30 protein-coding genes, 1 tRNA gene and 5 pseudogenes (1 of these 36 cut by a window edge) are annotated in these 40,551 nt (G+C 61.8%); 16 read left to right on the forward strand and 20 right to left on the reverse strand.

The features are described 5' to 3' along the window. The 8 genes from fabF to WM40_RS27785 all read right to left on the reverse strand — a co-directional run. A protein-coding gene (gene fabF / locus WM40_RS08500) for a beta-ketoacyl-ACP synthase II (protein ID WP_024901497.1) crosses the window boundary here: on the reverse strand, positions 1 to 466 show its 5' end (the start). It extends 800 nt beyond the left edge of the window; only the first 466 of its 1,266 coding nucleotides appear in the window; it begins with the start codon at positions 464 to 466; the stop codon falls past the left edge of the window. Between the two features lie 265 nt (positions 467 to 731). Further along, positions 732 to 971, reverse strand: coding sequence for an acyl carrier protein (gene acpP / locus WM40_RS08505; RefSeq protein WP_024901498.1), 240 nt, complete (start codon positions 969 to 971; stop codon positions 732 to 734). A gap of 153 nt (positions 972 to 1,124) precedes the next feature. Continuing rightward, positions 1,125 to 1,874, reverse strand: coding sequence for a 3-oxoacyl-ACP reductase FabG (fabG, locus tag WM40_RS08510; protein ID WP_046152638.1), 750 nt, complete (start codon positions 1,872 to 1,874; stop codon positions 1,125 to 1,127). 64 nt (positions 1,875 to 1,938) lie between these two features. Beyond that, positions 1,939 to 2,889 carry an ACP S-malonyltransferase gene (gene fabD / locus WM40_RS08515; protein WP_024901500.1) on the reverse strand — a complete coding sequence of 317 codons (951 nt, stop codon included), beginning with the start codon at positions 2,887 to 2,889 and terminating at the stop codon, positions 1,939 to 1,941. Between the two features lie 157 nt (positions 2,890 to 3,046). Continuing rightward, positions 3,047 to 4,057 carry a beta-ketoacyl-ACP synthase III gene (locus WM40_RS08520; protein WP_046152639.1) on the reverse strand — a complete coding sequence of 337 codons (1,011 nt, stop codon included), beginning with the start codon at positions 4,055 to 4,057 and terminating at the stop codon, positions 3,047 to 3,049. After that, complete coding sequence (gene plsX, locus WM40_RS08525; RefSeq protein WP_024901502.1) at positions 4,057 to 5,175, reverse strand: phosphate acyltransferase PlsX; 1,119 nt, start codon at positions 5,173 to 5,175, stop codon at positions 4,057 to 4,059. Before plsX ends, WM40_RS08520 begins: the two co-directional genes overlap by 1 nt. A 472-nt stretch (positions 5,176 to 5,647) precedes the next feature. Next, positions 5,648 to 5,827 (reverse strand): 50S ribosomal protein L32, encoded by a 180-nt coding sequence (rpmF, locus tag WM40_RS08530; protein WP_024901503.1) that lies wholly within the window; start codon positions 5,825 to 5,827, stop codon positions 5,648 to 5,650. A 248-nt stretch (positions 5,828 to 6,075) separates the two neighbouring features. Beyond that, positions 6,076 to 7,086, reverse strand: coding sequence for a DUF177 domain-containing protein (locus tag WM40_RS27785; protein ID WP_052738239.1), 1,011 nt, complete (start codon positions 7,084 to 7,086; stop codon positions 6,076 to 6,078). A 79-nt stretch (positions 7,087 to 7,165) separates the two neighbouring features. Here WM40_RS27785 and WM40_RS08540 point away from each other — a divergent pair, with 79 nt between their 5' ends. Further along, positions 7,166 to 7,834, forward strand: coding sequence for a Maf family nucleotide pyrophosphatase (locus tag WM40_RS08540; RefSeq protein WP_024901505.1), 669 nt, complete (start codon positions 7,166 to 7,168; stop codon positions 7,832 to 7,834). A gap of 38 nt (positions 7,835 to 7,872) precedes the next feature. Further along, positions 7,873 to 8,619 (forward strand): SAM-dependent methyltransferase, encoded by a 747-nt coding sequence (locus tag WM40_RS08545; RefSeq protein ID WP_024901506.1) that lies wholly within the window; start codon positions 7,873 to 7,875, stop codon positions 8,617 to 8,619. Positions 8,620 to 8,706: 87 nt separating this feature from the next. Here WM40_RS08545 and WM40_RS08550 read toward each other — a convergent pair whose 3' ends face one another. From WM40_RS08550 to WM40_RS08560, 3 genes are all read right to left on the reverse strand, one after another. Continuing rightward, a complete protein-coding gene (locus WM40_RS08550) occupies positions 8,707 to 9,855 on the reverse strand; it encodes a S49 family peptidase (RefSeq protein WP_024901507.1) in 1,149 nt (382 codons plus the stop codon). Between the two features lie 84 nt (positions 9,856 to 9,939). After that, positions 9,940 to 10,599 (reverse strand): HAD-IA family hydrolase, encoded by a 660-nt coding sequence (locus WM40_RS08555; protein ID WP_046152640.1) that lies wholly within the window; start codon positions 10,597 to 10,599, stop codon positions 9,940 to 9,942. Between the two features lie 17 nt (positions 10,600 to 10,616). Next, positions 10,617 to 11,690 carry a pseudouridine synthase gene (locus WM40_RS08560; protein ID WP_046152641.1) on the reverse strand — a complete coding sequence of 358 codons (1,074 nt, stop codon included), beginning with the start codon at positions 11,688 to 11,690 and terminating at the stop codon, positions 10,617 to 10,619. Between the two features lie 1,195 nt (positions 11,691 to 12,885). On the opposite strand from WM40_RS08560, the gene WM40_RS08575 reads away from it, so the two are divergent. From WM40_RS08575 to WM40_RS08595, 6 genes are all read left to right on the forward strand, one after another. Next, positions 12,886 to 16,185, forward strand: a complete 3,300-nt coding sequence (locus WM40_RS08575; RefSeq protein ID WP_236693429.1) for an Rne/Rng family ribonuclease — start codon at positions 12,886 to 12,888, stop codon at positions 16,183 to 16,185. After that, on the forward strand, positions 16,164 to 16,343 hold the full coding sequence (locus tag WM40_RS32455; RefSeq protein ID WP_236693430.1) for a ribonuclease E: 180 nt from the start codon (positions 16,164 to 16,166) through the stop codon (positions 16,341 to 16,343). The genes WM40_RS08575 and WM40_RS32455 overlap by 22 nt, the downstream gene beginning before the upstream one ends. Before the next feature lie 336 nt (positions 16,344 to 16,679). Then, entirely contained in the window at positions 16,680 to 17,765 is a 1,086-nt protein-coding gene (moaA, locus tag WM40_RS08580; protein ID WP_082102527.1) for a GTP 3',8-cyclase MoaA, read from the forward strand. Between the two features lie 3 nt (positions 17,766 to 17,768). Next, complete coding sequence (gene mobA, locus WM40_RS08585) at positions 17,769 to 18,488, forward strand: molybdenum cofactor guanylyltransferase (protein ID WP_052738240.1); 720 nt, start codon at positions 17,769 to 17,771, stop codon at positions 18,486 to 18,488. A 62-nt stretch (positions 18,489 to 18,550) separates the two neighbouring features. Continuing rightward, on the forward strand, positions 18,551 to 20,056 hold the full coding sequence (locus WM40_RS08590; RefSeq protein ID WP_236693431.1) for a molybdopterin molybdotransferase MoeA: 1,506 nt from the start codon (positions 18,551 to 18,553) through the stop codon (positions 20,054 to 20,056). A 203-nt stretch (positions 20,057 to 20,259) separates the two neighbouring features. Continuing rightward, positions 20,260 to 20,583: a hypothetical protein gene (locus WM40_RS08595; protein WP_036006867.1), complete on the forward strand. Its 324-nt coding sequence runs from the start codon at positions 20,260 to 20,262 to the stop codon at positions 20,581 to 20,583. A 145-nt stretch (positions 20,584 to 20,728) separates the two neighbouring features. Here the strand turns inward: WM40_RS08595 and WM40_RS08600 are convergent. The 3 genes and pseudogenes from WM40_RS08600 to pncB form a co-directional block, all read right to left on the reverse strand. Continuing rightward, a pseudogene (locus WM40_RS08600) lies at positions 20,729 to 22,273 on the reverse strand (DNA recombination protein RmuC); the annotation flags it as partial. Positions 22,274 to 22,426: 153 nt separating this feature from the next. Then, positions 22,427 to 23,920, reverse strand: coding sequence for a sodium:proton antiporter (locus WM40_RS31285; RefSeq protein WP_236693440.1), 1,494 nt, complete (start codon positions 23,918 to 23,920; stop codon positions 22,427 to 22,429). Positions 23,921 to 24,169: 249 nt separating this feature from the next. Next, positions 24,170 to 25,354: a nicotinate phosphoribosyltransferase gene (gene pncB, locus WM40_RS08610; protein ID WP_024901518.1), complete on the reverse strand. Its 1,185-nt coding sequence runs from the start codon at positions 25,352 to 25,354 to the stop codon at positions 24,170 to 24,172. 401 nt (positions 25,355 to 25,755) lie between these two features. Between pncB and fdxA the strand changes: the two genes are divergently transcribed. Together fdxA and WM40_RS08625 are read left to right on the forward strand one after the other, a co-directional pair. After that, positions 25,756 to 26,079, forward strand: coding sequence for a ferredoxin FdxA (gene fdxA / locus WM40_RS08620; protein ID WP_024901520.1), 324 nt, complete (start codon positions 25,756 to 25,758; stop codon positions 26,077 to 26,079). Positions 26,080 to 26,366: 287 nt separating this feature from the next. Further along, positions 26,367 to 26,442: transfer RNA gene (locus tag WM40_RS08625), tRNA-Asn, on the forward strand. A 67-nt stretch (positions 26,443 to 26,509) separates the two neighbouring features. Here the strand turns inward: WM40_RS08625 and WM40_RS08630 are convergent. Next, positions 26,510 to 27,553, reverse strand: a complete 1,044-nt coding sequence (locus tag WM40_RS08630) for a CorA family divalent cation transporter (protein ID WP_051504123.1) — start codon at positions 27,551 to 27,553, stop codon at positions 26,510 to 26,512. A gap of 753 nt (positions 27,554 to 28,306) precedes the next feature. On the opposite strand from WM40_RS08630, the gene WM40_RS08635 reads away from it, so the two are divergent. Continuing rightward, positions 28,307 to 30,262, forward strand: coding sequence for a glycoside hydrolase family 15 protein (locus WM40_RS08635; RefSeq protein WP_024901522.1), 1,956 nt, complete (start codon positions 28,307 to 28,309; stop codon positions 30,260 to 30,262). 121 nt (positions 30,263 to 30,383) lie between these two features. Continuing rightward, a complete protein-coding gene (locus WM40_RS08640) occupies positions 30,384 to 31,832 on the forward strand; it encodes a polyhydroxyalkanoate depolymerase (protein ID WP_024901523.1) in 1,449 nt (482 codons plus the stop codon). Positions 31,833 to 32,349: 517 nt separating this feature from the next. Here WM40_RS08640 and WM40_RS31290 read toward each other — a convergent pair. Next, positions 32,350 to 32,982, reverse strand: a pseudogene (locus WM40_RS31290) (TetR family transcriptional regulator); the annotation flags it as partial. A 434-nt stretch (positions 32,983 to 33,416) separates the two neighbouring features. Between WM40_RS31290 and rsxB the strand changes: the two are divergent. From rsxB to tal, 4 genes and pseudogenes are all read left to right on the forward strand, one after another. Continuing rightward, positions 33,417 to 34,133 (forward strand): annotated as a pseudogene (gene rsxB / locus WM40_RS08650) (electron transport complex subunit RsxB); the annotation flags it as partial. A 134-nt stretch (positions 34,134 to 34,267) separates the two neighbouring features. After that, positions 34,268 to 34,903: pseudogene (gene nth, locus WM40_RS08655) on the forward strand (endonuclease III); the annotation flags it as partial. A gap of 329 nt (positions 34,904 to 35,232) precedes the next feature. Continuing rightward, positions 35,233 to 35,664, forward strand: a complete 432-nt coding sequence (locus WM40_RS08660; protein WP_024901527.1) for a DUF1841 family protein — start codon at positions 35,233 to 35,235, stop codon at positions 35,662 to 35,664. Positions 35,665 to 35,940: 276 nt separating this feature from the next. Then, positions 35,941 to 36,897 carry a transaldolase gene (gene tal, locus WM40_RS08665; protein ID WP_024901528.1) on the forward strand — a complete coding sequence of 319 codons (957 nt, stop codon included), beginning with the start codon at positions 35,941 to 35,943 and terminating at the stop codon, positions 36,895 to 36,897. 85 nt (positions 36,898 to 36,982) lie between these two features. On the opposite strand, the gene mctP is transcribed toward tal, so the two are convergent. The 4 genes and pseudogenes from mctP to WM40_RS08685 all read right to left on the reverse strand — a co-directional run. Further along, positions 36,983 to 38,533 (reverse strand): monocarboxylate uptake permease MctP, encoded by a 1,551-nt coding sequence (gene mctP / locus WM40_RS08670; RefSeq protein ID WP_024901529.1) that lies wholly within the window; start codon positions 38,531 to 38,533, stop codon positions 36,983 to 36,985. Further along, on the reverse strand, positions 38,530 to 38,772 hold the full coding sequence (locus tag WM40_RS08675) for a DUF3311 domain-containing protein (protein ID WP_024901530.1): 243 nt from the start codon (positions 38,770 to 38,772) through the stop codon (positions 38,530 to 38,532). The genes mctP and WM40_RS08675 overlap by 4 nt, the downstream gene beginning before the upstream one ends. Before the next feature lie 397 nt (positions 38,773 to 39,169). Then, positions 39,170 to 40,066, reverse strand: a complete 897-nt coding sequence (locus WM40_RS08680; protein WP_024901531.1) for a class I SAM-dependent methyltransferase — start codon at positions 40,064 to 40,066, stop codon at positions 39,170 to 39,172. Between the two features lie 164 nt (positions 40,067 to 40,230). Next, positions 40,231 to 40,551 (reverse strand): annotated as a pseudogene (locus tag WM40_RS08685) (MFS transporter); the annotation flags it as partial.

A 40,551-nucleotide genomic window follows, 5' to 3' on the forward strand; every position in this document is an offset into this window, starting at 1 on the left:
TCGACAGGTGACCCGACGCCATATTGATGATCGAGCCCGGCACGAAGAAAGGCGAAATCCGGCCGGGCCCCTTCTCGGCCAGCACCATCTGGGTTTCCTCGATCCGCGGCAAACCGCCGATACCGGAACCCACGATGACACCAATGCGCTCAGCGTTGGCTTCCGTAACCACCAGACCGCTGTCTTGCATCGCCTGCATCCCGGCGGCAATGCCGTAATGGATGAAGGTGTCCATCATCTTCAATTCCTTCGACGGGATGTAATCCTCGGCGTTGAAATTTTTCACTTCACCTGCAAAGCGGGTTTTGTACTTCTTGTTCCCATTTGCATCGACGGCTTCCGCGTCGAATTTGGTGATATTGGCGATGCCGGTCTTGCCGGCGACCAGATTGGCCCATCCGTCGGCAACCGTATTGCCTACTGGGGAAATGTGCCCAAGGCCCGTAACAACGACACGGCGACTCACATTGACCTCTTGCGTTTCATGACACGTGATAAAAACAAAAGCCACGACGGTAACAGGACACGCCCTGTCACTATCGTGGCCCTGTTCGATCCGGCCCGGGACGTGTTTTCCGCTGACACTGCGGTCCTCAAATCAAGACTCGTGTCGAAACGGCGTTCCGTTGCCGTAACATCCCTCTGGCGGCTCGCTCAGGGGTGCCACACGCCGATCATCGATCGAAACGTGTGGGATTCCCGATAGATCCGGAATGCCAACTTGCCGGAAATCAGGCCTTCACGTGCGCGCGAGCGTAATCGATCGCTTGTTGCACGGTCGTGATCTTCTCGGCATCTTCGTCCGGAATTTCCATTCCGAATTCGTCTTCCAGTGCCATCACCAGTTCCACCGTGTCCAGCGAGTCCGCGCCCAGGTCGTTGACGAACGAAGCCTCGTTCTTGACTTCTGGCTCCGCAACGCCGAGTTGCTCGACGCAGATCTTTTTGACGCGCTGTTCGATGTTGTCCATTCAGGCCTCCAAGAGGAAATATAAGTTCAAATTGCGAGTGCGCGCATTTTAGCAGGTTTGTCCCCACTGAAAGCATCGCGTGCGCGTGACGGGCGATCGAACTACGTCTTCAAGGCGAGCCCCCGGCCAGAAGACGTATGCCAATCGGACTCCCTACCCCATAAACATACCGCCGTTGACGTGTAACGTGGTACCAGTGATATATGCCGCCTGCGGCGATGCCAGGAACGCCACCGCATGCGCGATGTCGTCGGTACTGCCCAGTCGCCCCAACGGAATCTGCGCCTTCAGCGCGGTCTGCTGCGCCTCGCCGAGTTCCGCGGTCATATCTGTTTCAATAAAGCCCGGCGCCACGCAATTGACCGTGATGCCACGGCTACCCACCTCGCGCGCCAACGAGCGGGTCAGGCCGGCAACGCCCGCCTTGGCGGCCGAATAATTGACCTGACCGGCATTGCCCGCGGCACCCACGACGGATGTGATGTTGATGATACGACCGGTCCGGGCCTTCATCATCGGTCGGATCACCGCACGCGACAAACGAAACACCGCCTTCATGTTGGTATCGATGACGTCGTCCCAGTCCTCGTCCTTCATCCGCATGATCAATTGATCGCGGGTAATGCCGGCGTTATTCACCAACACGTCGAGACGCCCATCCTGCTTGACGATCGTATCGATCAACGCGTCGGCAGCCGGCGCATCATTGACATTCAGAACGACGCCACGGCCTTTGAGGCCCGCTTCGGCAAGCGCCGCCGAGATACCGTCCGCGCCTGCCTGCGAGGTCGCGGTGCCAATCACGGTGGCACCGGCCTTGGCCAACCCCAGCGCGACGGCCCGACCGATGCCGCGTGATGCGCCGGTGACCAATGCGATCTGATTATCGAGCATCTTTTCCATGAAAATTCGCCTGAACCCTTCCGTGACTCGTTTTTAGCCCCAACAGCGTGCCGTCGGACCGCAATCAGGCTTGCGCGCCGAACGCCGCCAACACCTCGCTCAACGAGGCCGGATCGCTGATCCCCGCACCTGCACGCTCCGCGTCGATGCGTTTGGTCAGCCCGCTCAATACCTTGCCCGGACCACACTCGATGATCGTACTTACATCCATCCGCGCAATCGCCTGCACGCATCGAACCCATTGCACGGGCCCGGATGCCTGGCGGACCAGCGCATCACGGATGGCATCCGGGTCGCTGGCCACCGCGACGTCGATATTATTGACGACAGGAATGGCTGGCGTGCGGATCGTAACGTCAGAAAGCCGCTCGCGCAAGCGATCCGACGCAGGTTTCAGCAATGACGAGTGGAATGGCGCTGAAACGGGCAGTGGCAACGCACGCTTGGCGCCCCGTGCCTTGGCGATTTCACAGGCCTTTTCCACGCCCGCTTTCGACCCGGCGATCACCACTTGCGCAGGCGCATTGAAATTGACCGCCTCGACCACCTCACCGGCACCGGCCGCCTGCGCGGCTTCGTCACATACGGTACGAACGGTCTCATCGTCGAGACCCAGGATCGCCGCCATGCCGCCTACGCCCACTGGTACCGCCGATTGCATTGCATCGGCCCGGAAGCGCACAAGCTGAACCGCATCGGCGAAGTTCAAGGCACCGGCAACGACCAGCGCCGTATATTCGCCGAGGCTGTGTCCGGCCACGACGCTCGGCGCCGGACCGCCCGCCGTTTGCCATACGCGATAGATCGCATAGGCCGCGCTCAACATGACGGGCTGTGTGTTCGTCGTCAAGTTCAATGCATCGGCGGGGCCGGTGGCGATCATCGTCGCCATGTCGAAACCCAACGCGTCGGAAGCTTCCTGCAGCGTCTCACGTACCACGGCGTGATCGGCGAACGCGTCGAGCATGCCAACGGATTGCGATCCCTGGCCAGGAAAAACAAAGGCGAAAGTCATATGCGTCTGTAAGTGGGTGGATCCGCGCAAACGTCGGCACGCCGCTCGCTTCTTTCAGGCTACTGGCACCATACAACAACCGCGAGAGGTGCGACATGGTCGAACAAAAACGGCGACATCAAGCGCGACCGAACGTCGTCGACGCCATTGTAGACAGTTACATGCGTAACAGGGAGGCACCCCAGGTAAATCCGCCGCCCACGCCCTCGACCATCACCAGTTGACCCGGCTTTACCCGGCCGTCGCGCACCGCCACATCGAGTGCAAGCGGAATTGATGCGGCGGAGGTATTGCCATGCTCATCGACCGTGACGACCATCTTGTCGAGCGGTAGGCGCAGCTTGCGGCATGTGCCTTCCATGATGCGTATATTGGCTTGGTGTGGAATCAACCAGTCAATATCGGCGGCGGTCGCGTTGGCCTTCTCGAGCACCTCCACCGCGACCTTGCCCAGCACGTTGACCGCCAATTTGAATACGGCCTGACCATCCATGTGCAGGAAGGCATTACCGGCAACAGCGCCCCCGCTGACGTGCCCCGGTACGCACAAAATGTCTGACTGGCTCCCATCCGCATGCAGTGCATTGGCGAGAATGCCCGGCTCGACCGACGCGGATAGCACCACGGCACCGGCGCCGTCGCCAAAAAGCACGCACGTGGTGCGGTCGTTGAAGTCCAGAAGGCGCGAGAACGTTTCCGCGCCAATCACGAGCACGTTCTTATGCATACCGCTGCGAATATAACTATCCGCCGTGGACAAGGCATAGACAAAGCCGGAACAGACTGCCTGCACATCGAAAGCGGCACATCCGTTCGTGAGGCCGAGTTTGTGTTGCACCAGACAGGCGGTGCTCGGAAACACGAAATCGGGCGTGGACGTTGCCACGATGATTAAATCAATCTGGTTGGCATCCATACCCGACGCGGCAATGGCGCGCCTCGCGGCCTCGACGGCCAGATCGCTGGTGCGCTGCTCCGACGCCGCGAAGTAACGCGCGCGAATGCCGGTGCGAGCGACAATCCACTCGTCGCTGGTCTCAATGTCGCGCGCCGCCAGTTGTTCCGTCAACGCCTGATTCGAGACGCGGTTCGCAGGTAGATAACTGCCCGTACCGACCACGCGGGCATAACGAGGGGACGAATGAAGAAAATCGCTGGTTGAGGCCATCATGCCTTTGCGGAAAGCGTTTCGCCGGGTATGGCAAGCGGGTCAGTCACGGCGGCGGGTATGGCGTTGGCGGGCGCCTGGGAAGCCGACGCCTGGCCTTGCAGACCGAGCGGATCGACATTTTCCTCTAGCGCTTTCTCAAGCCGTGCCTGCACGCCGTTCTTTACCGCATCATACCCGCGTTTTAGCGCCCAGCCGAAAGCGTAAGCGTCGGCCGAGCCGTGGCTCTTGATCACGATGCCCCGCAGTCCGAGCAACGCGGCGCCGCTGTAGCGGCGGTGATCCACGCGCTTGCGCACCTGGGACAATACCGGCCATGCCAGCATCGCCAGTAGTTTCGTAAAAATTGTACGACTGAACTCTTCCTTTATTATACGGGAGAGCATTTGCGCCAGGCCTTCCGATGTCTTCAACGCGACATTGCCGACAAAGCCATCGCAGACCACGATGTCGGTCGTGCCCTTGAAGATATCGTTGCCTTCGACATTGCCGTAGAAGTTCAAGGTGCTGGCGCGCAACAGCTCGCCGGCACGCTTGATCACATCATTGCCCTTGATCACTTCCTCGCCGATATTCAACAAGCCGACCGTGGGTCGATCCTTGTTCTCGGTAGCCGACACGAGCGCATGGCCCATTTCGGCAAACTGCAACAAATGCTGCGGTTCGCAGTCGACGTTGGCACCCAAATCCAGCACCGTCGTAAAACCCCTCTCGTTCGGCATCAAGGTAGCAAGCGCCGGCCGCTCGATACCGGCCAGCGTCTTTAACACGTACCGCGAGACGGCCATCAGCGCACCGGTATTGCCCGCCGAAATACAGGCCTGCGCCTGCCCTTCCTTGACGAGATTCAACGCCACGCGCATAGACGAATCTTTCTTGCGCCGTAGCGCAACCTCGACCGGATCGTCGGAGCCCACTACCTCGGTCGCATTCACCACGCGCAAACGCGGTGCGTCAACCGCCTTGCATTTCGCCAGCTGTGTCTGAACCGCCGACTCCAGGCCAACCAGGATCAGCTCGACATCTTCGTGGCTACGGGCAAATTCAACCGCAGCCGGAACGGTAACGGACGGACCAAAGTCGCCGCCCATGCAATCGATGGTGATTTTTACGGTCATGCGTGCACCGCGCCGGAGGAAAAGCGCGAGGAATTACCGGACCACGTCAAGCGCGATACCGCACACAACGGTACGGACATCGTGCCCGAAAGCAGGGTGCAGCCGGTCAGGGACCTGACGGGCCGCCCGCACAACCAACGGGAGACGTTACGAAAAGTCGGGGAAGCCTGCCAATTACGATACGCGACTCGACGACAGCACGCAGCATCGCCTACACGCTCCTTCGATCGAAATGAAGGCATCAAGAGCATCATCGCACTGGACAATGCCGACGGAATAGAAAAATTATTCCAACGTCGCGTAATGCATGCCGTGTCCGCAGGCACCCGCCACGCCGCGGGCATGAAACAACAGGCATCAGCCATTGACAGGCCGCACGCAAAGCCCTGCGGCACATCCGCCCGGACCTGTGTGGTACTGCACCACGGCGCGGGCCGACGCGGACGAACGCGGGTTCGCGCCTTCAAGACAATCAGTCGTTCTTGGTCTTGACGACTTTCTTGCCACGGTAGAAACCGTTCGGGCTGATGTGGTGACGGCGATGCGTTTCACCCGACGTTGCCTCGACAGCCAGCGGTGCGGCGTCGATGAAATCGTGCGAACGATGCATGCCGCGCTTCGACGGCGACTTCTTGTTTTGCTGGACTGCCATGAAATGCTCCTAAATAGGGTGCGGATTTTAACACAACTCGGCGCGCCGCTGGCGACCTGCCAGTCGACCACGCCGCATCGGGATAACCAATGCTGCATCGATGCAACATGGCGACAACGCGGTCGCACGTGCGGCCGCCTCGTATTCCGTGTGGATCACCGGCGATCTCCAGGCCGACTCGGCGTGATCAACCCTGCCGATTGCCCGAAATCGCGCGACCATCCACCCTCTTACATCACTTTCTTGTCTTACTCAGCAGCGTCGGACTTGTCTGATTCGCGTGCTTTGCCGGTACGATCAGCCTTGTCGACGTCGTGGGCCGCCGATGCATCGGCGTTTGCGGATGCATTATGCTTGCTGGCCGGCTGCCAGCCGGCCAGCGCCGCCGCAAACGGCTTGCGCGTGGGCGACGCCGCCCCGGCGACAGGCACCCCCGTCATGGCAGGCGCCTCATCCGCATCCGCCTCGACATCGGCCGCGCGCTCACCCGGCAACGGAGCGGGATCGCTGCCCGCCTCATCCGCCAGACGCGCCTCGATATCCTCGACACGATCGACGCCCAATGCCCCATCGGCCCCGCTGACAACGCTCACATGCACGGCAGGACATACACGATGCTTAGGCACCATCGGCAGCGACAGGACGATTTCCTCGTCGATCAGATCCAGCAGATCGAAGGCGGGTGACCCCACGATCACATCCTCGTCCGCATCGTCCCCTGCCAACGCATCCGCCTGGTATTCATCGCGCGCAACGCGGTAACCCGCCTCCACGGATACAGGCCAGGAAAACGGCTGCATGCAACGCTGGCACTCCAGCCACACCGCGCCGTCGATCGACAGCGTCAAATGCGGTTGCATCGATTGAAACGCGCCGCGCGAATGGTTGGCCTCCTCATGCCCCGCTGGCCGCGCCGCGGCGCTCGACGCCGGCAGCAGCGCATCGCGCCGGCGCATGACTTTGCGCATCTCTCCTCGTGCCTGCCAGCGCAACGGCGAATCGGCGGCCGTTGCCGGCGCATCGGCGGGAACCAGATCGCGCATGCGCGGCAACTCACCCAAGTGGATCACGCCGCGCGTTTCCCGGGCAGTACGGATGAAACCGTCGAGGTCGAAGGCGTGCAAGGCGTCCGCGCGAGACCGGCCAACCGCTGTTTCATCGACGTGGCTGACCGCTTGGCCGGAGCCCTGCTCAGCGCCGGCTTCCCCCGATCCGCCACCGACACCTGCTGCCCCGTTTCCCGTGCCGTTCGCATTCATCACAGCCTCCCGCGCCTGCCCTGCCCGGCGAAAAACAGAAAATAGTAAGATGCGAGTTGTTTCCCGTCAAGTACTTATCATGTCCAATCCGTTGTACGCCGCCCCGCCGACGCTCGTCCTGGCGAGCAGTTCCCGCTACCGGGCCGAGCTGTTATCCCGCTTGCGCCTGCCGTTTATCTGCGACGTTCCCGATGTAGACGAAACGCCGCGCGCGGGCGAAGCACCGGCTGAGACGGCGATGCGTCTTGCCATCGCCAAGGCCCACGCGGTAGCGGTGCGGCATCCTGACGCACTGGTCATTGGCTCCGATCAGGTCGCGGTCTGCAACGGCGTGCAACTGGGCAAACCAGGCAATCACGCCCGGGCGCTCGCGCAATTGCAGAGAATGCGGGGTCAACGCATCGTCTTTCATACTGCCGTCTGCTTGCTGGATGGCCGGGTCACGGCGCGGCCATCCACCGATGCACGAACGGATGGCTCCCAGACTTCAACGGCTTGCCTTACCTCCGACGTCCTGACCTCGGTCACGATGCGCGATGTCGACGATGCGACGCTCGACGCCTATTTGCGCGCGGAGCAACCGTATGACGTGGCTGGCAGCGCCAAAGTCGAAGGCCTGGGCATCGCCCTGCTGGAAAATGTTCGCAGCGACGACCCGACCGCCTTGATCGGCCTGCCGCTGATCACCGTCAGTCATTGGCTACGCCAGGCCGGCGCGCCATTGTTCGCATCGGCCGCTTGCGGCTAATATTCGGGCCGCATCCGTATTTACGCACGAGAACTGTCATGACCCAACCGGGCACCTTGTACCTCATCCCGAATACCCTTGGCGAGGGCGGCGACGATGCATTGCGCCAGGTCCTGCCTGATCCGGTACGGGCCGTCGCACGACGCCTGCGGTATGTCGTCGGCGAGAATGCAAAGGCGACGCGCGCCTTCCTGAAACGGGTGGGGACCGATGTTCCCATCCAGGAGATTCAGATCAGCGAACTGAATATCCGAACGCAAGCGACCCCCTCGGATGCCGTTCTCGACGCAATGCTCGCGCCCCTGCTCGATGGCCACGACGGCGGCCTCGTGTCGGACGCGGGCTGTCCAGCGGTCGCCGATCCGGGCGCCGTGCTGGTCAGGCGCGCGCACGCCCGTGGTATCCGGGTAGTGCCACTGGTGGGGCCGAGCGCGATCCTGCTCGCGCTGATGGCATCCGGTCTGGATGGCCAGCGTTTCGCGTTTCACGGTTACCTGCCAACCGACGCCGGCGAACGGACGCAACGCCTGCGAGAACTGGAGAAACAGTCGCGGGCGCAGAAACAGACGCAGCTTTTTATCGAAACGCCGTACCGCAACGCTGCGATGATGGATGCCTTGCTGGCGGCCTGCGCGCCACAGACGCATCTGTGTTTTGCCGCCGACCTGACCCTGCCGGGCGAGCAGATCGTCACGCTGACGCTCGCACAGTGGCGCGCGTTGCCGGCCGCGCAACGACCAGACATGGGCAAGCGCCCCGCCATCTTTTTGATGTTGGCCCGCTAGCGGGCACCGCCGCGACACGTGCCGCGGATCAAACGCCGAGAGGGCAACGTCTGCACGTGCGCCCCGCGGTTCCATGCGCCTTGGCGTTCAACGCACGCTATTGGGACTGTCGATCAATTCACCGACGGCGGCGGCACCCATCGATGCCCCCAAGGATGTTCCGAGTCGACGCGCCACGCGATCGGCAAGGCTGTCCTTGACAGTGAAGTCACGGATGCGCGGCGCCTTGAATACGTTACGCGCCACATCGCCGGTGTCGCCGGTCGCATCGGCCAAACCCATCTGCACTGCTTGCTCGCCATTCCAGAACGCGCCGGAGAACATATCCGGCGTTTCATGCAAGCGATTCCCGCGTCCGTTCTTGACGGCCGCGATAAATTGCTGGTGGATCGAATCGAGGAGCACCTGCAGACGTTGCTTCTGATCGTCCGTTTGCGGCGAGAACGGGTCGCCGATCGCCTTGTTGACGCCGGCGGTCTGGACCCGTCGCTCCACGCCCAGCTTTTCGAGCAGGCCCGGGAAACCGAACCCCTCCATGATCACGCCGATGGAACCGACGATGCTGGCCGGATCCACGTAAATCTTATCCGCCGCCGCCGCCACATAGTACGCACCCGATGCACCCACATCACCGATCACGGCATAGACGGGAATGGTCGGATGGTCCTTGCGCATGCGCTGAAGATTGCGATAGATGATCCCCGCCTCCACCGGACTGCCACCCGGGCTATTGATCTTCAGCACGATCCCCGCCGTGCTCGGATTCTTGAACGCGGCGTTGAGCGACGCGTTGATATTGTCAGAGCTGGCTTGCGTATTCGCGGCGATGACGCCGCTCAACGTGACCACCGCCGTGAATTTCGCATCGGCATCGACAACCGGCTTGCCTGGCCCACGTAACCTTACAACACCGACGATCACGCCAAGCACGATTGCCAACCACAGAAAACGGAAAAAAATGCGCCAGCGCCGCGCGGCGCGCTGCTCACGAATTGCCGCCATCGCCGCCTTGGCCAACGCCTCGCAGGCCCAGCCTTCGCCGCGGGGCCCGGACGGCCCCTGTGGTCCCGTCGGACCGCTGTCTCGCGGCCCCGACCCCCCGCTACCGCCATGCCCGGCACCACCGTTTCCGCCCGCTGTCGACCCGCCTGCCGATGTTGAGGTCACTACCTCGCCGCCTGCACGCCAGACGGGTTCCTGCTCGGCCGTGGTCCGGCCGTTGTCATCCACATTCATCTTCTTTGGCGCCCCTAGTCTGATCCAATCCGGATCGATTCCTGCTCGATTACATCGTGTATGCGTGACAAGCGTGGCAAGCCCTCATCCGTTCGACGCCAGCCATTCGTGCAGTTGCGTGACCGAATCGGCGCAGAAAACCGGCGCAAGCGCCCGCAACGGCTCCGGCCGATGCGCCCCATAGGTCACACCGATACCGGCCACGCCGGCATTGATCGCCATTTGCAGGTCATGCGTGGTATCGCCGATCATGACGGTACGATCCACATCCTGTCCCAACTCGCGCATCAATTCCTGCAGCATCGCCGGATGCGGCTTAGAAAACGTCTCGTCGGCACAGCGCGTGGCGTCAAATAACGTCGCCAGCCGCGTCTGCGCCAAAGCGCGCGTCAAGCCGACACGACTTTTTCCTGTTGCCACAGCAATGAAATAGCCTGCTTCGCGTAAACCTTCGAGCATGTCACGCGCACCGGGGAACAAGGCCAGATGCGGCTCACCAGTGACGAAGTGATATTTGTATCGTTCGACAAGACGAGGATAGTCGGACGGGTCGAGCGTCGGTGCGACCGTTTCCAGCGCATCGCGCAGCCCGAGGCCGATCACATAACGCGCGGCATCGCCGCCCGGCACCGGCAGACGCAGGTCACGGCAGGCGGATTGCAGACAATGCGCGATATGGGCGGTCGAATCGCTGAGCGTTCCATCCCAGTCGAACACAAGTAGATCGTATCGGTCTCTGGCCATCGGCGTATAAATAAAAATCAGTCTGCAGCCCGTAATTGGACCAGAAATCGTTGGCATTCGGCGGGCAACGCCGCCTCCAACTGGAGCATTTCGCCGCTGGCCGGATGAGTAATGCGCAATTTTGCCGCATGCAAAAACATACGCTTGAGGCCCGGGGTGGCATTCGCCCGTGCCAATGCCTTGTTCAACGCAAAATCCCCGTATTTGTCGTCGCCGGCGATGGGCGCGTCCAGATGCGCCAGATGCACGCGAATCTGGTGCGTCCGTCCGGTTTTCAACTGCGCCTCCACCAGCACGAAACCGTCTGGGGCGCCCGCTATCGCCGGCAGGCGTACATCAGCGTCGCCCGTCCGGGTGTCAGGACCCCGGAAGCGCTCCATCAGCGTGAAAACGGTATGCGCGGCCTGCCCCTCTGGATCCACGCTGACACGGCGTTCGCCCTCGGCATTCACGTATTTGTGCAGGGGGGCCTTCACCACGCGCTTCATATCGCGCCAGCCGCCTTCGGGAGCGCGGACGCATGCCAGATAACGCTTGTCGGTCTGATTCTCGCGCAATTGCGCGTGCAGATGCGTCAACGCGGCCCGCTTCTTGGCCAGCATCAGAATGCCCGACGTTTCCCGGTCCAGCCGGTGTACCAGCTCGAGGAAGCGGGCATCGGGCCGCGCCGCGCGCAGTTGCTCGATCACACCGTGACTGACGCCACTGCCGCCGTGCACTGCCACGCCGGCCGGTTTATCAATGACGAGCAGGTGCGGGTCCTCGAACAGGATAGGAAACTGCGCAGGGGGGACGTACGCATTACGCAGTGTCGCGTCGACTCCGTCCTGCCCGCCGTTCGTGGCCGTGCGCACGGGAGGCACGCGCACGATATCGCCACAGACCAGACGATATGTTGCGTCAATGCGTCCCTTGTTTACCCTGACCTCGCCGGAACGCAGAATGCGATAAACGTGGCTCTTCGGCACGCCTTTACAGACGCGCAGCAAGAAATTATCGATGCGCTGGCCCGCATCCTCGTCGTCGATTTCAATCATCGCGACACGATCCGCGAAAGCCTGTTGCCGGGACATTTTGCCTAACTCTTTCATTCTGCCTATAATTTGCCCAGCAAGTCGCGTCTGCGGAGACCTGACGGTGCAGACGCTGCGTGGAATAGAGGTACTATCTCACGGCCCGAGGTCTTTCCCGACCCAGACGGCGTCTGTCCGGCATACATCCCTGACCGGACTTGCCCTGGTGCGACCAATCGGCATTTTACCGCACCACGGGGGGTTACCCACCCGTCAATACCGGGTAACACGTAGCACGCACGTCGCAAGAGACCGGCAAGGACTTTGCCCACAGGCAGGTTCGGTCATCGTCTCGCGCCGATGGGCGTTGGGTTGTGGCATGAAAGAATTTTCCCGGCCAGCGTGACGTCTCGCCCCGACTTCGGCGATCAATGACGGCACGCTGGCCGGTTGTGAAGTGATTGGGACCGGTGGCCGACGCGCCTCTTCGAGCGCATCGCCGCCGGCGAACAAGTTGCAATGGAAGGTGTTGCCGTTGTACACGAAGTACGCAACGGTACACGAATGCGCTAGCGGAGAGCGGCCCACCAGGTCGATCGAGCGAAAGCACCGGCCCCGAATCTTCGGGTCGGACGCCATGCGGTAAAGGGGGAAGCGCTCCCGGACAGGTCGCCATGCGGCCGCGAACGTCACGACGGCGCCCCTGCTTCCGCTCGCTCCTCTTCGCCCTTGCGGCGCCGGAACGCCCGCCCTGTACGCGGTGGCCGCCGGCGACGCCTGCCCGGATCAGGGCAGCCGCATCTGTGTACCGCATGACGCGAGGTGGTCAGCCACCCAGTGTCCGCGTGACAATGTGCGGCAGTCCGTTCCGCCGCGAAATGACGTGGTGGCACGCGACGGCTTCCCCTTCCGCGCCGCCGCGCCGGTTTCATCGCGCGCGGCCCGTGCATCTTGACCGTGTACAGCCGCACCCGGCATCGCGTCGCCCATCGGCGGCCGTTGTCGGCGCATGCCGCGCGTTCGCAAGACACCGCGGCGCAGCGGCCCACGACACCGGTACGGTTCCCACTTCACGTGCGCTTCGGCCGTGGCAGGCCCCGCGTGCACCGCCTCCTCCGGCGGACTGCACCGGGCCTGTCCGGGGCACCGTCCCCGGCGCCGGCGCCATTCTCCGCCATCGCTTCGACTCCCGCGTGTATTGCAGTTTAAAAAGCGCGGCACGCGGCTGTCCGTTATTCGGACACCAGCCCGCAGTGCCGCACTGGAGTCGTTTATGAAACGCATGTTGTTTAATGCGACGCAGCAGGAAGAACTGCGCGTCGCGATCGTCGATGGCCAGAAACTGATCGACATCGACATCGAGACCGCTGGTCGCGAACAACGCAAGGGGAATATCTACAAGGGTGTCATTACCCGCGTCGAGCCGTCTCTAGAAGCCTGCTTCGTGAACTACGGCGAGGACCGCCATGGTTTCCTGCCCTTCAAGGAAGTGGCCCGTCAGTACTTCCGGGAAGGCGTGGATATGCGCACCGCGCGTATCCAGGACGCATTGCGTGAGGGACAGGAGCTGATCGTCCAGGTCGAGAAAGAAGAACGCGGCAACAAGGGCGCGGCGCTGACGACATTCATCTCGCTGGCCGGGCGCTACCTGGTGCTCATGCCGAACAACCCGCGCGGCGGCGGCGTGTCGCGTCGCATCGAGGGCGACGACCGGCAGGAATTGCGGGAGACGATGGCGCAACTGGTCTGCCCGGAAGGCATGAGCATGATCGCGCGCACGGCAGGCATCGGTCGCAGCGCCGAGGAATTGCAGTGGGACCTGAACTACCTGCTGCAACTGTGGCGCGCCGTGGAAGGTGCCGCCGAAAGCATGAAGGCACCGTTGCTGATCTATCTCGAGTCCAGCCTGGTGATTCGTGCGATACGCGACTACTTCCAGCCGGATATCGGCGAAATCCTGATCGATACGCAGGAAATCGAGGAACAGGCCCGTGCCTTCATGAGCGTGGTCATGCCCGGCAGCATGGGCAAGGTCAAGCGCTATCACGACGATGTGCCGTTGTTTTCCCGGTTCCAGATCGAACATCAGATCGAAACCGCGTACTCGCGCACGGTAACGCTGCCGTCCGGCGGCGCGATCGTCATCGACCATACCGAGGCCCTTGTCTCGATCGATGTCAACTCGGCCCGCGCCACCAAGGGAGCGGACATCGAGGAAACCGCGACCCGCACGAACCTGGAAGCCGCCGACGAAGTTGCCCGGCAACTGCGCCTGCGCGACCTTGGCGGGCTGATCGTGATCGACTTCATCGACATGGAGTCGTCGAAGAGCCAGCGTGAAGTCGAGCAACGCCTGAAGGATGCACTGCGCCACGATCGCGCGCGGGTGCAGATGGGCAAGATTTCGCGTTTCGGCCTGATGGAACTGTCGCGTCAGCGGCTGCGTCCAGCCTTGTCCGAAGGCAGCCATGTGACCTGCCCGCGTTGCAACGGCACCGGCCACATCCGTGATACGGAGTCATCGGCACTGCAAGTCCTGCGCATCATCCAGGAAGAGGCGATGAAGGAAAACACCGCCGCGATCCACACCGAAGTACCAGTGGACGTGGCGGCTTTTCTGCTGAACGAGAAGCGCTCGGAAATCCACAAGATCGAGTCGCGGTTCAAGGTTGCCGTGCTGATGATCCCGAACAAGCATCTGGATACGCCGCACTATAAGCTGGAGCGCCTGCGTCATGACGACGCGCGACTCGACGAACCCCGCAGCAGCTACAAGATGGCGATGGAAGCCGCACAGGCGCTGGAAGCAGAAAGCACGGTCAGCCGCCGCACGGCGGAAACCAAGCCACGCCAGGAAGCCGCCGTCAAGGGCATCACGCCGGACCAGCCGGCACCGATTTCGACGCGTCGCGAAAGCCTCGAACAATCGACTCAGGCAAGTGCGCCGACATCGGCCACGTCCAAGCAAGCCCCGGCCGAAGCCGGTTTCTTCGGCTGGATCAAGCGCGTGCTCGGCTTGGGCACCTCGGCCGGTGCCGACGGCACCGCACCCGGTTCGACCGCGGCGACCGATGCCTCGCGCTCGTCCACATCGGCGAGCAAGCCGGTATCGGCGGCGGGTGCCAATGCAAGGGGCGACCGTAGCGCGCGCGGCGAGCGCGGTGCGCGCGGCAACAATCGCGCCGACGGCGCCGAGCGCGTCACGGCCCGTAACGGCGAGCGCACCGAGCGCGGCGACCGTGCGTCGGCAAACGGGGCCAATGGCGTCGCTCGCGACGGCCAGAAGCCGCGGAACGGCCGCCGCGATGAGCGCACGGCGGGCGCCGCGCCGAACGGCAACGTGGTCGCGGCCGACACCAAGGAAAACCGGGAACCGCGTGAAGGGCGTGAAGCCCGCGAAGGTCGTGACAATCGGGACGGCCGGGAAAGTCGCGAACAACGCATGGCTACCCAAGGTGCGCCAGCGGAACGGCCGCGCCGTGAACGCCAGGAGCGTGGCGAACAAGGCGAGCGCGCCGAGAAGACCGAACGTCCGGAACGCGGCGAACGTTCGGCATCGGGGCGTGGCGAACGCGGGGAACGTCGCGAACGCCGGTCGTCCGATGCGGTGGCGGCGGAACGCGCCGAATCAGGCGCCGAAGCAACCGTCGAGGCACTCACGCAACCAGGCGTGGCGGCGCATACCGCGCACGACCCGGCTATTGCGTCCCGTACGCCAAATGTCGTGGCCGAACCGGTGGAAGCATTGGGTGCGGTAGCCATCGCGGCTGACGGCTTGCTTGATCCGACATCCGTCTCGGGCGATCCCCAAGCAGTGCAAGGCGAACGTACCGACGGCGCACGCGATGGTGAAGAGCGTCGCCGTCGTCGCCGTGGCAGACGTGGCGGGCGCCGTGAGCGGGAAGAAGATCAGGCCGAGCGGGATGGCCAGAGCGGTCAAGCCGGCTCCGAAGACGGTGTACCCGTGAACGTCAATCACGCGGCCGATGTCGCGGAGGGCGACGGCCATCTGGTGCCGACGTCACCGGTTCAGACGCATGCAGCATCGACCCGTGCGACGCCGGTGGAGACAGCGGCACCGGTCACGGCGTCAGCGCACGCTGCCGAAACCGAGAACCCGGCCTCCGCGGCGGTTGGTGAGGCGCTTGCGACACCCCAGACGCCCGTGGCACCGGTTATCCCTGACACGTTGGCGTACACCGTGGCAACGCCTGCCACGCAACACGCCGACGCGCCGACGCCGACGCCACCGGTCGTCGATATCGTTGCGCCGTCGCACGCTGTCCCGATCGTCTCGGCACCGTCGCGGGACGTGCAATCGTCCGATGCCGCATCGGAGCCCGCAGCGGCACCATTGCCGGTAACACCGGCCGAGGCCATCATCCGCGCCGAGACCGCAGCGGTGGTGACAGACCCCGCCCGACGTCCCCGGTGCCAGTCGAGGCCCTTGCGCCGCAACCGGCTGGCGCGGCCACCGCGCTGCCGGACACGGTTGCGCACGGCGCGCGCACGGCAACGCCGGTCAGCATCGATCCGCAGCACTTCGCGCCGATGTTGGCCGAGGCCGGTCTGACCTGGGTCAATACCGATGCGGACAAGTGGCGTGCAGCCGCGGACGCGGCGGCGAGTGTGGCGCCAGTCGTACACCCTCCACGTCTGCGCAAGCCGCAGGCGCCGGTTTCCACCGAACCGCTGGTGCAAGTTGAAACCCGCGGGACCGTGAGCGAGTGAAATCCATTCAGTTGATAAATGACAACCCCTGACGGCGCGTACGCGCGCCACCACGTCGGCGGATCCGCCTAGGATCGCGACGTAGGCAGCGGTCTAAAAAGCCCGATACAGCGCCCTGCTGTATCGGGCTTTTCGTCATATACAGTTTCCCGTGCAAACCGTCGAAACCCGCTGCGGAAATGCTTACCGTAGAATGAATGATTGCAGTACGTATGCTAGCCGGGCGTCAGACAGCCGAGACAGACAGTGCAGAAGGTTATTCCGATCCAACCGATTTCCTCTGGCGAATCGCCTTCGCGACACGCCGGCGATACAACGAAGGCATCGTCTACGGCGCTGCTGGACCGCGCCGTGCCGTTGTCGGTCGCCATCGCACAACAGGGTGCACGGGACCGCCGGGATCGGCCCATGCGCGATTTACGAATCTCGGTCACCGATCGCTGCAACTTCCGCTGTGTCTACTGCATGCCGAAAGCCACGTTTGACAAGAATTTTGCTTTCCTGCCGCAGCATTCGTTATTGCGTTTCGAGGAAATCGAGCGAATCGCACGCGCCGGGGCAGCGTTGGGCGTGCGCAAGATCCGGCTGACTGGCGGTGAACCGCTGCTGCGCAAGCACATCGAGCGTCTGATCGAAAATCTTGCAGCCATTCGCACGCCCGATGGTCGCGCCCTTGAATTGGCGATGACGACCAATGGCGCGTTACTGCGCCGCAAGGCGCGCAGTCTGGCCGATGCGGGCTTGAACCGGATCACCGTGAGCCTGGACGCGCTGGACGATGCAACGTTCCGCGGGATGAACGACGTCGATTTCCCAGTGGCGGACGTGCTGGACGGTATCGAGGCCGCACGCAAGGCGGGTCTCGCGCCGTTAAAAGTGAACATGGTGGTCAAGCGCGGCGTCAATGAGGCACAGATTATCCCGATGGCACGCTATTTCCACGGCAGTGGCACCATACTGCGTTTCATCGAATACATGGACGTGGGCGAAACCAATGGCTGGCAGCGTGCGCATACGGTTGCCTCACGCGACATCATCGACATGGTCGGCGCCGTCCTGCCCCTGATGCCGATTGGGCGGCATCATGCGTCCGAGCCGGCAGAGCGCTGGCGCTACGTGGATGGTGGTGGTGAGATTGGCGTGATCTCCAGCGTCACGCATGCCTTCTGCGGCGACTGCACCCGCGCGAGACTCTCCACCGAGGGCAAGCTCTACCACTGCCTGTTTGCCACCCACGGACACGACCTGCGGGCACTGTTGCGCGACACCATGGTGGATGATGCGCAGTTGACCGCCGTGATGGCGGGCCTCTGGCAAGATCGTGACGATCGCTACTCGGAATTGCGTGGCGGTCAACATGCGCCGTCCGCTGGCGGACCCACCGATGCTCGCCGCGTCGAAATGTCCTACATCGGCGGATAAGCGATGGCGGGTCCGACGCTGTCCATTCCACGCGACGACATCACCGGCGTGATTCTCTGTGGCGGACGCGCCAGCCGGATGGGCGGCATCGACAAGGGCTGGGTGATGCTCAATGGACAGCCGCTGGTCGAGCACGCCCGCGCCCGACTCGCCCCGCAAGTCGGATCACTGATCATCAGCGCAAACCGACATATCACGCGCTATGCGGCGCTGGCCCCGGTCGTGACCGATGCACTACCTGACTATCCCGGCCCTCTGGCGGGCGTGGTCGCGGCGCTGCGGGCAACAAAGACGCGTTACCTTGCCTGCGTTCCATGCGATGTTCCCGCACTGCCGAAGGACTTGGTCGAGCGCCTATCCCACGGGCTGATGCGCCCGGATGTCGACACCGCGGGTACGGCTTTTGACGCGGACGCGACCTCGATACCGATGCGAGAACGCATGGACGACCGGTCCACGGCGAGACACGCGCCTGGCGCACACGCGGTCTTGTCCGTCGCGGCCACGGTCGAAGAGGGCATGCGGCGGGTACATCCGGTATGCGCATTAATGGACCGGTGCATCCTCGACAGCAGCGAGGCATGGCTGCATCAAGGCGAACGTCGTATGATGTCGTGGCTCGCACGCCACAATGCGCGAACCGTCGACTTTGCCGATTTCGCGGCGTTTTACAATATCAATACGCGCGATGCCTTGGACGCCGCCGGCCGCGGTACCGGATAAACATGCGGCACGATGCATGCTGCGTAACTGCTACCTCCCTCGCCTCCTTCTTGCGATCCGACGTGCCTTCTGCTCTCCCCGTCCCTGACCCCATCGCCGCGCTGAAGGCCAGCGCGTCCGGTACGTTGGCGACGTATGTCGCCAGTTGCCTGAGCGCGGAAGACGCCGATGCATTGCACGTCGATGCCGCGCGCGTGCTGCTGCGCGACCTGATGCGGCCGGTGGCACGGATCGACACGGTACCGCTGTTGCAGGCCCTCGGCCGCACGCTTTTCGCGCCCATCCTCGCGCCCATGGACGTACCGCGGTTCGATAACGCCGCGATGGACGGCTATGCGTTCGACGGGACGCTGCTCGAAGCAACGCCGACACCCGGGACGCTGACATTGACGGTCATCGGAAACGTCCATGCGGGCCATCCGCTCTCACGGACGGTGTCGCCTGGCGAATGTGCCCGTGTCATGACCGGTGCACCGATGCCGCCGGGCACCGACACGCTGATCCCGCACGAATACGCCACCCCGGCGACGTCGGAGTCAATGTCGTCGTTGGCGGTCTCCGGCCACGCAATCAAGTCCCCGGCCGCGGCATCGGGCTTGCCCCAGGTCATGTTGTCGACGGCGGACTTCCGCAAAGGCGCGAACCGTCGATTGATCGGCGAGGATGTGCGATGTGGCCAGGTCGTATTCGAAGCAGGCCGTATATTGCGCGCCCCCGATCTCGGCATCCTCGCATCGCTGGGCATTGCCACGGTGCAGGTCCGTGCCAAGCTGCGCGTCGCTTTTTTTTCCACGGGTGACGAACTCCATCCGGTTGGAGACGCGTTACCGCCGGGCGGCTTGTATGACAGTAATCGATACACGTTATATGGCATGTTGACACGGCTCGGCGTCGAGCCTATCGACCTGGGTGTCGTGCGCGACGATCCCGCCGCGCTCGCGCAAGCCTTGGCGCGCGCCGCCGAATGTGCGGACGCCGTCATCAGTTCCGGCGGCGTCTCCGCCGGTGATGCGGATTTTGTACGCGATGTATTCAAGTCGGTCGGCGATATCGTATTCTGGAAGCTTGCAATGCGACCGGGGCGTCCCTTCGCGTTCGGCCTGCTGACCGGCCCGTCGAACGCCGACACCGATACCGCGATCCCGTTTTTTGGTCTTCCGGGTAATCCGGTAGCGGTCGTGGCCAGCTTCCATCACATCGTCCGCGATGCGTTGCTTGCCGCGATGGGTGCCGCGCCTAGCCGTCCACCACACGTGCGCGCCCGCGTCACGATGCCAATACGAAAGCGGCCCGGCCGAACGGAGTTCGCCCGCGGGATCGCGCACCGCCACGAAACGTCCATGGTCCGGGGCAACACGCTCGCGCCCTTCGTCGATGCGTCGAGCGACGACACCCCGGCAGCCATACCGGGGGATGGCGAATGGCAGGTTACCCTGACCGGGGCGCAAGGATCGGGCGTACTGAGCTCGATGAGCAAGGGCAATTGTTTTATCATCCTGCCGCACGAGCGCGCTGACCTGCAGACGGGCGACTGGGTGGATATTGTTTTCTTTGAGGGAGAGATATGACAACGACTCCGCACTCCGACGATGCGTCGAAGGAGTCCGCGCGGGCATCGGCGCCACTCGTCGAAGAGACGGGGACGCCATCGGGGAACACCGGGGCCACGGGGACAACAACGGACGGCGGCACCGCCGTGCCGGGGGCGACGCCCGGACCCATGGGGCCGGTGGCAGGCGCCCAGGGCCATCATCGACACGATTTATCGCATATGCTGTTCGCCCATTCGGTACCGGGCACCGAGGTCAAGAAGCAGATCTCCTATATCGCGCCGGGCCAGACCGTGAAGGCGTTGATGTTCGCCTATCTGACGTTCAGTGTTCCGCTGGTGTTGTTGGCGTTGATACTCGGCCTGGTTCGCAACGGCGGCGAAATGGATGTCCGTGGCGCATTCGGCGCGTTGTTCGGTGCCTTGATCCTGAATGGCATCGTTGGCTTCGTGTTGCTGTGGATCGCCTGCCGCGCCTATAACTGGGTGGCCTCGCGCTTCGGCGGTATCGAGATCACGTTGTCCGATCCGCCAAAGGACGTGTAGTCGTTTATTTCTCGGCGCCTCCCGCCTCGTCTACAGCACGATCACCGCTGACGGACGGTGCGGCTGCATCGGCGGTATCGGCATTCGCGTGGTTTGGCGTGCCGGACTCTGCTGGAGCGTACTGCATGTCCAGACTTGGCAACGGGCCCAGCGCCGCCGCCGCCGCGTCACCGGGTAGTGCCTCCACCTGACGCAATTTCTGATGCATGACCCGTGTACGCTGTTCCGCGAGATCGATCGAACGCGTCACGGTCTCCAACTGCGCCCGCGTCTTCGCCAGTACGCCACCGAACTTCGTAAACTCAGTCTTCACGGCGCCAAGCACTTGCCAGACCTCGCTGGAGCGCTGCTCGATAGCCAGCGTTCGAAACCCCATCTGCAAGCTGTTCAACAACGCGGTCAGTGTGGTGGGCCCGGTGATCGTGATACGGAAATCACGTTGTAGTGCATCGCTGAGCCCTGGTCGCCGCAATACTTCCGCATACAGCCCCTCGGTAGGCAGGAACAGCAACGCGAAGTCGGTCGTATGCGGTGGTGCGACGTATTTCTCGGCAATGCGCCGTGCTTCGGTCCGAACGCGCGCGTCCAGGGCTTTCCCCGCCTCCTCGACGGCAACGGGATCGGCACGGTCCTGTGCCTCAACCAGCCGTTCGTAATCCTCACGCGGAAATTTTGCGTCGATCGGCAGCCAGACGACTGAGCCGTCGCTCTCCGATCGATCGGTAGGGCTGCGTTCGGACGCGACCAGGGTATGGCGTTCAGCCGAGGCCAGCGCGGCGCGACCCGGCAAGCGTATCGCGAACTCAACCCGGTCGTTGCTGCCGGGGACCGTAGCCACATTGCGGGCAAACTGCTCCACGGTCAACATCTGCTCCAGCAGGCCGCCCAGTTGCACTTCGCCCCAGGTCCCGCGGGTCTTGACGTTCGTCAGCACCCGCTTCAAATCGCCGACACCCGCCGCCAGCGACTGCATCTCACCCAAGCCACGATGCACCTGCTCCAACCGATCCGACACCAGCTTGAATGATTCGCCCAACCGATGTTCCAGCGTGGCATGCAGCTTCTCGTCGACGGTCTGACGCATCTCCTCGAGCTTTGCGGCATTGCCCTTCTCCAGATCTTGCAACTTGCGCTCCAACGTCGTACGCATTTCCGCAAGCCGGAGATCGTTGCCAATCGCCAGGTCGTGCAAACGGCGCTCCAGCGTCTCGCTGACATGACGTAATCCCACCGTCTGTTCTTCGCGGGCGATTCTCGCCTGATCGGCGAATGTCGCGCGCACGGCTTCCAACTGCGTCGCATTGCTTTGCGTCAGTTGCGCGAGGTCGTGCGCGAAACCATCGACTTTCTGGTTCTGCAAAGTGGCCACGCTGCTTAATTGTGCGGCCACCGCTTGTTGAAACTGTGTCAGTACCCCGTGCGATTCCGTGCGCGCGATGCGCGCGGTCTCCGCCGCATCACCTCGCAATGTGCGCTCGACCCGTTCAAGCTCGCGCTTCAACAGTTCGCTCGATCCGTGCAACGCGTCTCCGACCGCATCGAAGCGCTCGTCGAAGGCGGCTCGCGTGTATCCATCGGCTGCGTCGCCGCCCGTGCGCCCGCGTACGATCACCACGCCTGCCACGATCAACGCTGTCATTGTCACCAACGCCATCGCAACCAATACGACGGCGACTTCCATCATCGTCATCCTGCCTTTCCTCTCTCTGGCGGCTCCGGTGACACGTTCGCCAAGCCCGCGCCGGTGCCCGGCTGTCGTGTGCCCGATCCGTCCCGCTCCGCGCTGCCGTCGACAAGCTGGCCCTGACGCCTGTGACGCACAAATGCGGACGTCACAGGGGCATCAGAAGAAGAGCCAGGTCATCACCACGAACAGCGGCAGCAAGATCGGCACCGACCATAGCATGTATCCGAAGAAACTGGGCATCGCCACACCCCGCTCCTCGGCGATCGCCTTGACCATGAAGTTCGGTGCATTGCCGATATAGCTTAGCGCACCCATGAAAACGGAACCCGCCGAGATCGCCAGCAAGGTGGAGGCGTAGTCGGTCATCAGCAGACGCGCGTCGCCGCCCGCCGTATTGAAAAACACCAGATAAGTCGGTGCGTTATCCAGGAACCCGGATAACAGGCCGGTGGCCCAGAAATACACCGCGTCGCGCGGGGTGCCGTTGGCATGGGTGACGAGCGCCAGCATTTTCGCAAACGGCCCATCGTCGCCCATCGACAGCATCGCGATCACCGGGGCGATCGTGACGAAAATGGCAGCGAATAATTTGCCAACCTCGACGATGGGCCCCCAGTCAAATTGATTGCCCCGCCGCGCCGACGCCGGTGTGATCCATAGCGACAGCCCCACAACCACCACGAGCAGCACATCACGTACGGCGTCCTGCAACGTCAGGGGGGTGCCGGCGATATCAAACGTAATACCGGGTCGCCAGAAGCCACTCATCAGCACCAGACCGATAATGGCAAACAGCAAGAAGAAATTGCGCTTGCCATCGATTCGCAGCGGTCCGGCGGCAGCGTCCACCGCGCCCGCGACGCGCGCGCCAGCTGGGGGCACCTCGATGGCGGTATCCAGTGGCGGCATTATTGCAATGCCGTCCACGCCCGATGCCCTGTCAAGCACCGCCGCCTGGCGCGCCGCGCCCGGCACGGTCAATCGATTGGCCTCCGCGGCCTCACGACGTAGCAGATGACGGTCGACCATGAAAAAGACGACGCACAGTACCCCGCAAAGGAACAGCATCGGCAGCAGCAGATGCTGCGTCGTCCACGAGAAACTGACACCTTTGAGGAAGCCAAGGAACAGCGGCGGATCACCTAACGGCGTCAGCGAGCCGCCCGCGTTCGCCACCAGGAAGATGAAAAACACAACAAGATGCACACGATGCCGCCGCCCTTCATTGGCGCGCAATAGCGGTCGGATCAACAGCATCGCGGCTCCGGTCGTGCCCATCACGCTCGCCAATGCGGAACCGAGCAGCAAAAACCCGGTATTGCTGAGTGCCGTCGCCGGCAGACGCCCATGCAGGCAGATGCCGCCCGAGACGGTATATAACGCCGCTAGCAAGGCGATGAACGGCAGGTATTCGGCCACCATGGCGTGGATGACCAGGCCAATCGCGCTGCTTGCGCCATACTGCCAGGCATACGGCAACAGGAAGACCACGGCCCAAGCAGCGGCAACCTTGCCGAAGTGGTGATGCCAAAACGCGCCCGCGACCAAAGGGAACACGGCGATCGACAGCAGCAGGCCCGCAAACGGCAGCCCCCATATCAAGGCCAACGACGGCACCGCCGATGCGGCGTGCGCCATGCCGGGTACCATCAAGAAGAAGAGTAGGAAACTCAGGCGTCCCATGCCACGCGGCAAAATATCGCCTGCCGGGCACCATTGCATACCCTGCGGACCGACCGGCAGCCGCCGCATAACTGTTTGACTTTGCATAGGATTCCAAGGGGACAGTAGCCTTGGAATTATAGCGGCGCATCACCCTTCCCGGACGCGCGTTGGCCGTTTGGCATAACGCGGATGCGCCGCGCCCGGAGAAATCGGACAACGACGCATCCGCCACGCTCAACTGGGCAAATGTTTGATACCAAACACCTGCCGCAAATAGGTGAGATACGCTTCGTCGTCGCACATATTCTTGCCTGGCGAATCCGACAGCTTCGCTACCGGCTGTCCGTTGCAACGGACCATCTTGATCACGACCTGCAAAGGCGTATAGCCGAGGTCATTGGTCAGGTTCGTGCCCACGCCAAACGCGAGGCGACAACGCCCCTGGAAGCGTTCATACAGTTGCAACACCTTCGGGATATCCAGCGCATCGCTGAACACCATGATCTTCGTACGCGGGTCCACGCGATTGTCTTCATAGTGCTTCAACAAGCGCTCGCCCCACTCGAACGGATCGCCGGAATCGTGGCGCGCGCCGTCGAATAGCTTGCAAAAGTACATGTCGAAGTCCTTGAGGAAGGACGTCATGCCGTACACATCGGACAGCGCAATCCCGAGATCGCCACGGTATTCCTTTGCCCACATCTCGAAGCCATAGATTTGGGAGTCGCGCAGACGTGGCCCAAGCCCCTGGCACGCTTGCAGATACTCGTGCGCCATCGTGCCGAGCGGGAGGACATCATGCTGCATCGCGAACAGGACGTTGCTGGTGCCGGCAAATTGCGGCCCGAGGTTATCCTTCAGCGACAGCAACACTTCTTCATGCCAGCGCTTGGAAAAACGCCGCCGCGTGCCGTAATCCGCAATCTTGCATTCGGCGTATTCGGGGCTTGCACCCAGCATCGCGATCTTGCTCTTGAGACGGTCGCGCCCTTCGCGATAGTCCGGCACGCGCTGCGTATTGCGAAAATAGACTTCGTTGACGATCGCCAGCACGGGGATCTCGAACAGGATCGTGTGCAGCCACGGCCCCTTGATGGTGATCTCGATTTCACCGTGATGCTCGCCCGACGGCATCACCGAAATGTACTTCTGGTTCAAATGGAACAAGTCCAGGAAATCCACGAAGTCGCTTTTGAGAAAGCGCAGCTTGCGCAACCACTGTTGCTCTGCCTGCGTAAAACGCAATGCGCAGAGGTGATCGATCTCCTGCCGGATCTCCTCGACATACGGCGCCAGCATGACGCCAGGGGTACGGCAACGAAAACGGTATTCGACCTCCGCGGCGGGAAAGTGGTGCAGCACCACTTGCATCATCGTGAATTTATAGAGGTCGGTGTCGAGTAGCGAGGTGATGATCATCGAAGGCACTATATGGACCACATGTCGCGTGGACGTTTCGTCTCAGCCGCCATCTTCCCAAGGATATGAACGCATGGGACGTCGCGTTACGCCAGGAATGGGCTCCGGCTATCCGCACGATGCAAAGCGGGCCACCAGCGCGCCCCGGCGATGCAACCGCGCCACCGCGTCAATTTGCCCTACCTCGCGGCGTGGCGTCGATGGTACCCGAAATTCGCCAATGGAGCCCAAAGTACGGTACTCAAGGCGGATATCCGACCATACGGACAACGTCGCGTCATATCGACATTACACATCTATCTGATCGACCCGCTCAGTGATCATCGCGGCGGCGGTGGCCTTCGGTTACAATAACGCCTTTCGTATACAGCCGTTTGGCGCAAAGACGTAGGAGTGAGTACATGACGCACGTCGTGACCGAAAATTGCATCAAGTGCCGCTACACCGATTGCGTCGACGTCTGTCCAGTCGATTGCTTCCGTGAAGGCCCGAATTTCCTCGCTATCGATCCGGACGAGTGCATCGACTGCGCCGTCTGCGTGGCGGAGTGCCCTGCCAACGCCATTTATGCGGAAGAAGACGTGCCGGGCGACCAGCAAGCTTTTGTCCAACTGAATGCCGAACTGGCCGCCATCTGGCCAAGCATCACCAAGACCAAGGCAGCGCTGCCCGACGCCGACGACTGGAAAGACAAGGAAGGCAAACTCGATTTGCTCGAGCGCTAAAAATTGCTTGCGCCTTGTCTGGAACGCCGATAATATTGTCGCCCTGGTCAGCCAAGATCCTTTTTTTTACTCGCCGCGGGCGTAGGAGAAAGTGATCTCGCACGTCCAGATTTCGTTATCGGCGCGGCTGACACTTGTCGCGGAAACGGATAAGTATCTGGCCGATGATGAAGCAGTACACGTGAGAAGCCGTTCATTTCACGTAGTTATCGTAAGAACGCCGATAACGCTGCAGAAATAGTTTGACAGAAGAAGATGTCATCTCTATAATCTTTCTTCTCTGCTGTTCCTCGATAGCTCAGTCGGTAGAGCGCCGGACTGTTAATCCGTAGGTCCCTGGTTCGAGCCCAGGTCGAGGAGCCAAAGAATAAGTAGCAAGAAAGGCCCTTTCAGGAAACTGAAAGGGCCTTTTTCTATGGTTGGCGCAGGGTCACCAGAGGCGTAGACGCTTCAGGACCGCTATCGTCAATCCGGCAAGGATCACCATGGCCGAGGTCACGATCCAGAATGCATACTTTTCATGAATGCCCGGCAGGCCGGCCACGTTCATCCCAAAGATGCCCGAGATCAGTGAGGCGGGTAACAGCAGTGCCGACATGATGGCCAGTGCCAACAGCTTGCGATTGATGTCCTCCGCCAGCAGTGACGCCAGTTCGTCCTGAAGGAGCTTGGCGCGCTCGTACAACGCCTCCAGTGATGCGCCGATGCTGTTCATCGTCTGCACGGCCTGCACCAAGGCTTCCGCGGAACGCGGATCGGCCCAATCCAATCGCGGCGCGATCAACTGCGCCAACGCCGTTCGCTCTGGATCGACGTAACGTTTCAACTCCACAAGATCCCGGCGAATGGCGCCCAACCCGGCGCGCTGATCGGAATGACGCCCATCGAGCACCCCCTCCTCCACATCATCCAGCCGGTCGCCAAGGTCATTGACCTTTTCCGCAAAAGTCTCATTCAGGCCTCGGATCAACGTTGCGAACAGCTCGGTGGTATCGCGAAACGTATCACCGTCCAACACCGCATGACGCAGCTTATCGGTCGATTGCATCCGGACCGTACGCACAGTGATCAATCGCGATCCATCGATATAGAACCGAAGCGCACTGGTGCCCTTATCAATATCGGCGCCGCCGCCCAATTCAAAGTCAGATATGACACCAAAAAAGTAAGCGCTCCCTACATGCACTCGCGGTCGGCGATCGCGCCCGCAGAGAAACTCGCGGACCGACATCGGCAAGGCCTCTCGGCATTGCAACCACCCGTTGACGGCATCGTCGGCCGCGGATAAATGCATCCATACCGGCTTATCCGGGGTACCCGGCAAAATGTGCGTTTCCGGCCATTGCATTGCCGTGGCCCGGCCCTGTTCGAAAATATAGCCGCAGACATACCCCTCCGGAGCGGAATGCACCTGCACCTCAGGTTGCGACGACATGCCGGTGGCACGGTGGCGCTGTTCTTCCCGTTGTTCCATGAATACTTGCTTTCCTTTACCTTTCGACGCGCCTGTTGGCGCCTGCATTATTTTCATCACCAGAATAGCGGGACTTTTGTTTGCAAGCGCATTGTCAGCCACGTGGTCGCAGTCGGCTGGTTGTGGGGCCCAGCCGCTCCCGGATCGTGCCGCGCACGGCTGCATAGATGAACGTGAACAGGGGAACCCAAAAGGATGTTCCGTTACAGACGTGACATGTACCCGCTCATTCCTGGAACAAAAGACAGCCCAGGCAGGTAAAAAGTGCGCAGCCCATGCAAAATTTAGTCACTTTCCCTTGATAACCGCAGCCAGAATCGCCAACGCGCCGCCATAAACAATAAGCCACGCGCCCCATTTCTTTCCAATCGTTGCAAGGCATTACGTTGGCACACAGATTGCTTTTATAACGGTAGGCACAAGCGCTTTTCTCCCTGGAAAGCGCCTGTGCCTTACACCACATGATGCGCAACCCCCATTGCGATCCATGTGGTGGCTTTTCAGGTTTACCGCCGTCAAGCCCCCGTGAGACGGCGGCCGTTGGCCCGCATCGAAACCGATGCGGGCCGTTTTTTTTGCCCAAAGCATTCCTTACAGCCGTTGCGGAAACGCACACGCAACCGACACTGCATTGCAGCAAAAGCGTATTCTGAGAGGAATGCGTCATAGCGGCGTCATCACGTTCCACGATTGTAGGAGCATGGTGCTGCCCGTACGACAAAGGCATCCACCTTTCTGACATTGGGATATTGAATGCCATCCAATATTGAAGATTACGCGCTGATCGGCGACGGCCAGACCGCCGCGCTGGTGGATCGCACCGGGTCGATCGACTGGCTGTGCTGGCCGCGTTTTGACTCCGCTGCCTGCTTTGCCGCCCTGCTGGGCGAGCCACGGCACGGCCGGTGGCAGATCGCGCCACTTGCCGCGATATCGGGCCACGCCATCACACAAGACAATGCCGTAGCCGGGCAGAAGGAAACGCTGCGTGCACAATCCCGCCGTTACCGTGACGACACCTTGATCTTGGAGACCGAATATCACACCCCTTCGGGCAGCGTGATCGTCATCGACTACATGCCGATGCACAACGGCTGGTCAGAGATCGTGCGTCTGGTGGTCGGACAATCCGGCTCGGTCGACATGCAGATGGATCTGACCCTGCGTTTCGACTACGGCTATGCGGTTCCATGGATGAGTCGTTTGGAAGACGGTAGCGGCGTGCGCGCCATATCCGGACCGGACATGGTCGTCCTGCGCACCCCGGTCGAGATGAACGGTGAAGGTCTGCGGACCCGTGCGACGTTTACGGTCACCGAGGGCGACACCGTGCCGTTCGTGATGGCGTACGCGCCATCGCACCATCCGCTCCCCCCGGCAAGCGATCCACGCTCGACGCTGGCCCGGACGCAGACGTATTGGCGCGACTGGGCCGCGCAATGCAATGTGACGGGGCCCTGGGCCGCACACGTCAGACGCTCGCTGATCACATTGAAGGCGCTTGCGTACGAGCCCACCGGCGGGATCGTCGCCGCCGCCACCACGTCGCTGCCGGAAGAACTCGGCGGCGTACGTAATTGGGACTATCGGTATTGCTGGCTGCGCGACGCGACGATTACCCTGTTGGCGTTGATGCGTGCCGGCTACTATGACGAAGCATCGGCCTGGCGCGCCTGGCTGACGCGTGCGATTGCCGGCTCTCCGAAACAATTACAGATCATGTATGGCATTGCCGGTGAACGCCGCCTGCCGGAATGGGAAGTGGATTGGCTGCCAGGCTATCAAGGCGCCAAACCGGTGAGAGTGGGCAATGGGGCCGTGGACCAATTGCAACTCGACGTATTCGGTGAAGTGATCAGCGCCTTGCACGTTGCCCGCGTGGGCGGCCTGCCTGCCGACGATACCGCCTGGGCTGTCGAACGGGCCTTGGTCGACCACCTGGTACTGGTATGGCGCGAACCGGATGAAGGAATTTGGGAAGTGCGCGGTGGTCGCCAGCACTTCACCTTCTCCAAGGTGATGGCGTGGGTCGCGTTCGATCGCGCGATTCGTTCCGCGGAGGAATTCCAACTGGAAGGTCCGCTCGATACATGGCGCGCGGCGCGCGCCCAGGTACATGCCGATGTATGCGAGAAAGGGTATAACCCGAAGGTGGGAAGTTTTACGCAGGTCTATGGTGGCGAAGCATTGGACGCGAGCCTGCTGTTGATGGCTACCCTTGGCTTCCTCCCTTCGGACGATCCGCGGATCGTCTCGACCGTAGACGCCATCGCGCGTGACCTGACGGTGGACGGCTTGGTACAGCGCTATCGCACACATGAAACCGCCGATGGCTTGCCACCGGGCGAAGGCACCTTTCTGGCTTGCAGCTTCTGGCTTGCGGACAACTATCATTTGCAGGGCCGCGATAAAGAAGCCGTCGCGCTCTATGAACGCTTATTATCGCTATGCAATGACGTCGGCCTGCTGGCCGAGGAGTTCGACCCGAAAACCCAACGCCAGGTCGGCAATTTCCCACAAGCGTTTTCGCACGTGGCGCTCGTGCATACCGGCATGAATTTAATGCAGCATAACGAAGCATTCGTGCAAGCCGTCACGGGCCAGCACGCCGCGACAGAAGGAACAACCGCCGAGCGCGCGGAAACGAGAGCGTCCACGGACGCGCCGGCGCATCGCGATTCATCGGATAAGGAAACGTCGGCGGCCTAGCCATGCTGCATGGCTGCCGGAATCTCGCCGGATTATCCGGCACACGCCGCCCGTTGCGGTGTGAAATCAACACTGCGCGCAAGCCTCGGCCGGCCCGCGCTGGATCAGGGAGGGCCGAACGATGCTGTATCAACTCGTTGAATGGCAGCGCGCGCTGCTGACACCGCTCAGTTCATGGGCAGACATGGCGTCAAAGGCTTTCGCCGATCCGGCCAATCCGTTGGCTTTCGTACCAGGTGCCAGTCGATCATCAGCCGGTTTCGAGCTGCTGCACCGCCTCGGCAAGGAGTATGAAAAACCGGCTTTCGGTATCGATCATATTATGCGCGATGGCCGGGCGATCCCCGTCGTGCAGCAGACGGTCCTTGAATTGCCGTTCTGCCGACTGTTGCGGTTCAAGCGTTACACGGACGATCACGACACCATCGTCGAGCTGAAGGATGATCCTTCGGTGCTGGTCTGTGCGCCGTTATCAGGCCATCATGCGACCCTGCTGCGCGATACGGTGCTGACACTGCTCGCCGACCACAAGGTCTACATCACTGATTGGACCGATGCACGGATGGTGCCATTGTCCGAAGGCCGTTTTGATCTCAGTGATTATGTCCACTACATCGAGCATTTCATCCGTTTCATCGGCGCACGCAAGCTGCATGTGATTTCGGTGTGCCAGCCCACCGTGCCCGTTCTGGGCGCTATTTCGCTGATGGCGGCACGCGGCGAGGACACGCCGCTGACAATGACGATGATGGGCGGTCCGATCGATGCACGCAAATCCCCCACCGCCGTCAATTCGCTGGCCGTCCAGCACAGCCTCGAATGGTTTGAAACGAATGTGATCTGGACCGTGCCGGCACATTACCCCGGCATCGGGCGGCAAGTGTATCCGGGATTCCTCCAGCACACCGGATTCGTCGCAATGAATCCGCAACGACACCTGGCATCACACTGGGACTTTTATCTGGACCTCGTGCGGGGAGACGAGCAGGACGCCGAGTCCCACCGCCGCTTTTACGACGAATACAACGCCGTGCTCGACATGGCCGCCGAATACTATCTGGAGACCATCCGGGTGGTGTTCCAGGAATACGGGCTTGCCGAGGGAACATGGGATGTCGACGGAGAGCACGTAAGGCCTGCAGCAATCCGGCACACGTCCTTGCTGACCATCGAGGGGGCGCTCGATGATATATCCGGCGACGGCCAGACGCGCGCGGCGCATGAACTCTGCAGCGGCATCCCCGCTTCGCGGAAGCATCATTACACCGCCGAAGGGGCCGGACATTACGGCATCTTTTCCGGACGACGCTGGCGTAGCCAAGTCTATCCCCGTATTCGAGACTTCATCGCGGAAGCGGAAATCCAGCGCCGCAAAGACGAGGCGCACGATGAGGGCACGCCGCCCCAGTCAGGCGGCCATCGGTCTTCCAGCATCGACGATGAAGGCGACGTGGCGGTGGCGCCCGCTCGTACGGCACGCAAGACGACACGTCCCTCGAATGGGTCGACCGCCGTTGCGTCAGGCAATGGCAAGCCCCCCCGTGCTACAACGAAGGGAAGCGACTCTTAGGCCAGAACACCCCGGTTCGGCCCCCCGCCGCGGCGTCTGCAACGGACGCCGGCTCTGCCGGCGGCTGAGAGGGTGACGGTGCCTGGCAAGTCGCATCACCCGCTGGAATAGATGACGCCGTGGCGGTCGGCCCGGTCATGCCCCCGGCCTCCTTCATCATCGTCGAATCCGCTGGCGCCGCCCTATGGGCATGCGCGGAAGGGGATAAGGCGCCAGACGCCCGCCCGATCATGGCAACGCGCGATACATCGCCATTTCCCACGCCCATCATTTCTCCACGTTGTGCAATACCCGGGAAAAAAGACGCACTCGACGACCTGGACGCAGCCGCCGTGGTGATCCCCATTCCTTGCTCCGCCACCATCGCTGGCGCATCGCCTGCCGGCATGGCGGTATGGGCGATGGACGACCTCTCGTCATCGGCATTTGCGAGCGGCGTCGCACGTGGCGGCACATGATATGTTGGATCCAGCGCTTGACCTGTCGCGCGCTCGAAAGACGCCTCGACACCGCAGCGAAGATAGGCCAGCAGCATGTCGAGATGCAGTGTCAACAAATGCTCGCGCTCCACCGGATCGGCGGGGTCTCGATCAAAGGCCGCGTGCAGCGTAAAACGGTTTGAAACGAGGTAATAACCGAGTCCCGAGATCGCAAGATAGCAATGCAGTGCATCGACCCCAGGACGAAATACGCCTGCCGCGGCGCCCCGATCCAGCAAGGCCCGCAACGCCGTGATGACCGGCCGCATCGCATTGCGTGCGCCGGACGCGCGCAAATGGACGCCCTCCTGCAGGTTCTCGTTGTTGATGACCCGCACCACCTCTGGATGAGAATAACAGTACTCCCAAACAAATCGCGCGAAACGCCGCATCGCGCGTTCTGGCGCCTCATGGCCGAGATCCATGCCGGCCTGCGCTTCGGCGAATTTCCGGTACACATCTTCCACGACGGCAACGAACAGTTGCTCTTTATTGCCGAAGTAGTAATACAGCATTCTTTCATTGGTCTGCGCCCGCCGCGCAATGCTATCCACCCTTGCACCCGCCAGGCCACCACAGCGAAACTCTTCGATCGCGGCTGTCAGAATGCGATGTCGCGTTCCGGCCGGGTCGCGCCGGCTATTATTGTGTAACGCAAGCCCATGCGTCATGGTCTCCTCCTTTTTAGCAAGTTGATGCCTAAAAGCACGCAAAGCCCATTCTCGCAGCCGCAGCATCGATCATTGCTTCGCCCGCTTTCCCGAAAACCATTCGTTCGTATCACTTATCTTCATCATGAAGAGCCGATTATGGCATGCACGGTTAGGACTAGCCTTATGCATGATCCGGTTTCGGCCGTTTCGACCCATGCACCAGGCGTCCTGGGATCGCGCAACAGAGATGATTTGCTGCGCCGATGCGGCATGAAGCGACAATGCTGCACTCCCAAGCCGCGCACCCGGAGGAACGTATGGCTTTTTGCATGGGGTCCCACAAATAGCGGATAATATGCCCATAAACAGGCGGCGCAGGAAGGCCGCGATAAAAGCGACCCCCGTCGCGCGACCGTACGACGCGCACGCCGATAATTTCCAGGACAGACCCCGTGATACCCGAGTTGGCGCAGCGCATCGACGACCTGCTGCCGCAAACCCAATGCACGAAATGCGGCTTTGACGGCTGCATGCCATATGCACGCGCGATCGCCGAAGGCCGCGCGGACTTCAACCAATGCCCCCCGGGTGGTCAGGAAGGCGTCGCACGGCTAGCGCGATTGCTCGGCCGCCCTGAAAAGCCGCTCGATACCTCGCACGGCGTTGAGCGGCCCCGGCCCCGCGCCATCATCGACGAATCGTTGTGCATCGGCTGCACGCTCTGCGCGAAGGCCTGCCCCGTGGACGCCATTGTCGGTGCGGCAAAGCTCATGCACACGGTCCTCGATGCGGCCTGCACCGGTTGCGACCTCTGCGTCGCGCCCTGTCCCGTCGACTGTATCGCGATGATTCCGGTAACCGGCGAGGCAACTGGCTGGGATGCATGGTCCGCACCGCAAGCGCGCGCGGCACGCGATCAGCATGCGCGGCGCAATGCGCGCCTGGTGACCGAGCAGCAAGCCGCCGATGACCGCGCGGCAAGGCGGCTACAGCAGGCGCGGCTCGCGGCAGGGTCCCCACCCGCCGTGAGTGGCAACCTGTCGGCGTCCGCCGACCCGGACCGATCCGGAAACGCTGCGGCCGATGAGAACGCCGCGGCAGAAGCACACGAACGGGCCCGCAAGCAGGCAATCATTCAGGCGGCATTGGAGCGCGCCCGTGCCCGGCGTACGTCGGGACAACCCGACGACGCCGCAACGACGCCCAAACCTCCCGGCGCCTAGCTTTCGCGCCGGACCGCCGTTCTTACCTGCCGACTCCCGCTGCTTACCCCTGTCTGCCTCGCCCTTCAGGAACCATCAGAATGAACGCCGACAAGCGCCGTGCAATCTACGAAACCCTGCGCGAACTGAATCCCCATCCGACGACCGAGCTGGAATTCAACACGCCGTTCGAGTTGCTGACGGCGGTGATGCTCTCCGCGCAAGCAACGGACGTCTCCGTCAACAAGGCCATGCGCCAGATGTTCCCCGTGGCAAACACGCCGGCCACGATACTCGCCCTGGGTGAAGCCGGCGTGACGCAATACATCAAGACAATTGGTCTGTATAAGACGAAAGCGCGCAATCTGATCGCGCTGTGCAATTTGCTTCTGGAAAAGCACGGTGGGCAGGTGCCGCAAGACCGTGAAGCGCTGGAAGCGCTGCCCGGCGTAGGACGCAAGACGGCGAATGTGATCCTGAACACGGCGTTCGGGCATCCGCTCATTGCCGTCGATACCCATATTTTCCGTGTCGCCAACCGTACCGGCATGGCACCCGGCAAGGACGTCACTGTCGTGGAGACCAAGCTGGTCAAATTCACGCCGGACGAATTCCTGCACGACGCGCATCATTGGCTGCTGCTTCACGGCCGTTACGTCTGCAAGGCGCGCAGGCCGGAATGCTGGCACTGTGCAATCGAGCCTCTCTGCGAATATCGCGACAAGACCCCTGCCCCATCTGACGAAGCAAACATGCGTCAGGTAATGAAAGTGGCCAATCAGGCCAAGACATTGCCGCGCCTGACCCTCCCGGAACAAATGGCGGCCGCCCTGGAGGGCGACAAGCTTTTAAAGAAAACCGCGAAGACCGCCACGACCGGTGCCGGGAAAACGACAACCGCCGCAACAGCGGGAACCCCAACCGCGAAAACGGTAAAACCCAAGCAAGCGGCGCCCAAAAAATCAGCGGTGCCACGCCAAGCAATCAGCATTTCCGGAGAAGCCGGCGCAAAGGCGCGGCAAATCGCCGCGAAGCGTAAAATATCGGTTTGATCCTGGGTACCACCATGTTCGACCCCAGCCGAGACGATGTTCGCCGTTTTTTCTGCGAAACCTGGCGTAAGCGCCGCGCAGGCGAAATCCTCACGCCCATGGAGGCGATCGCCGCCGATTGGATTCTCGACCACCCGGAGACACACCCCGCGCTTGAAGATCCAGAGGCCGTGTCGCGCGACTATACGCCGGAAAACGGGGCAGCCAACCCTTTCCTGCATTTGTCGCTGCATCTGGCCGTATCCGAGCAGTTATCGATTGACCAGCCGCCGGGAATCCGCGCCGCCTACAACGCCTTGACCTCGCGTCTGGACGATCCCCACGCGGCGCAGCACGAGATCATCGACTGCCTCGGCGAGACGATTTGGGAAGCACAGCGCAACCGCACGGAAATGGACGCCGCCGCCTACCTCCAGCGCATCCATAGACGCGCCAGCCGGCACTGAGCGCGCGGCGCGGCGCTTGGATGACCTTACGCGCTACGCCGGAGCGGGTTCCTGAAAATCCCTTCGGGCGGCCCGTCATGCGCCAGCCTCCGTTGCGGCATACAATAGTGGGAGTAGATCGTGGTCATCCAGCCATGTCGGTGGCGTAGGCCACCGGCCGGACCGCGCAGCAGATCACCGCGCGTCGTTGAATACCGACGACGCGCCTACGCCAGTAGAACATCATCCGGTGTGCCGTTGTCCGGCGCACTCGCCAGCACTGAACAAGGAGGCCTGATCATGACATCGTTAGACCAGCTCAAGCAGTACACCACGGTGGTCGCCGACACAGGGGACTTCCGGTTGCTCGAAAAGTACCAACCCCAGGACGCCACGACCAACCCGTCGCTGATCCTGAAGTCCGTGCAGAAGGAAGAATACCGGCCGCTACTCGAAAAAACCGTGCGCGACCATCGGAACAAGCCGCTGCCGGAAATCATCGACGAGCTCATCCTTGCATTCGGGCAGGAAATCCTGAAGATCATTCCGGGCCGTGTGTCGACCGAAGTAGATGCGCGCCTGTCGTTCGATACCGAAGGGACCATTAAAAAGGCGCATTCGCTGATCGAATCGTACAAGGGTTATGGGGTTGATCCCAAGCGCGTGTTGATCAAGATCGCCTCGACCTGGGAAGGCATCCGCGCGGCGGAAAAGCTGCAGGCCGAAGGCATCGACTGCAATATGACCCTGCTATTCTCGCTCCCGCAAGCGGTTGCCTGCGCCGAGGCAAAGGCCAAGCTGATTTCGCCGTTCGTCGGCCGGATCTATGACTGGTACAAGAAGAGCGCCGGTTCGAACTGGGATGAAGCACGCGACGGCGGTGAGAACGATCCGGGCGTGCGCTCGGTAAAGAGCATCTATGGCTATTACAAGAAGTTCGGCCATCCGACCGAGGTGATGGGCGCCAGCTTCCGTACCGTCTCGCAAATCACCGAACTCGCAGGCTGTGACTTGCTGACGATTAGCCCGGACTTGTTGCAGAAACTGCAGGATTCGAACGAGCCCGTGGCGCGTAAGCTGGACCCGGCGGCGTCGAAATCGGCCGATATCGCTCGCGTCAAAGTCGACGAAGCATCGTTTCGCTTTGCACTGAATGACGACGCGATGGCAACGGAAAAACTGGCTGAAGGCATCCGTCAGTTCGCCGCCGACGCGGTCAAACTGGAAAAGCTGATTGTCGAACTCCAGAAGTGATGCCTGCAATCGCTAGCGTGGCGCCGGCGATTGCACGACACCCCGAGCGTTGGACCGCAATCCACGCATCGGGGTTTTTTTTGGCTTAATGCTCCGCCATTTCGAGATAGTCTTCCGGGCGGGTCCGATCCTCTGGACCCTTCAGCTTCAATGCGCGAATCACGATGCTGGCGACAATCGAGACGACCAGATTGACAATCAGCGCCCATACCGCGGCATAGCCCGGGACATCCATGCCGCCGATATGCAATATAAACGTCGTACTCTTGAAATGCAGCGACGCGGCCATTGACGTACCGGTCACGATGCCGGCGAGCCAGCCGAGAATCAAACCACGATAGTCGAGCAGACGCGTGAACAAGCCCAGCGCGATCGACGGCAAGGTCTGGATGATCCAGATACCGCCGAGCAACTGCAATTGAATCGCGAATTGCAGTGGCAGGAAAACGATGAAGGCGACCGCACCGATCTTGACGACCAGTGACACCAGCTTCGCCACGTCGGTCTCCTGCTTGCCCGTCATGTTCCGATTGATGAACACACGATGGATGTTACGCGTGTACAGGTTTGCCGCCGCGATCGACATGATGGCGGCCGGCACCAGCGCGCCGATACCGATTGCCGCGAATGCCACGCCTACGAACCACGAGGGGAAATAATGCAGGAACAGCGCCGGCACGGCGAAGTTCGGCCCGTAGACCTTGAAGTACGGCGCGAATTCCGGCATATCCTTGACACCGGATGCCAGAGCCATGAAACCCAGCAAGCCCAGTAGACCGAGTACGATCGAGTACGCCGGCAACATCGCCATGTTACGGCGAATCGCACCACCGGACGAGGCGCTCAACAGTGCCGTGACAGAGTGAGGATACAGGAATACCGCCACGGCCGAGCCGATCATCAACGTTGAATACGCGCTATAGCCATTCAAGCTCGTCGTGTCCGGCGCCTTCATGATCAGCTTTTCAACCGGAACCGCGGCAAAGATATGCCCGAAACCGCCCAATTGCGCCGGAATCACGATAATCGCCGCGGCAATCACGATATAGATCAACACATCCTTCACCACGGCGATCATCGCCGGCGCGCGCAGGCCACTGGTATAGGTGTACGCCGCCAGGATCAGGAAGGCGATCAACAACGGCAATTCACCCACCCAGCCATGCGTGGGCAAGCCGAGGCCGCCGATGACGACTTCGATCCCGACCAGTTGCAACGCAATGTACGGCATTGTCGCCACAATCCCGGTGACGGCAACCAGCATTGCCAGCGTGCGGCTACCGAAGCGCGCATGGACAAAGTCCGCTGCGGTGATGTAGCCATGCTTCTTGGCGACAGCCCACAACTTCGGAAAAACGACGAAGGCAAACGGATAGATCAGGACCGAATACGGGATCGCGAAGAAACCCATCGCGCCGGCACCGAATACCAAGGCGGGCACCGCGACAAAGGTATAGGCGGTGTAGAGATCCCCGCCCAGCAAAAACCAGGTGACGATGGTCCCGAAACGGCGACCGCCCAGACCCCATTCATCGAGCAGCGCCAGATCCCCGCGACGCCACCGCGCGGCCATGAAACCGACGATGGTGACGCCGACGAAGAACAGCACGAATACCGCGGTTGCAATGACATTCATGCGCCTTCTCCCTTTTGACGCCGGCTCAGGAAATAGCGCTTCGTCTTGAAATACACAATGGCGGTGATGGTCGCGCTCAGCACCACCCACAGCAGTTGATACCAGTAGAAATAAGGAAAGCCCCACAGCGTGGGTTCGATCTTGTTGTAGAACGGCACCCACATCAATGCGATATAGGGCACCAGCAGAAGCCACAGCCAATGCTTGGCTCGTGCAGCGGACGGGTCCGGGCGCGACATGGAATTCTCCAACGGCAACGACGCAGGGCAGCCGCGTGGCGCGGCAGCGTCGAGACCGCAAAACAGTATGAAAATGAGCCGATCGACGATCGAGATCGTCATCTGGGCACGGGCGCGTGGCAATCGACTAGCGCGCCGCTTCACCGGTCCTCATCGCAACGCGACAATCAGCGGGGATCGGTTTGCCCACGATCATGGCGCACTTTTGCCGGGGCTCGTGGCCTGGGTGTCGAGGGCGCAAAACCAGCCAGCCGACAACGAGGCCGACACCGGTTCGGTGCCGATCCGGTGCCAGTTGGGCGCGAAACGCCTACCGGTAAGGTGGCGCCCCGCGCGGCGGGGAAACGACGGGGCGGGACAGTTTTGTGAAGCATCCCTATCGGGGATGCATTCTAAATCAAATCGAGAAACTTTCGATACCCTGACTGTCGCCAGACGCTTCCCGTAATGCTCGGACCCACGAGATAGCGGGCAAACGATAGGTTTTTTGCAACAGTTTCGCCCTTTCCTCGAGAAAAGCCCACGGAAACGACAACGGCGGCCCGGAAAACGCCAGCGCGATGCGATTGCCATCATGGATGATCGGCAAGGCGATGACGCGTCCGTCGAACGCGGCCGACAAGTTGCGCATGTTGCGCGCGAAACTCGGATGGTCGCCGAAGAGGTTCACCGTCAACATACCCGGCGATGACAGCGAGAGACGGCACGCACGGTAGAACGCGGCGGTATCCAGCACCGGGCCGCGCGCCGTGGCGTCGTAAAGATCGACCTGCATCACCCCGATACGGCCGCCGTTACGGGCGTCATGAACGTAATCCCAGGCATCGGCATGCACGACGTGCAGCCGGTCGTCCTCGTCAGGCAGGCCGAACATGCTGCGCGTGGCCACCACGACCGAGGCGTTCAACTCGACGGCTTCCACCCGCGACGCCGGTAGAAACCGATGACACCATTTGGTCAGGGACGCCGCGCCGAGTCCGAGCTGGGTAATGTGCGCCGGTGCGTCGAGGAACAACAGCCAGGCCATCATCTGCTGCGCGTATTCCAGCTCGAGATCGTACGGTTTGCGCAGCCGCATCGCGCCCTGCACCCATTCGGTACCGAAATGGAGAAAGCGCACGCCGGCCATTTCCGAGAACGTCACCGGGGCGAAACGCGGCTCGGTGCGCGGCGTGGCGTGGCGCATCGACAGGTCGGCGCGCGCGAGATCGTCAGGCATCGCTTTGCGGGGCTTGCGCCCGGCGCGGGAGAAGGCGCGTGCTTCGGCGGACGCGCGTTTGATCAGGGGATTCATGCGGTACAAGACCTCTCGGGCGGAACAGGGCAATGCGCGGTCACAGCGATGCGCGACCGAGAGGATAGCATTCCGACACACTCCGATCCGTGTCACTTTCAGCAAGGCCTCGTTGTTTTTCGCCAGAGGGGTCGCATCAACGCCGCGCGGGCGACGTCGCATCGTTACTCGGTGGCGTGAACGTGCGGCGCGCCGCTTTCATGCGCACGCATCGACCAGCCCAACCAGGCGCGGCGCAGCGCGACCACGGCAAGGAAAGCCAGGCCCGCCAACACCGCGAAAGTCGCAAAGCCCATCTGATAGCTGCCCGTGCTTTCCTTCGCGATCCCCATCACGACCGGCAGGTAGAAGCCGCCGATCCCGCCCGCGGCACCGACGATGCCCGACAACAAACCGGTACGGCCCGCCCAGCGATGCGGCACGAGCTGAAACGTGGCGCCGTTGCCCAAACCGAAGGCCACATACAACACGATCAACACGGCAAT

The sequence above is a fragment of the Robbsia andropogonis genome (assembly GCF_000970345.1).
Lineage (GTDB): Bacteria > Pseudomonadota > Gammaproteobacteria > Burkholderiales > Burkholderiaceae > Robbsia > Robbsia andropogonis.

Bases quoted from the DNA above. Each gene is read 5' to 3' on its own strand.
- WM40_RS08575 (WP_236693429.1), top strand. From the start codon at position 12,886: ATGAAACGCATGTTGTTTAATGCGACGCAGCAGGAAGAACTGCGCGTC.
- WM40_RS08545 (WP_024901506.1), top strand. From the start codon at position 7,873: ATGACCCAACCGGGCACCTTGTACCTCATCCCGAATACCCTTGGCGAG.
- plsX (WP_024901502.1), bottom strand. From the start codon at position 5,175: ATGACCGTAAAAATCACCATCGATTGCATGGGCGGCGACTTTGGTCCG.
- mobA (WP_052738240.1), top strand. From the start codon at position 17,769: ATGGCGGGTCCGACGCTGTCCATTCCACGCGACGACATCACCGGCGTG.
- mctP (WP_024901529.1), bottom strand. From the start codon at position 38,533: ATGAATGTCATTGCAACCGCGGTATTCGTGCTGTTCTTCGTCGGCGTC.
- rpmF (WP_024901503.1), bottom strand. From the start codon at position 5,827: ATGGCAGTCCAGCAAAACAAGAAGTCGCCGTCGAAGCGCGGCATGCAT.
- fdxA (WP_024901520.1), top strand. From the start codon at position 25,756: ATGACGCACGTCGTGACCGAAAATTGCATCAAGTGCCGCTACACCGAT.
- WM40_RS08555 (WP_046152640.1), bottom strand. From the start codon at position 10,599: ATGGCCAGAGACCGATACGATCTACTTGTGTTCGACTGGGATGGAACG.
- WM40_RS08560 (WP_046152641.1), bottom strand. From the start codon at position 11,690: ATGAAAGAGTTAGGCAAAATGTCCCGGCAACAGGCTTTCGCGGATCGT.
- WM40_RS08540 (WP_024901505.1), top strand. From the start codon at position 7,166: ATGTCCAATCCGTTGTACGCCGCCCCGCCGACGCTCGTCCTGGCGAGC.
- fabG (WP_046152638.1), bottom strand. From the start codon at position 1,874: ATGGAAAAGATGCTCGATAATCAGATCGCATTGGTCACCGGCGCATCA.
- WM40_RS08680 (WP_024901531.1), bottom strand. From the start codon at position 40,066: ATGAATCCCCTGATCAAACGCGCGTCCGCCGAAGCACGCGCCTTCTCC.
- pncB (WP_024901518.1), bottom strand. From the start codon at position 25,354: ATGATCATCACCTCGCTACTCGACACCGACCTCTATAAATTCACGATG.
- WM40_RS32455 (WP_236693430.1), top strand. From the start codon at position 16,164: ATGTTGGCCGAGGCCGGTCTGACCTGGGTCAATACCGATGCGGACAAG.
- WM40_RS08635 (WP_024901522.1), top strand. From the start codon at position 28,307: ATGCCATCCAATATTGAAGATTACGCGCTGATCGGCGACGGCCAGACC.
- WM40_RS08550 (WP_024901507.1), bottom strand. From the start codon at position 9,855: ATGAATGTGGATGACAACGGCCGGACCACGGCCGAGCAGGAACCCGTC.
- fabD (WP_024901500.1), bottom strand. From the start codon at position 2,889: ATGACTTTCGCCTTTGTTTTTCCTGGCCAGGGATCGCAATCCGTTGGC.
- acpP (WP_024901498.1), bottom strand. From the start codon at position 971: ATGGACAACATCGAACAGCGCGTCAAAAAGATCTGCGTCGAGCAACTC.
- WM40_RS08630 (WP_051504123.1), bottom strand. From the start codon at position 27,553: ATGGAACAACGGGAAGAACAGCGCCACCGTGCCACCGGCATGTCGTCG.
- WM40_RS08675 (WP_024901530.1), bottom strand. From the start codon at position 38,772: ATGTCGCGCCCGGACCCGTCCGCTGCACGAGCCAAGCATTGGCTGTGG.
- WM40_RS08640 (WP_024901523.1), top strand. From the start codon at position 30,384: ATGCTGTATCAACTCGTTGAATGGCAGCGCGCGCTGCTGACACCGCTC.
- WM40_RS08660 (WP_024901527.1), top strand. From the start codon at position 35,233: ATGTTCGACCCCAGCCGAGACGATGTTCGCCGTTTTTTCTGCGAAACC.
- WM40_RS08520 (WP_046152639.1), bottom strand. From the start codon at position 4,057: ATGGCCTCAACCAGCGATTTTCTTCATTCGTCCCCTCGTTATGCCCGC.
- WM40_RS08595 (WP_036006867.1), top strand. From the start codon at position 20,260: ATGCTGTTCGCCCATTCGGTACCGGGCACCGAGGTCAAGAAGCAGATC.
- WM40_RS31285 (WP_236693440.1), bottom strand. From the start codon at position 23,920: ATGGTACCCGGCATGGCGCACGCCGCATCGGCGGTGCCGTCGTTGGCC.
- WM40_RS27785 (WP_052738239.1), bottom strand. From the start codon at position 7,086: ATGAATGCGAACGGCACGGGAAACGGGGCAGCAGGTGTCGGTGGCGGA.